We start from the raw sequence: 57,671 nt of genomic DNA, 5'->3' as shown, positions 1-57,671 counted from the left end.
GCGTTGTTCCGGTGAAAGATACATATTGCGGGATGACAGGGCCAGCCCGTCTTCGGCGCGATAGGTTTCTGCCGCGACGATTTCAACCGGCAAGGCAAATTGCCGGCACATGTTCCGGACAATCATCAACTGCTGGTAATCCTTTTTTCCAAAGACAGCTACCTTGGGGCTGATGCTGGAAAAAAGCTTCAACACAACGGTTGTGACGCCATTGAAGAAACCGGGACGGAATTTGCCTTCGAGCACATCTCCCAGGTTTTCCGGCGGCTGGACTCTGAATTCCTGTGGTTCGGGATACAGGTCTTTTTCTGTCGGGGCAAAAAGGACATATACCCCTTCTTTTTCCAGTTTTTCGACGTCCGCGCGAAAGGTGCGCGGATACTGGTCAAAGTCTTCATTGGGTCCGAATTGCAGCCGGTTGACAAAAATGGATGCAACGACAGGGTCACCATGTTTTTTTGCCAGGCGCATCAGGGACAGGTGGCCTTCATGGAGGTTGCCCATGGTCGCGACAAAGGCTGTGCGCAACTGGCCGTGAAGCTGGTTTCGTAACTCTTCAATAGTGGTAACAATTTTCATGATTTAAAGCGGTAATCCGGAAAAAACATCAGAAGAACATCATTTTATGATGAAATGACATATCCATGCAGTAACTTTTTGGCCAAGTTATTCATAAGAGCCGGTCAAACGCACATAAACCGGTGCAAGGGGTTCGGCCTGGGTAATTTCGACCAGTGATTCCCGGGCGAGTTCCAGGAGTGCCAGGAAATGCACGATGACAACGGCAACGCCTTCTGCCACATCAAATAGGTCATAAAACTCAACAAAGCCGGTTGTCTGCAGGCGCCTCAAGATGATTGACATGTGTTCACGAACAGAAAGCCCCTGTTTGCCGACCGTATGGCTGGTGGTCAGCTTGCTCCGCCGAATGATTTCAGTAAATGCGTTGTGAAGATCAACAGGAAACACGTCCGGCCAGCGGGGAGCTGTGTCTTTGGGAATGGTGACGAAGGGGGAGAAAAAATCGTCACCGAGTTTGGGCATATCTTCGAGTTTGCCGGCAGCCAGTTTGATACGCTCGTACTCCAGAAGACGCCTGACCAGTTCGGCACGCGGATCTTCCGGTTCTTCAGCATCCTCGTTTTTGATGCTCGGCAGCAGCATCCGGGACTTGATTTCCACCAGTGCCGCCGCCATCAGCAGGTATTCTGCGGCCAGTTCAAGCTTGTGCTGACGTATCTGGTCAACATAGACCAGATATTGTGCCGTCAACTGGGCCATGGGGATATCTAAAATATTGAAATTCTGCCGCCGGATGAGATAAAGCAGCAGATCAAGCGGCCCTTCAAATGCTTCCAGAAATATCTCAAGTGCTTCGGGCGGGATATAAAGATCTGTCGGCAACTCAAAAACTGCCTCACCATACAGCCGGGCAAAGGCGATCTGTTTCGCCTCTGCTTCGGGCGGAGTGGAAGGGGCCTCTGATAGAACGGGGTCTGTCGCAGTCATGTCGGCTGAAAACGGTTTTAGCGATACAGGTTTGCCGGTTGTGGCAGACGGGATTGCCTGTCGCGGATATAGGTATCAATATCAAAGGGTGCCTGATCCCACAAGCGCTTCAGTCCGGCTTCTTTTTTTGCAGGCAAGTCAGGATCATTTCCGGAAAGCTGCTCAAAGAGGTGTTCCAGATCAGATTGGTAAGTGGGCTGTCGCCAGAAAAAATTCATGCGGTTTTCCTGTTTTTTGCGTATTTTAACCTGCCACGCCAATCGTGACGGATAATTGGCGTCCTGACCCTAGATAGCGTCTACTTGAGTATGGTTAACGCATTCAACCAAAGGGCGATACAGCGCACCTGCACAGCGGCAGCAAATGTCGCGAGATTTTTTGCGTATCTTGTGGCAATACCCCGCCAGCGTTTGAGATAAAGAAAGACATTTTCCACCAGGTGACGCTTCTGATAAATCTGCCGATCGTAGCTTCTTTTCTCCTTGCGATTTCTTTTCGGGGGTATGACGGGTATGATGTTGCGGGATTTTGCATGGTCAAGAATGGCGTTTGAATCATAACCCCGATCCGCCACCAGATGGCGAGGGGATATCCCATCCATTAACCGTGAAGCCTGCGTACAATCTGCAACGGTACCCGATGTGACAAGACATCTGACCGGCATACCATTCGCATCCACGGCCAGATGTATTTTTGAGTTGAGCCCCCTTTTGTGCGCCCCATGCCCTGGTTGCCTCCTCTTGCCCCCGCCGCGTGCGGGTGAATCTTGATGTGACTTGCATCTATCAGAAGCCATTCAAAATCAGGCTCATCTATCAGGATTTCCAGCAGGCGCTCCCATATGCCCTTGTCGCGCCAGCGGATGAAGCGCTGGTGAACGCTTCCCCATTTTCCGTACTCCGGCAAAAGATCACGCCAGGGGGCGCCTGTGCGTAATATCCAGAATACAGCATTAATGAAGGTGCGGTTATCTTTGGCTATCCTGCCCCATTGACCAGGCTGTCCTGGAAGGTGGGGCTCAAGTAAAGCCCAGGCCTGGTCGGATATGTCGTGGCGTCTGTACGCTGGTCTCATGGAATCTCCTGTTAAAGGGTGGTCTTCCTATAATGATCATCGCTTCATAACATCTGCCATCTGGCAAACAGAGGGAGTTTTATCTCTTATATCTCATGTAGACACTATCTAGTCAAAAAGCTTTCGCAGCATGACGGGCGGCGGTGTCAGTGAGTCACGCAATGAAAACTCGAGTTCAGGGGCAATATTGAAGTCAAAGATGGCATAAAAATCAGCCAAACGTTCATGTTCAGGATAAAGCGCCATATGCAGTTCGCTGATGTCATATTCATGCGCATGATGAATAATGGCTTCGAGCAGATGTTCTGAAAAACTGTTTCCGCGATAGTCAGGCAGCACACCCAGACGGTGGATTTTCCAGATACTGCCATCCTCATCGGTGGGCAGCCATCGAACGCATCCTGCGGGGTTGTCGTCAACCATCAGAATAAAACCACCGCCATGCTGGAGATCCGGCAGGACAGTGGTTTCGGTTTCGGTATGGCCTTCGGAACGGGCGTCAACCTTGCCCGCCCATGCCTGCCGGGTCAGATCGGCGATCAGTTGTGCATCATCAAGAAGCGCTTCCCTCACAACGACCTTCATGGCGTCCCTTTATCGTATTCGCATGCCAGGCATTGCCCCTGGCCAGGGTTGCAGGATATAGATGCCTGAATCGGATTTGTCCGATGCCGCCAGCACCATCCCTTCTGACATGCCGAATTTCATTTTTCTGGGGGCCAGGTTGGCAACCATCACGGTCATTTTACCAACCAGTTCGTCCGGCTGATAAGCGGAACGAATACCGGCAAAAACGTTTCTCAAACGGCCTTCACCCACATCCAGCGATAAACGCAACAGCCTGTCGGCACCCTCAACCAGGCTGCACTCAACGATCTTGGCGATGCGCAAATCCACTTTGGCAAAATCATCAATCGTGATTTCCGGTGCAATTGCCTCAATGGTGTCTGAATCCTCTTCCGTTTTCCCGTTTACTGGTGTTGCCTCGGCCGGCTCCACCAGGGCATCCATCAGCTTTTCGTCCACCCGTTGCATCAGATGTTCATAGGCGTTGATGGTATGGCCATTTTCCATGGGGGCGGAAATATCATCCCACTGCATGGGTGGCAGATTCAGGAATTTTTCCACTTTTTCTGCCAATGCAGGCAGAACCGGTTTAAGGTAGATGGTCAGAATCCGGAAGGCTTCGAGCAGCTTGCTGCAGACTTCATGCAGCAGGGCTTCGCGTTCCGGTTCTTTGGCCAGAACCCAGGGTTTGTGCTCATCCACGTAGGCATTGACCATATCCGCATAATGCATGATTTGCCTGAGGGCGCGGCTGTATTCGCGCGTGTCGTACAGGTTGGCGATCTCATCAGCGCCGGCGCGGATCTGGTTGAGCAGCGAATCATTGGCTTCGGATGCGCCCGAATGGATGTTTCCGCCAAACTTTTTGGTGATGAATCCTGCTGCACGGCTGGCAATGTTGACGTATTTTCCGATCAGGTCTGCATTGACACGGGCCATGAAATCCTCTGCCGTGAAATCCACATCTTCCACATGGGAATTCAGCTTGGCAGCAATATAGTAACGGAGCCATTCCGGGTTCATGCCGATATCAAGATAGCGGATCGGTGAAATACCGGTACCGCGGGATTTGGACATTTTTTCACCGGAAACGGTGATGAACCCGTGCACAAACACGTTGTCGGGCACTTTCTTTCCGGAAAAGTGCAGCATGGCCGGCCAGAAAAGCGTATGAAAATAAATAATGTCCTTGCCGATGAAGTGATACTGCTCGGTTTCCGGATCGGCCAGGAAGGCATCATAGTCACGGCCGATTTTTCTGAAATAATTTTTCAGCGATGCCAGGTAACCGACCGGTGCATCCAGCCAGACATAAAAATATTTACCCGGCGCATCAGGAATTTCGATGCCAAAGTATGGCGCATCGCGGCTGATGTCCCAATCAGAAAGACCACTTTCTCCTTCTTTACCTTCCAGCCATTCTCTGGCCTTGTTGGCGACTTCTGATTGCAGGCGGGGATGCCCGTTGACATTACCCAATGCCCATTCACGCAAAAAAGCCACACACTGCGGATCAGAAAGTCTGAAGAAAAAATGCTCTGACGATTTGAGCACTGGTGTGACACCGCTCAGGATGGAGTAGGGGGCTTTTAGGTCGGTGGGCGTATAGACCGAACTGCAGACTTCACATGAGTCGCCGTTCTGGTCTTTGGCACCGCATTTTGGGCATTCCCCCTTGATATAGCGGTCCGGAAGAAACATTTCCTTGACCGGATCAAAGAATTGCTCAATCGTGCGGGTTTCTATCAGGCCGCCTGCTTTCAGATTCTGATAGATCTCGCGTGACAATTCATGGTTTTCCGGGCTGTCAGTGGAATCCCAGTTGTCAAACTTGATATAAAACCCGTCTAAGGGCTTCTGGCGGCCCGCGGCAATTTCCTTAACGAATTCCTGGGGTGTCTTTCCGGCTTTTTCGGCAGCAATCATAATCGGTGCGCCGTGAACATCGTCAGCACAAACAAAATGAACTTCACGCTGATTGCCATTGTCTTTCTGCATTCGCTGGAAACGGACCCAGATGTCTGCCTGGATGTATTCCATGATGTGCCCGATATGAAACTGGGCATTGGCATAAGGAAGTGCAGTGGTAACAAACAGTTTTCGTGACATGGCGATTATTGGCAAAAAGGGATTTATTGTAACAAAGACTACAGCATAGGGCTTTGCAGACCCTTTGGCAATTACGGTAGACTTGCGCTTTCCGCTAGGAGAAAAAAATGCACATGATGGCAGAATCTGTTGAGCAGGCGCTCTTGAAGGTCGTCGATGCCAATACGGGTATCGACCTGGTTTCATCCAAAACAGTCAGGCAGATAAAAACCGACGGCAACGATGTTTCCGTGTTTATCGCGCTTCCTTATCCGGCAAAAAGTCAATGGAAAACGCTTGAAAAGCAGATTGTTGATGCGTTGCAGGATATTCCCGGCATAGGGCATATCAGCGTCAGTATTTCTACAGCGATCAAGGCACACAAGGTTCAGGGCACGCTAAAACCCATGCCCAATATCAGGAACATCATTGCGGTGGCATCCGGAAAAGGCGGTGTCGGTAAATCAACCGTTGCAACGAACCTGGCGCTGGCATTGTCTAAAGAAGGCGCTAATGTGGGCATTTTAGATGCCGATCTTTACGGCCCGTCCCAGCCCATTATGCTGGGCCTTACTGGAAGGCCGGAGTCATCAGACGGGCAGACGGTTGACCCGCTGGGAAAATACGGGATACAGCTCATGTCCATCGGGCTGATGATCAATCCGGATGAACCGGTGATCTGGCGTGCGCCTGTTGCAACACAGGCACTGATTCAGCTTCTCGAAAAGACAAACTGGCAAAATCTTGATTACCTGATTATTGATATGCCGCCGGGAACAGGAGATATCCAGTTGACGCTTTCGCAGCGCATTCCGGTGACAGGTGCTGTTATCGTGACAACTCCCCAGGATATTGCGCTTTCAGATGCGCAAAAAGGGCTTGTCATGTTTGACAAGGTAAATATCCCTGTTCTGGGTATTATTGAAAACATGAGTCTGCATATCTGCTCCCATTGCGGCCATGCCGAAACGATATTTGGCGAAGGCGGTGCGAGAAAACTCAGCGAGACATATGGGGTGGAAATATTGGGTGAGTTGCCGCTTCAACTGTCAATCAGGGAGCAAAGCGATGCCGGCATACCACCGGTTGTGGCTGATCCAGACAGCGACGTTTCCCGAATATTCATGAATATGGCTCGTCGCCTGGGTGTCAGAATTTCACAGAAAGCCAGGGATATGAGTAGCCGGTTGCCCGGGGTGGTGGTCGAAAATACCTGATTTATGGAAACGCTGATTAAAAGGCTTTGTGAGCGAATTGCTGCGTTACGCGGTGCTCGCAACCTTCGCCTATCTTAAGATATATCTTGGTTGCGGCTCCGTTTGCCTTGCACTTCATCTCCCAAAAATCATTTAATCAGCGCTTCCTTATGCAATAGCCACGTTGCCAAAGGCTTCTTTCAGGCTCAATATCTGCCCGGCATTCGTCGCATCATATCCGCCCAACTGATTGACATGCTGTTTAAAGTCAGCGCTTTTCATGATTTCCAGCACATCGTTGAGCGGTGTGCTTTTCCACTCATCTTTGCACAAGGCAAAAAAGTAGCGTTCCTGCATCAGGGGAACAAAATCCAGCCCGAAATGGCGGGCTGCCGTTTCCACCCCGAATCCAACATCCGCCATATCGCTGGCAATATAGGCAGCAACCGCAGCGTGCGTGAATTCAGCCGTTTCAAAACCGCTGATGGTGTTGTGAGGAATGTTGCTTTCATCCAGCAAACGCTCAAGTGTACGCCGTGTGCCCGAACCGGTCTGGCGATTAACGAAACGGATACCTTTGCGGGTGATGTCTTCCAGTTGCTCGATTTTCTTGGGGTTGCCGCGGGCAACCAGCAATCCCTGTTTCAGGTGAGCCAGGTGAATCAACTGGTGCTTGTCGGGGCAGAGATACTGCAGGAACAGTTGCACGGTTTCCGTTTCAAATGCGCCGACCGGAATATGAAATCCTGCCAGTTCACATTCCTTCTGTGACAGGGCTGCAATCGATTCCATACTGTTAAGATAGCGCAGCTCCACGGGCAGTTCAGTGGCATTGATCCGTTCCATCAGGGCAGCAACTGCAAAACCGTAGCTGGCATAAAGACGCACGGGATTGGTGGAATCAGAAATGCTTCGGCTGAGTTCGCGTTCCAGTTCGGATGAGAGGCTCTCCAGTGTTGGGGAAAGGCGGGCCGCAATTCGCCTGTCAGCCCAGAGCAGGGTCGTGCCAAGCCGGGTGAGTGTTGTTCCGCGGCCCCGATGTTTTTGAAGGAGCGGGGCACCAAAAATATTCTCCGCCTCGCGCAAAAGCCCCCAGGCATGCCGGTATGACAACCCCAGGATCTTTGCCGCCTATAAAATCGCACCTTCAGAATGGATTACTGTCAGCAGCCGCAACAGTAATGCCGTATCCATGGGGGGGTTCTTGCCGAAAGCGATGCGCCAGTGAGGTTGAATCGAAACTTTATACATACCGCATTTTAACCGAGAAGCGCATGAATTATGCAAAAAATTGCCTATAGCCGATAAAAATTTGCAGTGTTATCATGCTGCGTCAAAAAGGATTTTTTATAACATGCGTTTTTTGCGCATGTTAGGTAGGTAAATTTCGTAAGACATTTTCGTTGTTTTAATCCTAGGAGAGTAATAGTATGGCTGGTTTAAAATTCCTAAATAAGGAATACACTGTTGCAGGGGAAGGATTCAATCGCTGGCTGGTACCCGCATCGGCCTTGATGATCCACCTTTGCGTCGGCATGGACTATGGTATGTCCGTATTCTGGTTGCCGATGTCCCGCATCGTCGGCATGGAGCAGGGTCTGGGCAAGGCGCTGGATTGCCCTGCTGACATGAGTATTTTTGCGCAGCTTTTCACCACCAGCTGTGACTGGAAAGTGGTGATGTGCAGCGTTATTTTCGGTATCCTGTTCTTCATGCTGGGTACTACCACTGCAATTTTGGGCAACTGGCTGGAGCACGTTGGCCCTCGCAAGTGCGGTGTGACTTCCTGCATCTGCTTTGTCAGCTTCTTCCTGCTGGCTTCTATCGCGATGTTCACCCACCAGCTGTGGCTGGCATGGATTGGTGCTTTCATTGGCGGTATTGGCTTGGGTCTTGGTTATATCACCCCGGTTTCAACACTGATCAAGTGGTTCCCTGACCGTGTTGGTATGGCGACCGGTTTTGCCGTTGGCGGTTTTGGCGGTGGTGCGATGGTTGGTGCCCCGATGGCGCAGGCGCTGATGGGTTTCTTTGGCACCCCAACGTCTACCGGCCTGTGGCAGACTTTCCTGACCATGGCGATTGTTTACTGCATTTTCATGCTGCTGGGCGCCTTCACCATTCGTGTTTCTCCTCCGGGTTACATGCCAAAAGGCTTTGTACCGAAAAACACCGGTAACATGGTGGATGATGGTCACGGTGGCTTGATCGAAGCCAGTGCTTTTAATGTGGAAACCAATCGTGCGATGCGTACTCCGCAGTTCTGGTTCTGCTGGGGCGTGCTTTTCCTGAACGTTGCTGCCGGTATCGGTGTTATTTCCATGGCGTCTCCGCTGCTTCAGGAAGTGTTTGCCGGTAACCTGATCAATCTGCCGGGCGTACCTTTTGACCAGTTGACCGATGCGCAAAAAGGCCAGGTTGCCGTTATTGCTGCCGGCTTTACCGGTCTGCTTTCCCTGTTTAACATTGGTGGCCGTCTCTTCTGGGCAACCATGTCAGACTGGATTGGCCGTAAAAACACCTACTATGTCTTTGCGGTTGTGGGTGCCTGCTTGTATGCAACGATCCCGACCCTGGCTTCTTCACTGAACCTGATCCTGTTCCTGTGCGCAGTCTGCGTCTGTCTGAGCTTCTATGGCGGTGGTTTTGCAACGATTCCTGCTTACCTGGCTGACCTCTTTGGTACCCAGTTCGTTGGTGCGATCCATGGTCGTCTGCTGACAGCCTGGTCTGCTGCCGGTCTGTTGAGCCCGCTCTTGATCAACATCATCCGCGATATGCAGCTCAATGCGGGTGTGCCACGTGCACAGGCTTACAGTGTGACGCTGTACATCATGGCCTGTTTCCTGGTTGTTGAGTTCATCTGTGCACTCCTGATCCGTCCGGTCAGCAGCAAGTACTACATGACCGAGGAAGAAGTCAAAGCGGCAAAAGCTTCACTGGAAGACAAGATTGCCCATGCCCAGGAGTCCGGAGCATTGCCTGCAACCAAACCGACTTCAGCTGGTACGCTGGTTATCTGCTGGCTGATCGTTGGTATTCCACTGGCTTACGGTATCTCACAGACGGTACTGCAAACCATGAAGATGTTCATGTAATACAGCGGCAAATTTTATTTGCTGAGCAATTCAAAAAAACCGTCCGTACAGTGAACGCTGTTACGGACGGTTTTTTCTTTCACATGACCCGTTTATTGCGTGTCATGAAACAGATCAGCCCGTTTTTACGACGGGCGCGGTAAAATATCCTTTCCATTTATTTCTATTCCATTTTCAGCATGATAGTTCGAACCCGTTTTGCACCCAGCCCGACAGGCTTTCTTCATTTGGGCGGTGCGCGCACAGCGCTTTTTTCCTGGGCGTATGCCCGGCATTTTGGTGGGCAGTTTATTCTCAGAATCGAGGATACCGATGTGGAGCGTTCCACACCCGAGGCCGTTCAGGCTATTATCGATGGCATGAAATGGCTGGGCCTTGATCATGACGAAGGGCCTTTTTACCAGATGCAGCATATGGACCGGTACCGGGAAGTCATTGCGCAAATGGTGAAAGATGGTACCGCCTACTATTGCTACTGTTCCTTAGAAGAGCTTGACGCCATGCGTGAGCGGCAGCGTACTGCTGGCGAGCACACCCGCTATGATGGCACCTGGCGCCCTGAACCCGGAAAGACACTGCCACCGGTACCTGAAGGCCGTCATCCCGTGGTTCGTTTCAAAAACCCGGAAGAAGGGGATGTTACCTGGGAAGACCAGGTAAAAGGCACGATTACCATATCCAATCAGGAACTGGATGACCTGATCATTGCCCGCCAGGATGGTACGCCTACCTATAACTTCTGTGTGGTCGTGGATGACTGGGATATGCGCATTACCCATGTCATTCGGGGCGATGACCATGTCAACAACACGCCCAGACAGATCAATATCCTCAAAGCGCTGGGCGCGCCTTTGCCCTTGTATGCACATCTTCCCATGATTCTGGGTGGAGATGGCGAGAAACTCTCAAAACGCCATGGTGCCGTATCCGTCATGGAATATCCTGAAGCGGGTTATTTACCCGATGCCATGGTGAATTATCTGGCCAGGCTGGGCTGGAGCCACGGTGATGATGAGATTTTCTCCAGAGAGCAGTTTTGTCAATGGTTTGATTTTGACCATATGTCCAGTTCGGCAGCCCGCTTCGATACCGAAAAACTGAACTGGCTGAATAATCATTACATTCGCCAGACAGATAATGCCGAGCTGGCTAGGCTGGTTCGCCCACGACTGGAAAGACTGGGTGCACAGCTTGAGAATGCCCCTGATCTGATTCAAGTTGTTGAGCTGCTGAAAGAGCGTGTTAATACCATCAATGAACTGGCGGATGCAGCCATGCTGTTTTATCGCCAGCCACAGCCTGATGCGGCACTACTGGAAAAGCATCTGACAGCAGAATCCCTGGATGCGCTGAAAAATTATGTGTCAAATTGTGAAACGGTTGAGTGGAACAAGGACGCCATCTCTGCCATGACCAAGGCGGTTCTGGCAGAGCACAAGCTGAAAATGCCCCAGCTTGCCATGCCATTACGGCTGCTTTTGACCGGTCAGTTACAGACCCCGTCCATTGATGCTGTCGTCACACTTTTTGGACGGGATACGGTTTTATCCCGACTGAAATCCTCTCTTTCGTGAGGAGAGTATGTCTTAAGAACAGTGCAACTGTTTTTTTTACAGAAGTCAGGTCATAAAATTTACAACAACTCGCAAATTTTGCTATAATCGCTTCTTCGCTCGGGGGTATAGCTCAGCTGGGAGAGCACTTGCATGGCATGCAAGGGGTCAGCGGTTCGATCCCGCTTACCTCCACCAGCCTCTCTGATCGGGAGTGCTGAACGGAAAACAGGGTCCCCATCGTCTAGGGGTTAGGACACCACCCTTTCACGGTGGGAACAGGGGTTCGAATCCCCTTGGGGATGCCAGGTTTTCTGATATATGTTATTCTGATAGCTGTTACAGGGTCCCCATCGTCTAGGGGTTAGGACACCACCCTTTCACGGTGGGAACAGGGGTTCGAATCCCCTTGGGGATGCCAGCAACACGCTAAAATCACAGGTCTTGCGATCATGTCGCAAGACTTTTTTATTTTCTGAAGAAAAACCGCCAGCTTCAGTTTGTTAATGAATGCTCCTATCTAATACAATACGCCCTGCACTGATATTTCCCGGTTGTCATCATGTCTCTTCCTGAAAAAAAGGATTTTCCCAGGCTGTTGCCTGATTCCCGGCGTCTGGTTTCTCTGTCGATGGAGATTGGCAGGGCAGCAAGCCGCCTCGAAAGCCGTTTCTGGGAAAATCAGCTTTCCAACGTGATTTTGAAATTGCTTGAGACGAAAAAGCAGCACAAGCTGGATGACGCGATTGAATATCTTTATCAGGCGGATCCGGATGCATACAACATTCTGCTGGAAGCCATAGAAGCCCATAGTGAATCCGGTGTCATGCAGCATAAAGGAGTCGATTATGATGTCCTGCTCGTTGTTGCGCCGGTGATGGCCTGGACCCGTTTTGCGATTCCGTCCGGGCCGCTTTCATCAGCACTTCATGCCGGCCTGGTTTCCTCACTTGCTGACTGTATTTTTGCCGAAAATGCCCGTTTTTTACTGGCGCCGGAATTATATGCCATTGATCAGTTACCGCAGTCGCATGTGGAAGTATTTGCATTGATGAAAGACATGGCGGCCCCTCTGCTTGGCAAGTCCCAGGCAGGCCAGTTCAAGTCTCAGGAAACAACGCTTTTTCTTGCGGATGTACGCTACCTTGTCATGTCAGTGCTTGTTCCGGTATCGCAGCCTTTGTTTCGCTGGCAGACAACAGCCAGGGTGGATGAGCATGGAATGCTTCGTAAGGACTGCCTGGAAAACTGGAAAAAAAACGCACTTCCCCTGCTTTCAAACATGATGCATGGCTGCGTACTGGATCTGACATTGCCTGATGCTTTTTTTGACGCTTGCAGAAAAGCGGACCAGCAAATACGGCCTGCCTCGATTCATGCGGCAGTCCATTATCTGGCCCTGGCAATGGATGTTTCTGCCGCTGATTTGCGCGCTGTTATTGGCGGTTTTGTTGAAGTGCCGGAACAGGTCACCATCACAGAATATCGCATCGGCTTTTCCCTGCGCGATAACCCGCAGATTTTATATGGCGTTATCTGGCCCGTATATGGTGCCGAAGAAATACAGCAGACAGTGGAAAAGGGGTTCCCCTCCAGAGGCAGGGGGACACCACAGAAAGAAAAAACCGCGCCGCTGGATCAGATCCTGGTGCTTTTGGAAACCTCGGGTATCGCGTGTGAGAAGCTTCACCTGGAACGTTTTCCGATGGAGTTTTGTGATGAATGCGGGGTGCCTTTATTTGCCGATATCAATGCCGAGCTGGTGCATGCCGAGCTTCCGGAGTCCGCTATGCCGGAGTCACGGCTTCATTGATAGCCAGGAGCTACCCTGACTGTCCGCCGGTTTTCCGGACAAGGTGTACCCGATTGATCGTCATGCTTTTATCAACGGCTTTGAGCATGTCATAAATCGTCAGGAGTGCAATTTGAACGGCTGTCAGCGCTTCCATTTCCACACCGGTTTTTCCCATGGTTTCCACGCGGGCACAACAGGTAATGCCTGAGCTGTCCTCATGAAGCTGAAAATCAATGGCAATATGCGTCAAGGGAAGTGGATGGCATAACGGAATAAGCTCGCTTGTTCGCTTGGCGCCCATGATTGCTGCCGTTCGGGCGATGCCAAGGACATCTCCTTTTTTCGCGGTTGCTGACTTTACCTGTTCCCATGCCTTTCGGGTCATCAGGATGGTTCCCTGTGCAATGGCGATACGATGGGTGTCGGGTTTGTTGCCAACATCCACCATATGGGCTTGGCCATCCTCATCAAAATGGGTCAGTTTTTTATTTTTACCGTCAGAAGAAGACATGGTCAGAAAATGGTAGCAAAATGAAACAGAATGTGAACCGCCTCGCAGGAAAAGGTATCATACCATCATGAGAACAAGCCTGTTTTTCAAGCAGCAGCGGTTGCGCCGTATTTTCAGGATATTGGTATTTCCCCTGCTGTTTACATTTATCACGCAGCCTCTTGCCTATGCCCAGTACAGTAATTTGCCGACGCTGGGAGATACGGCTCGCGGTGAGCTTTCGCCGTTGATGGAGTACAAGATTGGTGTTGAGATCATGCGGCGCATCCAGATGGATCCCGATTACATTGAAGATGAAGTGATCAGCGAATACCTCAATAATATCGGCCACAAACTGGTGAATGCCACGCCTGATGTCCGGGGAGAAACCGGCAATGATTTCCATTTCTTTGCATTAAGAGATCAGACACTCAATGCGTTTGCATTGCCCGGTGGATTTATTGGCGTGCATACAGGTCTTTTGCTTGCTGCTCAAAGCGAATCCGAGCTGGCTTCTGTTCTTTCCCATGAGATTGGCCACGTTTCACAACGGCATATTGCGCGTATGATCGGTAACCAGAAGCAGGATATGCTGATTCCGATCGCGGCGCTTGTCCTGGCGGCAATAGCTGGCGCGGCAAAGCAGACGGATGCTGCCGGTGCTCTGGTGATGGGGGGACAGGGGCTTGCCGTGCAAAAGCAACTGAATTTTAACCGGGATGCAGAAAGGGAAGCTGACAGGGTTGGATTCCTGATACTGAAAAATGCCGGTTTTGATACCAATGGCATGGTCCTGTTTTTTGAACGCCTGCAACGGGCAAACCGTCACTATGGTGAGGGTTTTTCGGCTTATCTGAGAACTCACCCGTTAACATCAGAACGTATTGCCGATGTTGAGGCGCGTGTTCGTTCCGAGTCATACCGGCAGCATGCGGACAGCCCCGATTTCTATTATGTCCGGATCAGGGCCGAGCTGTTACAGGATGAAAGCGCCAAAGGCATGGAGACGGCCGCTGCCAATTTTCAGGAAATGATCAAAATAGGAAGCCGGCTTCCGGCTTCTGCCGGATACTACGGGCAGGCCTTGCTTGCCTTGAAGCAGAATGACACGATGAAAGCCGCTTCTCTTTTGCAGGAGGCGAAAAAGCTGGTAGGGGATAAAGCGGCACAAGCCAGCCTGGCGTTGATAAGCACATCCATCGACATCAAGATTGCAGGCAGACAACCGGCTGAAGCAGCCAGGGAAGCCTTGACGGCATTGTCCCGTTTCCCTGCCTCAAGAGCATTGTCCCATCGCTATGCCGGTGCACTGTATCATGCCGGAAATTATGACGGTGCGGCGCAATATCTCAGAAAACAGGCGCAGTTGTATCGCAGCGACCCAATGGTTCATGGCATGCTAGCCAAGGTATATGGCGCCCAGGAAAAAATCGCCTTGATGCACATTGAACTGGCAGAATCATACAGTTTGTCAGGAGGGCTCTCGGCAGCTCTGGAACAGCTGTCCCTGGCCAGGCAGGCCCCGGATGTCACTTTTTATGATCATTCGATCATTGATGCGAAAGAGCGCGAATGGCAGGCCCAGCGCCTGGAGGAAATGCAGGGAAAATAACGGGACACACACCCATAGAAAAAGCCGGCGAATACCGCCGGCTTTCTTTATCGATTACTTAACGTTTTTTAGTGAAACGGACGAGATGACGCCTGTTTGCCGCTAGCGGGTTTCGTGCGGTTTTTGCTTCTTTTCCGGTCGGAAAAAGGCTGGTCTGTCATAAAACTGCGCTGGGTTGTTTTCCCCGCGTGATGTTTTTTCCCGGATGCCGGTTTTCCGGATTTTCGCTTTGGCTCGGCTTGAGAAAAAGTGTTTTTTGGTTCAAACCCTGCGATTACATTGATAGGAATGGTTTGCCGTATAAAACGTTCAATCCGTTTCACGTTTTTATTTTCAGCGTGGTTAACCAGTGAGACGGCAATACCATTTCGGCCTGCGCGCCCGGTTCTGCCAATGCGGTGGACATAATCTTCAGGGAACTTTGGCAGGTCATAGTTAAACACATGGGTGATGTTGGGGATATCAATGCCTCGTGCAGCCACATCAGTTGCTACCAGTATCTTGACCCGTCCCCGGCGAAGGTTGTCGAGTGTCCGGTTACGTGCGCCCTGGTTCATATCCCCATGAAGGGATGCCGCAGAAAATCCTGCAATATTCAACTGGTCAGCAATGGAATCGGCATCCCGTTTTGTCGCGGTGAAAACCAGTGCCTGGTTGAGTGCATGATCCCGCAGCAGATGATCAAGGATGCGGTTCTTGTGAGTCAGATTATCCACAAAATGCAGGGTTTGCATGATGTTTTCATTTTTTGCCGTGACACTGGCAATCTGGATCATTTGAGGAGACTGTGTGATTTGTTGTGCCATTTTTCCGACGACACCATCCAGTGTGGCGGAAAAAAGGAGTGTCTGACGATCCGCTGGTGTGGCATCAACAATGGTTTCGATATCCTCGATGAATCCCATATCCAGCATGCGGTCGGCTTCGTCTAAAACGAGTGTCTGAAGTGCCGACAGGTCGATTTTTCCTGATTGTAAATGATCAATCAGGCGGCCGGGCGTCGCCACAAGAATATCCGGATTTTTTGCCAGCAGTTGCAATTGTTTCGGGTAGGGCATGCCGCCCAAAATGGCGACTGTACGAATTTGCTCGAGATATTTTGTATATTGTGCAGCCGCTGCTGTAATCTGAAGTGCCAGCTCACGTGTCGGTGTAAGGACCAGCATCTTCGGTGCAGCGGGTTGGAAACGGAAAGCCCTGCCGCGGGAACGGGCAGACTGTCTTTCCTGTTTTTGTGTTTTTGTGTTTCTTTCTGCATCAGGTATCCGGGTGAAACTGTGGAGAACCGGCAGCATGAAAGCTGCAGTTTTTCCCGAGCCGGTTTTGGAAGAAACAAGAAGATCGTGGCCGTTCAGTACAGCAGGTATGGCTTGCTCCTGTACGGGTGTAGGTTGGGTATAGCCGGCATCGACCAGAGCTTTCAGGATGGCAGGATGCAATCCCAGTTCATCAAATGTCATTTTTTTGCTTTCATGTGATTAAGCGCTTCTTAAAAGAAGCAAAATAGTGAAACAGCACATCAGGCAACGAAATGACTTGATACAGATATTTCGGCACAAAAGCTTTGCGCCAGGATAGTGCTCAAAAGGCACGTGGGGCGGTGAGGCTCTTTACGGCGCATTCAGAGTGAATGCACAAGGCTTGGGATGCTGTAATCCAATTGTTTTGCATCAATGTAAATGCAAAACAGAGACGCATTGTAATCTATTTCCGGGAAAGGTGCACAAAAAAATCCGGGCAGTGTGTTTTTTGTCTGCCCGGATGGATACTGCTGCTGGATCAGCCGCCGTTTGCCGGCCCGTCGATATCTGGGTTGAGTCCCATGACAAAATTGAATCCGCCATCAACATAAGTGATTTCTCCGGTAATGCCGGAAGCCAGATCCGAGAGCATAAAAGCAGCCACATTACCCACTTCTTCAATCGTCACATTACGGCGAAGCGGTGCATGGCCTTCCACAAAGTTCAACAGCAAATTGAAATCCTTGATGCCGCTGGAGGCAATGGTCCGGATCGGACCGGCAGAAACCGCATTCACACGAATGCCCTGTTTGCCCAGAGAATCAGCCATGTAGCGTACCGTTGCCTCAAGAGATGCTTTCGCAACACCCATGGTATTGTAGTAGGGAATAGCGCGGTTTGCGCCCAGGTAAGTGAGTGTCAGGGCACAAGAGCCTGCGTGCAAAAGGGGCTTTGCCGCTTTTACCATGGCTGGAAAACTGTAAGCAGAAACATCATGGGCCACCTTGAACGCTTCGCGCGAAAGCCCGTCAAAGAAGTCACCGGTTATCGCTTCGCGAGGGGCAAATGCTATCGCGTGAACAAGACCATCCAGCTTTCCCCAGGCCTTACCGATATCTGCAAAGAGATTTTCAATTTGTTCGTCACTCGTGACATCGCATTCATAAACCAGATTACTGCCGAATTGCTGTGCGAATTCGGTGATACGGTCCTTGAAACGTTCACCAACATAAGTAAAGGCCAATTCGGCGCCTTCACGATGGCAGGCTTCAGCAATGCCGTGAGCAATTGACCGGTTTGAGAGTAAACCGGTAACCAGAATTTTTTTTCCTTGCAAAAAACCCATTCATGACTCCAAATAACGATCGTACATTCTGCTTAAAACCTGGGGGGACAGAATACGTTTATAAAAACAACTCATCGCCTGCCAACAAAAATCGGAGATGAAATTTATCATGAAATTGTAGGCTGTCGTCACAATTGCAGCAACATTTTATCGGGCAATTGTTGTTTTTTTGCTGGAGAACTGCCAGCCCCCCGCATCCTTTTACCCGGATTTACTGCGTTTGGTTGACTGTGCGGCAATAGTCTGTTTTCGGCTGGATTTTTTCGTCGCCGCTCTTACCGGTCTCTGCTTTTTAGCAGCTACACGGCGGTTGGCAGATCGTGATTTTGTTGCCGCTGTGTTTTTCGCTGGCACGTGCACCTGCAGGATAGTGCCAGAGGTAACCTTGTTGCTCGTCAGCTTGTTCCATGACTTGATGTCATCCACGCTTGTTTTGTAGCGTGCAGCGATAGAAGCCAGATTGTCCTGCTTTCTGACTTTGACTTTGACAATGCGAGTGGGGGCGCCAATACGCTCCAGGGCAATCTTTCCGGTGGCGGCTATTTCGGGTGAAATGTCTTTTTCGTTTTTGCTGCCGGTTGATGCCAGTTTGGGAACCAGAACGGTTGAGCCAAATTTCAGGACCATTTGTGAGGGGATATGGTTGGCCAGGCGAATGATATCGGGTGTGGTGTTGTATTTTTCTGCGATGGATTCGACAGTTTCACGTGTTTCCGTTACCCGATATGCCGTCCATGAGGAAAGGGGCTGCTTCCATTTCGCCAGGTTTTCCTTGAACTTTTCCGCATTTTCTTTGGGAAGTAACAGATTGACATCTGATCCTCCGGTAATGACATACTGACCGAATTGCGGATTCAATGCACGGAAATCGTCAATAGACAGCTCTGCCAGCTTGGCGGCAACCTTGACATCAATATCGCGTGTTTTGCCGATTTTGACAAAATAAGGCTGGTTTTCAATTTTCGGCAACTGAATGCCATATTTTTCGGCATTGGCAATCAGGTTTTTGACTGCCTGAAGCTTGGGAACATAATTACGTGTTTCTGCCGGCATGCGCGACGAGATGCCATTAAAGTCGGTAGGCTGGCCTGCGGCCTGGTTTTTCCTGACAGCGCGGCCAACGGATCCTTCTCCCCAGTTGTAGGATGCCAGAGCAAGATGCCAGTCGCCAAACATGTTGTACAGGTTTTGCAGGTAATTCAGTGCGGCGTCGGTAGAAGAGAGAACACAGCGGCGATCATCCCTGAAAACGGACTGGGCAAGGTCATAATGAAGGCCTGTACTCGGAATGAACTGCCACATACCTTCTGCCTTGGCTGAAGAACGGGCATGGGGATTAAAGGCGGACTCAATGACAGGCAGGAGTGCCAGTTCAGTTGGCATGCCGCGTTTTTCCAGTTCCTGGACAATATGGAACAGATAACGCGATGCACGAATGGTTGTCCTCTCAAAATACGCGGCATTTTTCAGGTAATAATTTTCGTGATTCTCAACAAGCGGGTTTTCCAGATCGGGAATGGCAAATCCTTTACGGATTCTGTCCCATACATCCACTTCATACATGGAAAGCACTTCTGTTACCGGGTCGTCATCAATGACTTCCATTCGGGAAAGATTGGTGCTCAGTGACGAGTGAAATGCCGCGAGTTGGGCGTCTTTGCTGTATCTGGGGAGGGAGATGTCCCCAGCCAGGGAGATGTCAGGCACTGCCAGTGGAATCGTTGCGGTAAGGATGGTTGCGAAAACTTTGAAGCAGTGTCGGTATGCCATATTTTTGTGTCGCCCGTGTTGAGATCAGATTAATCCAAAAGTCTACGAAAAGCACCTCTCTCAGTCAAGGGGATTTACATTTTTTTCTGTTGAAATTGTGGTGATTTAACAAGACGTTGCGAAACACGGCCGCGTCCGGCTGCCTTGAAATGGCACTAGAATTCCATTGTTCTGACCCCATTAGACGTGCCAAGAAGGCAGACGTTTGCACCACGTTGAGCAAAGAGTCCGACAGTGACTACGCCTGGTATATTATTGATTTCCGCTTCGATGGCCGTCGGATGTGCGATGTGCATTTCCTTGATATCCAGAATGTAATTGCCATTATCTGTGCGGTAGGGCTGGCTTTCCTGCATTCGCAATTCAGGTTTTCCACCCAGTAAAGCCAGCTTTCTGGCAATAAGCGCATGTGCCATGGGGATGACTTCAACGGGCAGTGGAAAGGCGCCTAAAACAGTCACCAGTTTTGATTCATCGGCAATGCAGATGAATCTTTCTGCTGTAGACGCAATAATTTTTTCCCGCGTTAAGGCACCGCCTCCCCCTTTATCATTGCGCCTTCATAGGTAATTTCATCGGCACCATCCACGTATATTGGAATGGATGAGACATCATTCAAATCAAATATTCTGATATTGTGCGAACGTAATCGTGACGCGGTTACTTCAGAGGAAGCGACGGCCCCTTCGATGTCATCCTTGATAACGGCCAGTTCTTCAATAAAAAAATTGGCAGTCGAACCGGTACCGACGCCAATGATTTTTCCTTTGGGTACGTAGGCGATTGCCGCACGGGCGACAGACATTTTGAGTTGGTCCTGTAACATGGCGAGCCTGCTGATAGTCGGTTTGTAAAAGGCTGGAAAATTTTTCCCGTACAGTCTGGAATAAAAGCAGTCTAGCCCTGCCGGGGGCGATGCGTCAATTCCAAAAAAGACACATCGCAACCCGATTAGTGATGTTCCTCATTATTACCGTGATCCATCGTTTCATAAAGCGCGATCTGCAGGCGTGAATGGATACGGACAAACCACCGCCGTAATACGATGATGATCGCAAAGATGATGGCAATAACCAGCAGCAGCGACAGCCCTTTCGGAAGAATACCGGCGCTGAGTGCGGCCAGTGTAAACATGGTGGCGGTAAGAAACAGCAGGGGAATGATTTCACTGATGACTCTGCGCACCTGCTGTGTGTAACGGCCGGTGACGCTTTCCCTGACGCTCATTTCTGCCAGCAGCATCGAAAGCGCCTTGAATTTGCGGTAGGCTGCTATGAGGAAAGGAAGCGACAGAAGCACCGTGGTTCCCCAGATGATTGACTTCTGGTAGTCAACATCTTTGATCCAGTTTTCAAGCCAGGAGCCTGTAAAGTGCGCGATATAGGTACTGCCAAGGAAGATGGCGATTACAATCGACATGTTGATCGCAATCTGGATGATGATTCGCCGGATCATGCCCGCTAAAATGGCATTGCCGCCCTGTAGCTGAAGCTGGCCGAGCCAGTCCTGGTACAGGGCAACCATACGGGCAAGCGGGCCCGGCGTTATCCGGCCCAGTGCACGGGCAAGCGGATCCGATGCACGAATCAGGTAGGGGGTTGTCAGTGTGGTAATGGCTGAAACAGCAACGGCAATCGGGTATAAAAAGTCGCTGACCACTTTGTAAGACATGCCTAAAGAGGCGATGATGAAGGAGAATTCCCCTATCTGTGACAGGCCCATGCCGACTTTGAGAGAGGTTTTTCCATCGTTTCCGGCGATCATGGCGCCGAGCGCACAACTGAATACCTTGCCAGCGATGACCACAATCGAAATGATGATGATCGGAAAAGCATAATCCAGCATGATATGGGGGTCCAGTAACAGACCGATGGCGACAAAAAAGATAGCGCTGAACATGTCGCGGATCGGTTCGATGAGGCGTTCAATTTTCATCAGTTCCCGCGACTCTGCCATGATGGCGCCAATCAAAAAGGCGCCCAGCACCATGCTGTATTCCAGTTTGACGACAAGCAGGCAGAAACCGAAACAAAGCCCCAAAACGGTGACAAGCAGCATTTCATCACTGTTGGATTTGGCGACATAGGCGAGAATACGGGGAACAAGCAGAATCCCCAAAACGAGTGCCACCACCATGAAAAGCGACAGCTTGCCAACGGTGATAAATACATCGCTGCTGTTGACGGTACCGGAAATGGCAATGCCGGAGAGCAGTGCAATCAGGCCAATACCGAGAATATCTTCAACAATCAGAACACCGAAAATGAGCTGGGCAAAGCGTTCATTTTTCATTTTCAGGTCATTTAGCGCCTTGATAATGATGGTTGTTGAGGACACCGCCAGCAACGCGCCCAGGAAAAGCGCATCCAGATTGTTGGTCCAGCCAAGCCACAAGCCTATCTGGTAGCCAGCCCAGATCATCAGGACAATTTCGAGTGATGCCGCAATAAATGCGGTTGCTCCAACCTTGACCAGCTTTTTGAGGGAGAATTCCAGACCAAGTGAAAACATCAGAAAAATAACGCCTAACTCGGCAAGAATCTTGATGGTATGTTCATCCTTGATCAGTTCAAATGGCGGAGTATGGGGGCCGATCAATATGCCTGCGACGATATACCCCAGTACAACCGGCTGCTTTAGCCGGTGAAACAGGACGGTCACCACACCGGCAATCAGCATAATGACCGCCAGATCCTGAATAAAATTTATGACGCCGTCATGCATGATGTTATTTCATAAGATGACTTGAATTTCATCAAGCCTGAGTTGTGTGGATGATTGAGGTGGCTGTCGGCCCTGCGGCCACTTTTTTATGCCAGTATACACGGATTGTCTGTATCTTGAAATGCTGCCGTTGCATTAATAAACCGCGATTTATGGAAGAATAAAAAAGACGGAAAACATGATCCGGGGAGTGATGCCCGTATCGGGATAATCAGGACAGAATAGACTCAGGTAAGTGTCCAGCCGGTATCGCCATAGCAGTTTGCAGTTTTAAGGGATTCGATTTGTTTGTCGGTCAGCTCTGCTTCGATTTCAATTTCCCTGAAAACGATGCTGTCCCCGTATTCATCAACAAAAGGAACAACGAAAACAATGATCGAATCCTGCGTAAAAAAACGGCCGGCATCATCGGGTATTTCAATACCGGTATCTTCAAGAATTTTTCTGGGGATCATGGTGCCTGACTCTATTTGCTTTATCTGTTTTTGTCATCGTTCTGTGTGGCACATTTGATATGAAATATTGCACCACACAGGTATCATACCTGCTTCTGTGAGTATTTCAAATGCATAGGGAAACCTGGCAATCGCTGGCAGATGGCGTGTCCTGTCGGCGTGTTTTTTGTCTCATGAACGCTGTTTAAAAAGAAGAAGAGCTGTTCAGGGGTGGTGTTCAGTATGCAGCCGACTGGTCAGGGTGCGTTTCTCCCCGGTTTTTTTGCGCGTGTCCAATACGGTATTGGTGACGCTGGTCACCCATTAATTCACGCAGTTCGCGAATGCTCAGATCACTGATTTCATGCATTCTGATCAGCATTGATGCGCCGACCGGGAGCCGTTTATGCCGGATTTTGCTGATGACCGGTGGAGAAACATCTAAAGCGCGAGACAAGGCCGCGTCATTTTTCAGATTTAAATGCTCAATGATGGCGCTCAGGAGATTGTTGGGATCGTACTGCTCCGGTTTTTCCTGGCGTGATTGCATTTTCCATTTTCCGGCCTTTTTTCCTTCGGTCATCTCCCCCTCCATGCGATGTCATGATTGATCGTATTATCGATAATATGAAAGGAGGCACCCTGATAATGCTCAACAAGGCAGTTTAGGGCGTGTTGACACTAAGCCATCTGCTGCAAAGCCGTTGCGTCCCAAATGACTGCGTTGTATCAAAAAATCTGAATTTGACGTAGGTTGACTATGCCTGCTTCCAGATTTCCTGCTACGCCTTGTCCTTTGAAACAAAACGACTTTTCACGACGACAACTTAGTGTCAACACGCCCCAGGGAAAAGACAAAAAGCGGGTTTACGCGATGTCGGCCAGGAAGCCTGAATTAAACAGCGCATAATTATTTTCCAGTATCAGTTCGAATTCTGCAGGGGGAAGCGGAGTTGAGTACAGGTAACCCTGACCAAAGTCACATGTTGCCTCAACCAGGATTTCTCTTTGGCGAATGGTTTCGATACCTTCAGCGATCACTTTCAGATGCAGTTTGTGTGCCATGACGATGATGGCTTCGCACAATGCCTGATTATCACTGCTTTGGGAAAGATTTCTGATGAAGGACTGATCAATTTTAAGATAGTCGAAATTGAAGTTCTGCAGGTATGACAAGGAAGAATAGCCGACGCCGAAATCATCCAGTGCGATTTCCATGCCGGCGTTTTTAAAGGTTGCCAGCTGTTGACTGATATGATCACTTTTTTCCATCAGCAGCCCTTCTGTTATTTCAACAACCAGCCCGTTGCCCGGCAGTTGTAATTCCTGGAGATGCGACATCCAGTTGATAAAATCGATTCCCTCGTTTTTGAACTGTACGGGAGAAATATTGATGCTGATCTGAAAATCCGGGTGGAATCGTTCTCTCCATATGCGTGCCTGAGTGGCGGCTTCGTGGAAGATCCAGTTGCCAAAAGAGGTAATCATGCCGGTATCTTCTGCTATGGAAATGAACTCAACCGGATTGATGGTTCCCCTGACGGGGTGTTGCCAGCGGATCAGGGCTTCTGCTTTGCGGATCAGGCCGGATTCAATTTCAACAATAGGCTGGTACATGATTTCAAACTGATGACCAGCCAACGCCTGTCTCAAGTCATTGATCAGTTGCATCCGCACCTGAGCCATTTCCTGCATGGATCGGGTGAAATACAGGAGCGTATTTTTACCTTCCCGTTTTGCCGCGTGCATTGCCTGGTCAGCATTTTTCAGCAGGTCATCCGTATCTGTTGCGTCATCCGGGTAAAACGTGATGCCGATGCTGGCTGAAATATGAATAACTGCGTTATTGAGAAAAAAGGCTTCGGAGAGCCCGGAAAGGATGGTTTTTCCGATGGTTTCAACTTCTTCCGGGTTGGTGATGTTACGCAAAAGTATTGCAAACTCATCCCCTCCCAGCCGTATGGCCGCGTCTGTCTCCCGAATACAGTGCTGCAATCGCTGCGCGGTTTCCTGCAGGAGCATATCGCCTGTCATATGGCCAAGTGTTTCATTGATATGCTTGAACCCGTCGAGACCCAGGAACATTAACGCTACAGGCATATTGATTTTTTTGGCGCGGGATAATTCCTGTTTGAGGAAATTACGGTTCGGCAGGCCGGTCAGGCTGTCAAAATAATTCTGCTGCCAGGTGATTTTTTCTGCCAGTTTCTGTTCGGTAATGTCTGAGAAAAGCGCAACCCGGCGGTATATCTTATTGTCAGGTGTTCTAATGGTATTGATTGTCAGCCGAATCGTATACAGTTCACCATTTTTACGCATATTCCAGACGTCGCCCTGCCAGTGATCAGCAGCATCCATTGCATTCCAGATGTTTTCGTAAAAGAGCCTGTCATGCAATGCAGAGCCGAGCATGGAGAGGTTGCTGAATAAAACCTCTTTTGACGTGTATCCGGTAATGGCTTCAAAAGCAGGATTCACAGAAATGATCAGGTTTTCTTCATTGAAGACGATCATTCCCTCGCCGCTTTTTTGATAAACCAGCGCTGCCAACTGCAGCTCTTCCTGCATGGTTTTCCAGGCAGAAAACTCGTGCCCTATAACGGTAAAACCGGTAAAGACATCATTCTCATCCCGGTTTAGCGTGACATTCCAGAGTACAGTATGTGGTTTCCCGTTGTTATCAATAAATTTATCTTCAACGGTGACAGATTCCAGTCCTTGTTCTACCCATCTGCCATGACGTTCTTTAATGGTTTCGATATTGCCAGGCTTTACGAATTCCAGGAAAGAGCGTCCGATACATTTTTCCGGTTCCAGTCCAAAGATGTCGTCTGATGCCTCGTTGACATAGGTAATAACCAGATCAGGGGAAAGCACGACAGTGATATTTTCAATGGCTTTGATGATGTCCCGGTAATGTGACATGGCATGGTTATAGCCACTTTCTTTTTCCTGGATGGTCAGGCTCATTTTTCGGAGGTTCTGGGAAAGATGTGCCATTTCACGAATCGGTGCATCTGTTCGGATTAAGGGGTAAGATCCTCGTGCGATTTCTCTTGTATTTTTGATATAAGCCAGAATCCGGCTGCTTAATGAGCGGGAGAAAAAGAAGGAGAACAACAGCGAGAAAATAATGCCTGTTGCAATACATAACAAGAACAGGGGTGTGTACTGGTGGATATTTTCTGCAAGGGTAGGGAGCGGCAATGCTGAAAAAACAGACCAGGATGTCTTTCGTATGGGGAGCAGCGCTTCCGGTCGATCATTGTTGAATTTGAAAAGCCCGGTCTTTTCCTGGAGCCTGGAGAGCGTGAGGGGGGGGCTGGAAGTTAAAACCTTTTCAAATATACTGTCGCTTGCCGCTACGGCATGATTGTTCTTGTCCAGCACAACCCATATCAGGGAAGGATGCTGTTTTTTCAGTATTTCTGACAGACGAGTTGAGCGTATTTCACCGACGAGGAGATGATCGGCCAACGGGATGACGTAGGCTGAAGATGGCACACCGGTCACCGGCGAAGTAAAAGCATCAGACCATGACGGTTCAGAGGTATTGGTGTCAGGTATCAGCGTCCGGACAATGGACCCGCTGGTGGTTTTTGAAAACTTATCCTTATCAAGATAAGTTTTCCGTTGGAACACAGGTGTGATTTTCCCGTTTTTGCTCAGCAGGTAGATCACATCAAAAGCCCCGTTTTTTTCAATCAGACGTGTTGCTTTTCTGGCATCAGGAAATTGAGCATTCCGCTGATTTTTCAACGATATGCTCAGGTCGCGTAATAGTGTGGCCTGCTCGTCCAGTGTGTTTTCTATCTGAAACGGTATCCGCCCGGCGGCAATAATTTTCTGGTTTTCCTGCGGCGTTCCCTGGAAAAATAAAAACAGCGCAGCCATCACCAGGGGAGCAATGGCAATAATGATGAATTGCATTGCAAGCACATTTCTCAGGGAAAAAGAGCTATGGCGTTTCATTATCTGTCAGTCGGGTGGGGGCCTGTTCCTGGTGTTATCTGAATTTGCATGCTTAAAGGAAATATCCTGGTGAAAATCAGCCTGGCAATGGAATAATTTCCGGAAACATGCGCCGGTTTTGTTTATGTTGATTCAGTATGCAAAAAATCGGGTATGGCATATGAAATAATCAGGAAATGCGGCTGACGACAGTCAAAGATTGCTTTGGTGGAATCACGTTAAATTTGATTGACCAGAAAAGCATCATACCCAATAGATCGCTACATCGGCAATAAAAAGTATACCTTTTTAGTTGTCTTAAATGCAATTTTTTATGCCTGTTTAATGAAAAGACGACCAGAGGTTTTTTGCAAAATGAAAAAATCTCATGAATAAAAAATATTTTTTAATTGCCAATGTCATTCATGGATTGATGCAAATACCATATTGGCCAAACGGTAAAATATTGAAGGATTTATCTGAATAAGATTGTGTAGAAAAGATTGGGTGATGGGCATATATTAATGGTTGTTTTGTAATGCTAATATAAATCAGTCGAAATAATAGTGACGAGAAAAAGTTGTTATGGCAAGGCAGTAAAAATGAGTATCATAGTGAACTGGTTTTTATATGCTATTGATTTGAGGAATGAAAACATTTAAGCCTTTGCCTTTATAGGGATTATTAATAGTTTTTATAACATTTTCGAATGTTGTTCGCATTAACAACTATTTAAAGTGTTTTGTTTGTTTTTGTTTTAAAAAATCATGAAAGTTGTGTATGTGACTTATTTATCTCGTGTTCAAGGTTAAGGGAAATAAAACAAATTTGTTTTGATTATTTAGATTGTTTTGTTTTTGATATAGTTTTTTAAAAGTGTTCTGATGAAAAAGTTATATACCGCTGCAGAAATCGCTCAAATGCGTCTTTCGGGACTGCCAACAACTAAATCCAGTATTCTGGCGCGTGCTGCCAAGGAAAGCTGGTCTTATGAAGAGCAGTATGGGATAGGTGGCGTAAGAAAAGTCTTTGAAATACCGGATCGTTATCTGTTAACCGACAGGAGAATAAAACCGAGTGTCATGTCGGCAAGGCAGAATCTGGAGAAATATCTTGTCAGCGATGCCGATGCACAGGATGAGCATACCGTCAATCTGGATGAATCCAAGCTGGCACTTGCTGCACGAATAATGGAAGAATGGATTGAGGAAGAAAAGCTGGTATTGAGCCACAAAAGAAAGGGTAATCTCATTGCGCTTTTATACAAAATTGTGTCACGTAATGCCGATCCGGAGGATTTGCTCAAGCTGATGAGTGGCGCCGTATCTGCAGCAAGGATGCCAGTTGACAGTCAGTCTGAAGACAAACCGGATGAAGGCGAGTCAGAGCCAAAATAACGGGTAAACACAAGATGACGGGCAGTTTGGTTTTTACACGTCGCGATCATAGCAGGGCCAGTATCTGGCTGTTTTGCTGGTTAAGCGCTTTTCTTGCGGCGCGGTAATCCGGATAAGCCTGCGATACAATTTCCCAGAATCGTTTGCTGTGATTCATTTCACGCAAATGAGCCAGTTCATGCACAATGACATAATCAATCAGGGACGGCGAAAAATAAATCAGGCGCCAGTTCAGGCGGATATTGCCGGAAATGGAGCATGACCCCCACCGCTGTTTGGCAGAAGAAAGAGAAAAGGAACAGTAATTGACGCCAAGCATCGCCGCATAAACCGGCATGCGTTCCGAAAAAAACTGCCGGGCTTTTTCTTGAAACCAGTGCCTGAGGTTTTCCTCGATAGTTGATTGTGCCGCATTCGATGATGTCACAAACAGCTCTTTTGTTATGTCATTCATCAGGATGTTATTGGCCGGACCATTTTGCAGGCGCAGCAGGAGATTGTCCCCAAGATAGGGAAGTATGGTGCCATTTTCCAGTTGTAATGGCGTCTCCTGCCGTTTTTTGTACTGATGAAGAAAGTAATGAAGCTTGCTGGTTATCCAGCTTTCTTTTTCCCTGATCGCTTCTTCAACTGATTTTAGCGTAGCCCATCTGGGTGCGGTAACCCGTAATCCATTCTCATTAACGAGGAAGCCGATGGTTCGTCTTTTTGAGCGGCGAAATTCATATTCAATCCGGATGCCACTGAATTCGATGGCGCGTTTTTTCAGCGTTGGTGCCGGATTTTCCGGTGATTTATCAAACGATGTGTCTTTTGCCTGGTCTGCCAGGGGAGGCAGAAGAATCTGCATGACATCAGAGGCAAACATATCCAGTTGTAACGGCAAGGAATCGGGTATTACTTTTCTTCTTCCCATCTCTCGTTTGTATTTGAATAAGCATGAGGTGAAATACGGCACATTTCTGACTCAATCCAGGTTTCCACTTCGGACATCATACTCTCCGGCGACTTTCCCTCTGGTGAGATAAGCGGGCCGATTGAGACGGTGATGATTCCCTGTTTTTTAATGAAGGAATTACGTGGCCAGCATTCTCCGGAATTGAGCGCAACAGGTATGACTTTGGTTTGGGTTTCTATTGCCAGCCGCGTTCCACTGTTTTTGTATTTTATTCTTTCACCAACACCCGTGCGTGTGCCTTCAGGAAATATGGTGATCCACAACCCCTGCTTCAGTCGCTCTCTTCCTTTCTCGATCACCTTGCGAAAAGCTATTGTCCCATGGGACCGGTCAATCGGAATCATGCGTAAAAGGGATAACGTCCATCCAAAAAAGGGGATGTGAAGCAATTCTTTTTTCATGACAAAGACAACAGGCCTTCGCATGGCATACAAAAGAAAAATCGTTTCCCATGCAGACTGATGCTTGCTCAGAAGAATCACCGGTTCATCCGGCAGGTTTTCGTAACCGCTTATCTGATACTGGATGCCGCAGATAGTTTTAGCAAGCCAGATCACGCTCCTGTTCCAGCAGGACACCATACGAAAACGCATATTGTATGGCAGGAAAAAAGCCAGGAGGCAAAGTAGTCCCCATACAAGCGTAAAAGAATAAAGAATGGATAAAAACAGGAATGAGCGCAAAAAATCACGGCTTTTTGACAAAATAACATCTCCTGAAAATACACGGTACAGCGTTATCATTATAAGTGGTATGAAATAATCTGGTTATGTCTTTGCATTTTTTTCAGGCACATTTTCTGCTTTGGTATCGAGCAGATGACTGGCTACCGCAGCAAGATTGTCAAACCGGATGGTTTCAGGAGGAAGTCCGCCATTTTCATGGGTCAGCGGCCCTTTTCCTGTCATAACGAGAATGGGCCGGCATCCTGCGAGAAACCCAGCCTGCAAATCACGCAGGGAGTCGCCGACTGACGGGACGCCCTCAAGCGAAATATCATATCGTTTGGAAATGGCATTAAACATGCCCTGACGCGGTTTGCGGCAGTCGCAATTGTCACCGACCGTATGAGGGCAAAAGAAAATGGAATCAATAATGCCGCCGGCTGCCCGGACGGCCGCATGCATTTTCTGGTGGATGGCGTTTAAGGCAATAATGTCAAAAAGGCCACGCCCGAGTCCGGATTGGTTTGTTGCAACAACAACCCGGTATCCTGCCCGGTAAAGGCGTGCAATAGCTTCGAGTGATCCGGGAATGGGTTCCCACTCTTCTGGTGATTTGATGAATGAATCAGAATCCTGATTAATAACGCCATCACGATCCAGAATAATGAGTTTCATGGTTTGATTCTCCTGATCAGGCGGCCAGCTTGGAGATGTCAGCGACCTGATTCATCATGGTATGCAGCTCGGTCAGCAATGCAATCCGGTTATTTCGCAGTTTTTGATCGTCTGCCATGACCAGCACATGGGTAAAGAAAGCATCCACATCATCCCTGAGCTGAGCCAGAACTTTCAGTGTACCCGTATAGTCCCCTTTCGTGAACATCTGATTAACTTCAGGCTTGACGGTATTCATGGAAGCATACAGTTTTTGCTCGGTAATTTCCTGGAGCAGGTCTGTTTGCACCATGCCGGCCCTGATGTCAGATTTTTTCAGGATATTGGTGATTCGCTTGTTGGCTGCAGCGAGTGACTCTGCTTCCGGCAGGGCAGCGAAAGCTTTTACCGCATCCAGGCGGTCCACGATATTGTCAAACCGGTCCGGATTCTGGGCCAGGACAGCTTCTATTTCATCCGGCGTATGTCCTCTGTCCCTCAACAGGCCTCTCAACCGATCCATAATGAAAGGTATCAATTCGGCTGTCGGGTCTTTAAAGCTGGCATTTGAGGCAAGAATGCCAACGGTAGTGGAGAGCAGCGTACGCAGGGAAAGCGGCAGTTTTTTCTCGATAAGGATACGTAAAATACCTAGTGCGTGCCTGCGTAAGGCAAAAGGATCACGATCCCCTGTCGGTTGAAGGCCAATTCCCCAGATGCCAACCAGAGCTTCCAGCTTGTCTGCCAGGGCAATGGCGGTGCCGGTTGGTGTGGCTGGCAGAATGTCTCCTGCAAAACGGGGAAGATAATGCTCGGTGGCTGCCAGAGCGACTTCTTCCGGTTCGCCATCATGGCGGGCATAATAGGTTCCCATAATGCCCTGCAGTTCCGGAAATTCACCGACCATTTCCGTTAACAGATCCGCTTTGGCCAGAAGGGCGCCGCGTTCAACCAGCGCCTTGTCAATATGCATCATTTCAGCAATCGAGACAGCAAGAATACGTACACGTGCCATACGTTGTGCCAGTGTGCCCAGCTTGTTGTGATAAACCACATTGACCAGGCCGGGCAGGCGATCTTCCAGTGTCTTTTTCTTGTCCTGTTCGAAGAAGAACTGGGCATCTGAAAGACGCGGACGGATAACCCGTTCATTTCCACTGATAATGCGCTGTGGATTACTGGTTTCCATATTTGACACGATCAGAAAGCGCGGACGCAACTGCCCCTCAGAATCGGTCAGGGCAAAATATTTCTGGTTTGTCTGCATGGTCAGAATCAGACATTCCTGGGGGACATTCAAAAAGGCGGGTTCAAAATGACACTCATAAACAACCGGCCATTCAACCAGTGCGGTCACTTCCTCAAGAAGGGAGTCCGGCATCAGGACCTGATCGCCCTGCGCCTTGTCATGCAACACAGCGCGGATTTTATTTTTACGAGCATCAAGCCTGGCAATAACCTTGCCTTCTGCTTCGAGTGTTGCCTCATAGTCATCAGCGGTGGGTATGGCAATATCACCGTGAGTGAGAAAACGGTGACCCTGAGTGATTCGTCCGGCAGGCAGTCCCAGTATGGCAATAGGGACCACATCCTTTCCGTGCAGTGCCAAAAGACCATGTACCGGGCGGACAAATTCAACCGTTTCCCCGTCAGGTCGTTGATATGTCATCATTTTGGGAATCGGAAGATTCCGGATGGCTTTTTCAAGTGCGGTCTGTAGGCCGGATGCCAACGCCGATCCCGGTGCGGTATATGTATAGAAAAAGTTTTCCGTCTTGCCCTCCATCGCCTTTTCCATATCGCTGATACTGATATCGGGAAAACCGAGTGATGCCAGTTTTTTCTTGAGGGGGGCAGTGGGATTGCCATTGGCATCAATTGCAACCGACACCGGCAGGACTTTCAGGCGAATGGATTTATCCGGGGAGATGGAAGATACATCGCTGATCATGACAGCAAGCCGTCTGGGGGTGGCAAAAACGGTTTTCCGGGAGTCAGGGGCAAGCAGTCCTTCCTGCTTCAACTCCTCTTCAATCGTATTGGCAAATGCTTCGGCAAGCTTTGCCAGCGCCTTGGGAGGCAATTCTTCCGTAAGTAACTCAACAAGCAGAGGCTGGTTCATGATGGGGGACTTTCCTGTTACCTGTGACAGATAAATTCGTTTGTGTTTAATTTGTTTTTCAGGCGATCAGTCTTGCATCACCCAGTCTCGGGAAGCCCAGTTTTTCCCGGGACTCATAATAACCCTGGGCAACCAGGCGGGACAGATTGCGAATGCGCCCGATATAGGCGGCACGTTCGGTTACGGACAATGCACCTCTTGCATCCAGCATATTGAAAGTATGTGCGGCTTTCAGAATCATTTCGTAAGCAGGAAGGGTCAATTTATCCTCAGTGAGCCGTTTTGCTTCCGTTTCATAGTTGACAAACTGCGAAAAAAGGAGTTTGGTATTGGCGCTTTCGAAGTTGTAGGCGGATTGTTCCACTTCATTCTGGTGAAATACATCGCCATAGGTCAAATACTTGCGTACGCCGCGATCCTGCCAATCGGTCCAGACCAGATCATACACATTTTCGACACCCTGCAGATACATGGCCAGTCGTTCAACACCATAAGTGATTTCGCCTAAAATAGGTTTGCAGTCCAATCCACCCACTTGCTGAAAATAGGTGAACTGGGTGATTTCCATGCCGTTTAACCAGACTTCCCAACCCAGACCCCATGCACCCAGGGTAGGGTTTTCCCAGTCATCCTCGACAAAGCGGACATCGTTCTGTTTCAGATCAAGTCCCAGTGCGACAAGCGAACCAAGATAAATATCAAGAATATCTTCAGGGGCGGGTTTTAAAACAACCTGGTATTGATAGTAGTGTTGCATCCGGTTGGGGTTTTCTCCATAGCGGCCGTCTTTCGGGCGGCGTGACGGTTGTACGTAGGCCGCACGCCAGGGCTCGGGACCAATAGCCTGCAAGAAAGTACCCGGATGCGATGTGCCTGCGCCGACTTCCATATCGTAGGGCTGCAAAAGGGCACAGCCCTGGTCACTCCAGTATTGCTGGAGCGTCAGAATGACTTGTTGAAATGTGATCGCACTCATTTTTTTGCTTCCGTTTTTTGCCTGACGGTACTGTTGAAAGAAAACACTGCCAAACCTGAAATTCTAGCGGTTTTTAGCCGAATATTTCACTTTTGCCATTGAAAAACCTCAATTGTCATTATGGTAACGCGTTACCCGTTCCACTTCATTTTTTGATCCCAGAAAAACCGGGATGCGCTGATGCAGTTTTTCCGGCTGGATATCCATCATGCGCTGATGGCCGTCCGTGGCAGCGCCGCCAGCCTGCTCAACGATAAAAGCCATCGGATTGGCCTCGTACAAAAGGCGGATTCTTCCTGGCTGGGAGGGATTTCTGGTATCGCCCGGATACATGAAGATACCCCCGCGATTGAGTATGCGATGCATGTCGGTAACCATGGAAGCAACCCAGCGCATATTGAAATTTTTCTTTAGCGGCCCATCGGCGCCTTCCTGCATTTCCCGCACATAACGCTTGACTGGAGGGTACCAGAAGCGGGCATTGGACGAATTGATGGCGTATTCACTGGTGTCTTCGGGGATCTGCATATTACGGTGGGTCAGAACCCATGAACCCATCTCCCGGTCAAGGGTAAAGCAATTTACTCCCCTTCCTGTCGTGAGAACGAGAAGCGTCTGGGGGCCGTACAGAGCATAGCCGGCGGCTACCTGCTGATGTCCGGGTTGCAGGAAATCATTTTCGCAGGGGTTTTCATCGGTTTCCGGTGCGCGGAGCACAGAGAAAATCGTGCCGATAGAAACATTCACGTCAATATTGCTTGAACCGTCCAGCGGATCAAAAAGCAGCAGGTATTTCCCTTTCGGATAATCATTGGATATCTGGTGGATGGTTTCCATTTCTTCAGAAGCCATAGCGCCCAGATAGCCCCCCCATTCATTGGATTCAAGCAGAATCTGGTTGGACAGGATATCAAGCTTTTTCTGTACCTCGCCCTGGATGTTTTCAGACTGTGCGCTACCTAAAATATCTCCCAGTGCGCCTTTTCCGACGGCATTGCCGATCGTTTTGCAGGCACGCCCGACAACCTCCAGAAGCAGCCTCAGCTCTTCCGGAATATTGTTGGAAAGGCGATGCTCCTCAATTAAATGCTGTGTCAGACTGACGCGTCTTTTTCTCATGATTGTCGTTCCTGTCAGGTTGCCAGTATCTTGTTTATGATTTCGCCTGTGTCACGCGATAATTTACGGGATGCGATATGTTTCAATGTTTTTCGCGCCCGCTTTTTCAATTCAGGCTTAAAGCGGTTGTACTGGGTGAGTGCGCGGGAAAGCCTGGCGGCAATCTGCGGGTTGATCCTGTCGAGTTCCAGAATATTTTCCGCCCAGAAATCATAGCCGCTGCCATCCGTTGCATGAAATTGTGCCATATTGTTCATACAAAAACCAAAAACCAGGCTTCTGGCACGATTCGGGTTCTTCAGGGTGAATGCCGGATGGTCGGCAAGTTTTCGCATTTCAGGGGCGCCGTTTTCAGGGGAGGTCGCCTGCAGGGCAAACCACTTGTCGATAACGAGTGCTTCTAAGCGGAATTCGCGGTAAAAATGGCGAAGGCAGCGTTCGGCCATCTTTTTTGATGTGAGGTTGCCGGCATGGGTAAGCGCAGTCAGGGCAGCCATCCGGTCGGTCATGTTGTCAGCGTTGTCATACTGCGTCACGGCCAGTTGCATCAGCTTTTTGTCATCCCCTTCCATCAGATAGGACAGTGCCAGATTTCTGAGGCTGCGTTTACCCGCATTGTCCGGCTCAGGGCTGTAAGGGGCGGGTATACGGATTGTCTGGTAAGTCTTGAGCCATTCATCCTGAAGGGAGTGGGACAGCGTTTGCAGCATGAAATGCCTTGCCTGGACAATTGCCTGCGGATCAATTTCCTTCATTTCTTCGGCGATCATTATCTCGGATGGAAGTGTGAGCGCGAGCGCCTGAAAGGCAGGGTCCAGGGAATCGTTAGCAAGGACAGAACGATATGCCTCAACAAGCGTTGAGGGAAGTTCCAGTGCTTCTTTATGCTGAACGGCATGTGTCAAGCGCAATAAATGGCGCAGTGCCAAACGTTGCCCGGCATCCCATCGGTTAAAGGCATCCGGGTCTGCAGAAAGCAAAAGCGCCAGCTCTTCATCAGACTGATCATATTCAAGAATAACCGGAGCGGAAAAGTTGCGTAAGGCGGATATGACGGGTTTTTCAGGAACGCCGGTGAGGGTGATTGTCTGTGATTTTCTGGTGAGTTGTACTAACGCGGTTCCTGATGGGGCGTCGGCCAGTTTTTTTCTGACAGTGACATCGTGGCTGTTAACGACCATGCTTTTCCCTTTGGCATCAAGCAGGCCGAAAGCAAAGGGAATGAGAAAAGGCCGTTTTTTTGCTTGTTCTGGTGTTGGCGGGCAGGATTGGGACAATGTCAGTGAAAGAGACTGTGCTTTTTTGTTGTATCTGGTGCGCAGTTTCACACGCGGTGTTCCCGCCTGGCTGTACCAGTTTTCAAACTGTGTCAGGTCCTGTTTATTGGCATCTGCCATGGCAGCCAGAAAATCACTGCATGTGACAGCTTGTCCATCATGACGCTGGAAGTATAGATCCATCCCTTTTCTGAAGCCTTCTCTTCCCAGAAGCGTCTGATACATCCGGACAACTTCAGCACCCTTTTCATAGATGGTGACCGTATAGAAATTGTTGATTTCTTCATAGGAATCGGGCCGGACCGGATGGGCCATCGCACCAGCATCTTCCGGAAACTGGTGCTGACGAAGGGTCCGGACGTCTTCGATCCGTTTGACGGCCCGCCCGTCTTTCGTTCCGATGCGGTCAGCTGAAAATTCCTGGTCACGAAATACCGTAAGTCCTTCTTTCAGCGAAAGCTGAAACCAGTCACGGCAGGTGACGCGATTTCCTGTCCAGTTGTGAAAATATTCATGACCAACGACGGATTCAATGTTGGCATAATCCACATCCGTCGCAATCCGGGGATTGGCAAGCACATAGCGGGTATTGAAGATATTCAATCCCTTGTTTTCCATAGCGCCCATATTAAAGTCACCGACGGCAACAATCATGAACCGGTCCAGATCCAGCTCCAGGCCATATCGTTCTTCATCCCAGCGGATACTATGCTTGAGCGACTCCATCGCATGCGCTGTCTTATCCAGGTTACCTTTTTCAACCCAGACCTGAAGCAGGACTTTCCGGCCAGATGCCAGTGTAAATGTCTCTTCCTGGCATACCAGCTTGCCGGCGACAATGGCAAAAAGATAAGAGGGTTTGTTAAACGGGTCTTCCCATTTTGCATAGTGTCTGCCACGCGGCAATGCGCCTTCTTCCACCAGATTGCCGTTTGACAGCAGAACCGGAAACTGTTTTTTATTGGCTTTAAGCGTGACGGTATATTTGGCCATCACATCCGGGCGGTCCGGAAAGTAGGTGATTTTACGGAAGCCTTCTGCCTCACACTGCGTGAAAAAATTACCATTCGACAGGTAAAGCCCCATCAGGGTCGTATTTTTGTCCGGGCAGATGAGGGTTTCTATTTCCAGGCGGGTGACTTCGGGCGCCTTTGTAATTCGCAGCAGTCCGTTTTCCAGCGCGTATTCTCCGGCGGCCAGTTTGCGGCCATTTAACAAGATGCCAACCAGCTCCAGATCTTCACCGTACAGAACGATATCCGTGCTTTTGGATTGAGGGTTGTGAATCAGTTCTGTTTTCGCTGTGACGCGTGTTTGAGACGGATCCAGGTCAAAGGTCAAATCAACTGTATTGGCGAGAAAAGAAGGGGGTGTGTAATTCTTGCGATAAACCGTTTTTTGCGTACGAGATGTCATGGCTTGATATCCTGCGTGAATAAACAATTCATATAGTAATCTTGCTTCACCCGGAATAAAAGGCCTGGATCTATACAGAACCGGTATATTTGCGAGTTGCCCGATAAGAAAGCAATAAATATAAAGAGAAAGATTAAATCAGCTTAACGGAAACTGGGGGGAAACCATAATAAAAAAAGAACAATTGCCTCTCATCAGGCAATTGTTCTTTTTTATACAGAAACCTTATTTAATCAGGTATTTTTCTTTGTTTTTCTGATCGATCCATTTGGGTGCTTTCCCGCGCCCTGACCATGTTTCTCCCGTAGACGGATTACGGTATTTTGGGGCAAGCGGCGCCCTTGTACGGGTGCTTTTCTTTTTTGAACCCATGCCGAGATCAGCAAAGGTAATACCAAATTCCGCCATAATGGATTTAACCTGGCTGATGGCATTGCCCAGTTCTTTCTTTCTCAATTCTTCCGCCTGTTGCTGGAGTTGTTTGATTTGATCCTGTATCTGTTTGTATGTCGACATATTTATCCTGTGAATAAATGCAATGGATTTTTTATTATCAAAACAATTTGATAGGAAATAAATAATTTATAAAAATAAATTGTTTTTATAATACAAGAATAATGCAGGAAAAGGATAAAGAAAATAGGTTTTTCCGGTTTTTTTATTAATCTGTTTTAATCGCGGTTGATATCAGATATGACTGTTCCGGTTTTATGATTTGAAAAAGAGAGGATTTCCTTGCTTTTGCGGCCAGCTTTAATAAGGCTTTGTCTTTTGTTACCAGAAATTTTGCATTGGCATCATAAGCGACTTCAAGAAACTTTTGATCGTCCTGATCCTGGCACAGCGGGAGAATCGCATAGTTTTTCTTTTCAAAATCACGACAGTAAATGACATTATCATATTCGGTCATGCATCGCCGGCGAACGGGTTCATCCAGGGAGAGAACGGGGTACATAAGCACTCTTAGCCATTCATCCCGGCAGTCGTCCTGCGTTACGGCTTTTACTGTTCCCCTTTCCAGCATCTGCGCCAGTGCATTGCAGCGGCTGTCATGAAAAACGAAAAGATCCAGGCAAACGTTGGTATCCAGAACAATACAGGATGTATTCATATTATTTTATTCAAGTCACAATGGGTAAACTACTCGCCTGTCTTTTCCCGGATTTGCTGTTTTAATGCATCAATTCCCTCTGATTCAATCATTTTAACGATCTGATCGTGTTTTTCCACGGATTCATTCCATGTTGCATGCTGCCATTTGGGATGAATATCACCTTCCATCCCGAAAATCATGGTTTCAAACAAACGTTTTTCTCCTATGCCAAAAGAATAGTCAATTCCTGTAAATATGGTCGAGACAAGACATTCATTTATCCGGCTTTGCCTGACAATCCGGCTGGACTCCCGTTGCATGTTCCTTGCGTATTCATCCAGGTTGCAGCGGACAGGCTCGTGATCAACCAGTTTATAAAAGTGGTCGTCGATTGCTGTATGGATTTCTTCAGTGATGGGATTTTTTTCTGGATCCGTCATATTGATGGCTAGATAATACAGGTTTTGAAAAACAGCATTTTATCGGGATATGCTGACTTTATTTTCTGAATAAATATACAATCGACATTGTATCGATATAATTTTTAATTCAGCATGCCACATTGCGATGGTGTTCTTTTAAATGAATTGAACAGGAAGATAAAATGCCTTGTTATGAAAAATTGAAAGCACTGCAGATTGAGTTGCCTGAGGTTGCCGAGCCGGTTGCCGCTTATGTCATGTATGTCCAGACAGGTAATACCGTGTATTTATCCGGCCACATTGCCAAAAAGAATGGGCAGCCCCACGTTGGCCAGTTGGGCAAAAATATTTCTGTCGAGGAAGGGCGTGTTGCCGCACGCAATATTGCTATCGACATGATGGCTACACTTCAGGCCGCATGTGGCGGAAACCTTAATCGTGTCAAACGGATTGTCAAGGTGTTGAGCCTGGTGAATTCCACGGGCGACTTTACCGAACATCATCTGGTTACCAATGGTGCGTCAGAATTGCTGGTTGAGATTTTTGGCCAGAAAGGCCGGCATGCGCGTTCGGCGTTCGGCGTCGCACAGATTCCGACAGGGGCCTGTGTTGAAATGGAAATGATTGCCGAAATTGAATAACGCTTTCAGGGTGAAAATAAAAATCCAGCTGGTATCGCTGGATTTTTATTATGGTTTCTTTGCTTAAGCGGCGGTGTTATTTTTCATCCGGCATATTCGTATGAGACGCAGAAGGTACTGGCTCAAGATTGACCGGCTTGAAGCGGGATTCAATAACCCGTCCTTTCCTGGCCCGCTTGCCTGAATAGGTATTGATACCGTTGCCGGATATCCGGATTTCGTGCCGGGTCTGGTTTTTTGCAAGGCAGACGACAACGCACCCTTTTTCATCTGTAGGCAGTGCCGCAAGGAGGGTTTCTTTCGGGTCAAGCGCCATCAGGATAACGCCATGCCCGCCACTGGACAGATGGCGAAGCTCTTCGATTGGGAACATCAGGAAGCGCCCCTGTCTGGAGAGGCCGGCAATCCATTTGTCTTTTTCCCGGATGGGCCGAGGCTGAAGCAATTGCTCATTTTTTTCAAGCGCAATAAAGAGTTTTCCCTGACGAACCCGGCTGGTCATGTCGGCCACTTTTGCGCCAAAACCATAGCCTGTGCTGGTAGCGATCAACAGTGACATGTCAGCGGGACCGGCAAAGTAGTGCATGATCGGGTCATTCGGAGCGACTTCAATGAAAGTGGTAATGGGCATGCCATCACCTCTTGCATTCGGCAACTGGTGAACGGCGACAGAATAAATACGGCCGGTTGACCCAAAAACCAGAAGCTGGTCTGTGCTTCGGCATTCAAATGTGCCGTATAACGCATCGCCGGCCTTGAAGTTCAATTGGGAAAGATTATGCCCGTGCCCGGAACGGCTGCGTACCCAACCTTTTTCTGAAATGATGACCGTGACGGGTTCATCAATGATTTTCTGTTCGACAAAAGCCCGTTTGGCTTCTTCAATGAGGGTCCGTCGGGCATCGCCGAATTTTTTCTGGTCGGTTTCGATTTCACGGATGACTCTCCTTCTCATGGAGGCCGGATTATTCAGGAGATCATGCAGCGTGTCTTTTTCTTCCCGTAGTGCTGTCAGCTCCTGCTCGATCCTGAGTTTTTCCATCCGGGCCAACTGGCGCAGGCGAATCTCCAGAATATCGTCGGCCTGACGTTCCGACAGCTTGAAAGCCTTGATCAGCGCTGGCTTTGGCTCGTCTGAATCACGAATGATGCGAATAACCTTGTCAATGTTCAGAAGGACCATTTCACGGCCTTCCAGGATGTGGATGCGATCATCCACCCGTCCCAGGCGCCACTCTGTGCGGCGGCGAACCGTATCAAAGCGGAATGTTGTCCATTCCTGCAGGATATCGCGCAGTCCTTTTTGTCTGGGGCTGCCATCCAGGCCGATCATGACCAGATTAAGCGAGGTATTACTTTCAAGTGAGGTATGCGACAGGAGCAACTGCATGAATTCTTCCGGGTCCTGACGTTTCGAGCGCGGTTCAAACACGAGGCGAACCGGCGCATCCCGGCTGGATTCATCACGAATACTGTCAAGTACACCCAGCATGGTCTGCCGCAATGCATTCTGCTCTGCTGACAGGGATTTTTTGCCCGGGCGTACTTTGGGATTGGTCATTTCCTCAATTTCTTCCATGATCTTTTGTGATGAGGTGCCATGCGGCAGTTCATTGACCACAATCTGCCATTGTCCTCTTGCCATTTCCTCCACTTCCCAGCGGGCACGCACCTTGAGGCTGCCACGGCCGTTTTCGTACATTTCTGCGATCTGTCCGGACGCGGTAATAATCTGTCCACCGCCGGGAAAGTCGGGCCCCGGCACAATTTCCATCAGCTCGGCATGGCTGATTTTGGGGTTTCGTATCAGTGCGATGACGGCCCTGGCTATTTCCGCGAGATTATGTGGCGGGATTTCCGTTGCCATGCCAACTGCAATACCGGATGAACCGTTTAACAGTGTCAGCGGCAGCCTGGAAGGAAGCATTCTTGGTTCTTCAGAAGAGCCGTCATAGTTTGGGACAAAATCAACGGTTCCCAGGTCAATTTCTTCCAGCAGCAATTCCGCAATCGGCGTCAGGCGCGCTTCGGTATATCGCATGGCCGCAGCGCCATCGCCGTCACGGGAGCCAAAATTACCCTGTCCGTCAATCAGTGGATAGCGCATGGAGAAATCCTGTGCCATGCGAACCAGCGCATCATAAACAGACTGGTCACCATGGGGATGCAGCTTGCCAAGCACATCACCGACAACTGCAGCTGACTTTCTCGGCTTGGAACTGGTGGTAAGCCCAAGTTCATTCATGGCATATAAAATGCGACGCTGGACAGGCTTTTGCCCATCACAGACATCAGGCAGGGCGCGTCCCTTGACGACTGAAATGGCATAATCCAGATAGGCGCGCTCGGCAAAATTGGCGAGTGTCAATGCGTCGTCATCGTTTGCCGGTTCTGGCTGTAATTGATCAAAAAGGCTGGGTTGAGGTGTCATATCCATAGTTATCCGGTCAATCAGATATCGGCCTGGGCTTCATGGCCGTGTTCTTCCATCCACGCCCGGCGGGCAGCGGCTTCTCCTTTGCCCATCAACATCTGGAAACGGGCTTCCGAATGTTGCTGCCCCATATCGCCCAATGTGACAGGAAGCAGACGCCGGGTATCCGGATTGAGCGTGGTTTCCCATAATTGTTCCGCGTTCATTTCTCCCAAGCCCTTGAAGCGGGAAATGGCCAGGGCGCTGTCCTTGACTTCATCTTTTCGCAGCTTGTCGCGAATGGCAAAAAGTTCGGTTTCATCAAGCGCATAGAGTTTCTGTACCGGTCGCTTTCCGCGGGCGGGGACATCAACACGATAAAGCGGTGGACGGGCAACACAGATATTGCCGTTTTCGATCAGCTTGGGAAAATGACGGAAAAACAGCGTCAGAAGCAGTACCTGGATGTGTGAACCATCCACGTCGGCATCAGAAAGAATACAGATTTTTCCATAACGCAAACCGGAAAGATCCGGATTATCGTTTACATCGTGCGGGTCGACACCAATGGCAACGGAAATATCATGAATTTCCTGATTGGCAAACAGGCGGTTTCTTTCCGTTTCCCAGGAATTAAGGACTTTGCCGCGCAAAGGCAGGATCGCCTGGAATTCCTTGTTCCTTCCCATTTTTGCCGAGCCGCCTGCCGAATCGCCTTCGACCAGAAACAGTTCATTTCTGGTGATATCCGTTGATTCGCAATCCGTCAGCTTGCCGGGTAAAACAGCAACGCCTGACGATTTTTTCTTTTCAACTTTTTGCGCAGAACGCAGACGTGACTGGGCCTGGCGGATAACCAGATCGGCCAGTTTGCGTCCCTGGTCCACATTCTGATTGAGCCACAGTTCCAGCGGCGGGCGAACAAAATGGGAGACCAGCCTGACCGCATCGCGGGAATTAAGCCGTTCCTTGATCTGCCCCTGAAACTGCGGGTCCAGTACCCGTGCAGACAAGAGAAAGGATACCCGTGCAAAAACATCCTCAGGCAGCAGCCGAATACCTTTGGGCAGAAGCGAATGCATTTCCGCAAAGCTTTTAACCGCATTGAAAAGGCCGTCGCGCAGTCCGCTTTCATGCGTGCCGCCGGCTGATGTGGGAATCAGGTTCACATAGGATTCACGTACCAGCGGCCCTTCTGCTGTCCAGGCCACGATCCAGGCAGCGCCTTCGCCAACTGCAAAGCCTTCCTGGGCGTTGGCTGCATAGTGCTCACCTTCAAATAGCGGGATAACCGTATCTTCGTCCATTTCCAGTCCAAGCTGTTCGGAAAGATAGCTGCGAAAGCCGTTTTCATACCGCCAGGTTTCGGTTTCCCCCGTTTTTTCATTCAAAAGCGAGACAGTGGCGCCCGGCAAAAGAATTGCCTTGGAACGAAGCAGGTGTCTGAGTTCAGTCAATGGAATAGCCGGACTGTCAAAATACTTCGCGTCAGGCCAGACGGTGACTTTCGTTCCCGATTTTTTTTCACCCCGCGCCAGTGGCCGTGATTTCAGCTTTTCCGTGACTTCACCTTCCGTAAAGGTGATTTCATGCATTTTCTTGTCGCGACAGACATTGACTTCGACCCTGGTGGAAAGGGCATTTGTTACGGATACACCGACGCCATGCAGACCGCCGGAAAATGTATAGGCGTTTTCCATGCCTTTCTGGAATTTACCGCCGGAATGCAGACGGGTAAAAATCACTTCAATCGTGGGAATCTTTTCTTCAGGATGACGGCCAACCGGTATGCCTCTGCCATCATCTTCCACACTGACACTGCCATCCGTGTGCAGGGTGACCTGGATGTTTTTGCAATAGCCCGCAATCGCTTCATCTGAGGCATTGTCAATGACTTCGGTGATAATGTGCAGTGGGCTTTCCGTCCGGGTGTACATGCCGGGCCGCTGGCGGACAGGCTCCAGTCCTTTCAGAACCTGGATGGATGATTCGTTGTATAAGGCTTTTTCTGACATCTGGTGAAGTGTATCGTTTCCGGTAAAAATGAAAGATTTAAAAATAACCGATTTTACAACGACTGGGTTATGCCGGTTGGAAATAGAAGAACAGGCAGCGTTTATCCTGCTTCAAATAACGTGCGCAACCCATTGCGAATCTGTATGTAATTGTATATAATTGAAAATTAATGTGGTTTTTCAGAACAAGTTTGAAACACGGATATGGGCGCACGCCCATTTTTTTTTCATTGGAGCAATGAAAAAGCGTGTTGGAGTATACACAAGTGCTTGGCCGGGGGCGGATTTGTTACAGGATTTAATAGAAAAAACCGTAAATGGCTGCGGCTATGATCTGGTTGATGTCGAACGCGCATCAGACGGGTTGTTGCGCGTGTATATCGACTTTTTGCCGGAAGATGCCGCCAAGGGCAATATCACGGTAAAAGACTGTGAAACCGTCAGTCATCAGCTGTCGCATGTGTTGACAGTTGAGGATGTGGATTATGAGCGTCTGGAAGTTTCTTCTCCCGGCCTGGACAGGCCACTGAAGCGATTTTCAGATTATGTCCGCTTTGCGGGGATGGAAGCCAATGTCAAATTGCGCGTGCCTGTTGACGGTATGTCAAACCGTCGGGTTTTTCAGGGCATATTGCAGGTGCCCGAAGGGGATGAGCTGGCATTGGAGTTTGATACAAAGGAAGGCGCAGCACTGCTGCACTTTTCTCTTTCTGACATAGATAAGGCACGGTTAGTGCCACAGGTGAATTTTAGGGGCCGAAAAAAATGAGTTTCGAAATTCTGCAACTGGTTGATGCGCTTGCGCGTGAAAAAAATGTCGACAAGGAAGTGGTCCTTGGCGCGCTGGAACACGCTCTGGCGTCGGCAACCAAAAAGCGTTATCCAGGTGACGTGGATATCAGGGTGGCAATTGACCGGAAGAACGGTGAGTTTGAAACCTTCCGCAGATGGCATGTGGTTCCTGATGAGGCGGGATTACAGCTGCCGGATCAGGAAATCCTGTACTTTGAAGCAAAAGAGCAGATTCCGGACATTGAAGTCGATGATTATCTTGAAGAACATATCGAATCCATTGAGTTTGGTCGCCGTTTTGCACAGGACACCAAACAGATCGTTCTACAGCGTATCCGCGATGCCGAGCGGGAACAGATACTGACAGATTTCCTGGCTCGAGGCGATACGCTGGTTACCGGTGCCATCAAGAGAATGGAGCGCGGTGATGCGATTATTGAATCCGGAAAGGTTGAGGCACGTCTGCCACGGGATCAGATGATTCCCAAAGAAAATCTGCGTGTGGGTGATCGTGTTCGTGCCTACATTTTGCGGGTTGACAGAAGTGCGCGTGGCCAGCAGGTGATCCTGTCCCGTACGGCGCCGGAATTCATTATCAAGCTTTTTGAACTGGAAGTGCCCGAAATGGAGCAGGGGCTGCTTGAAATCAAGTCAGCTGCCCGCGATCCGGGTGTCCGTGCCAAAATCGCTGTTTTTACCAGTGACAAACGGATTGATCCTATCGGAACCTGTGTGGGTATTCGTGGTTCACGGGTGCAGGCCGTCACAGGCGAACTGGGCGGTGAACGCGTGGATATTGTGCTCTGGTCTGAAGATCCGGCACAGTTTGTGATTGGCGCACTGGCACCGGCCAATGTTTCTTCTATTGTGGTTGATGAAGAGCAGCATGCCATGGATGTGATTGTTGATGAGGAAAATCTGGCTATTGCGATTGGCCGGAGCGGGCAGAATGTCCGCCTGGCTTCCGAGCTGACAAACTGGAAGATCAATATCATGACGGCCGAAGAGTCGGCGGATAAGTCAGCGGTGGAAACGGCGGGTATCCGTACGCTTTTCATGGAAAAGCTGAATGTGGACCAGGAAGTGGCAGATATTCTGATCGAGGAAGGCTTTTCCGCTCTGGAGGAAATCGCCTATGTACCGCTCAATGAAATGCTGGAAATTGACGCTTTTGATGAGGAAACTGTCAACGAGCTGCGTACCCGCGCGCGGGATGCACTGGTAACCGAAGCGATTGCCTCTGAAGAGGGCATGTCCAATATGGAGCCCGAACTGATCAACCTGGAAGGGATGGACAGAGGAACTGCAGGCAAGCTGGGATTGGCCGGTATCAAGACTCTGGCGGATTTTGGTGGACTTGCCTACGATGAATTTGGCGCGATCCTTGCTTTGCACACAGAGCGAGCACGCGAGCTGATTGACAATGGTTTTGAAGATGTAACCGATGATGAGATGGCGCTCATTGATGCCAAGTATGATGATCATGCGAAGGTATTGCAGTCACGTGTGTGGGAAATAATCGAGGCGGAGTAATCGCTGGCTGGAATTTGCACGGACTGAATCGTGGTAGACAGGAAAGAGGAAGGAATGGCGACTAATAACGTAGCTCAATTTGCTGCAGAACTGAATATGCCGGCCGATGCGCTGCTGGGACAGTTACGCAATGCGGGAGTTGAGAAAAAATCAGTGGATGATTCCCTGACCAACGCAGACAAGGACAAGCTGCTGAGCTATCTGCGCGGATCACATGGCAATCCGGCCGAGGAAAAGAAAAAAATCTCGCTGACCCGCAAGGAGACAAGTGAGATCAAACAGGCTGACGCATCAGGAAAATCGCGTACGATTCAGGTTGAGGTCCGTAAAAAGCGTACATTCAAGCGGGAGGAGCCTGCTGCTGAAAAAGCGACCCCTAAAGCGCCTCCTGCTCCGGTTATTGATGAAGCAGAGCAGAAAAAACGCGCAGAGGAGTCCCGTCGCCAGGCTGAACTGATCGCACGCCAGGAAGCAGAGCTGCGTGAAAAACAGGCGAAACTGGCAGAGCTGGAAGCGGAAAAAGCCGCACGCCAGCAAGCCGAAGAAGAAGCGCGTTTAGCCGCTGCATCGTCAGAAAAGGATGTCGTAGAAGAAGCGGAAAACAAGACAGAGGAAGCGGCGCAAGCAGCGGAAAAAATAGCGGCTGAGCAAGCAGAAAAAGCCGAAGAAGCGGAAAGAACCCGGCAGGCTGTTGAAGATGAAGTGGCACAGATCAAGGCCATGATGACGCCGCCCAAGAAGGTTGCCAAGCAGCCGGAGGCTGAAGCGCCTGCGAAGAAAGATACTGCAACGCTGCGCCGTCCGGCGGACAAAAAAGGTACTGCGCCAAAAGAAGAGAAAAAAGGCACCGTCGAGAAGAAGTCCATCAAGTCTGCCAATGTGGCTTCCACCTGGCAGGAAGATGCAGCCAAAAAACGCAATGCGGGCATAAAAAACCGGGGTGGCGCTGCAACAGGTGGGCGTGATGGTTGGAGAAGCGGTGGCGGCAGAAACCGCAAAGGACAGCAGGCAGCTGATAGAGAAAGCAATTTCCAGCAGCCGACAGAAGCCGTTATCAAAAATATTCATGTTCCGGAAACCATTACCGTTGCCGAACTTGCCCATCAGATGGCAGTAAAGGCATCTGAAGTCATCAAGCAGCTTATGTCACTTGGACAGATGGTGACGATCAACCAGGTATTGGACCAGGAAACGGCCATGATCCTGGTTGAGGAAATGGGACACAAGGCATTTGCCGCCAAAATTCAGGATCATGAGGCAGACCTTGCCGCCATGGGAGAGGATGCGGATGCCGAGCTGTTGCCCAGGGCGCCGGTTGTCACGGTTATGGGTCACGTTGACCATGGCAAGACGTCATTGCTTGACTACATTCGCCGGACAAAAATTGCATCAGGCGAAGCCGGTGGTATTACCCAGCATATTGGCGCTTATCATGTGAAAACCCCTAACGGGATGATTACCTTCCTTGATACACCAGGCCATGAGGCGTTTACCGCCATGCGTGCCCGCGGCGCCAAGGCGACTGATATTGTCATTCTGGTTGTCGCTGCTGATGACGGTGTGATGCCGCAGACGAAAGAAGCAATTGCCCATGCGAAAGCGGCCGGCGTTCCTCTGGTTGTCGCCATTAACAAGATCGATAAATCGGGCGCCAATGTTGACCGTGTTACCCAGGAACTGATTGCAGAAGATGTCGTTCCGGAGCAGTATGGCGGTGATGCGCCGTTTGTGCCGGTTTCAGCAAAAAGCGGTCAGGGTATCGACAACCTGCTGGAAAATGTCCTGTTGCAGGCAGAGATACTGGAACTGACAGCACCGATAGATGTACCGGCAAAAGGGCTGGTTATCGAAGCGCGCCTGGACAAGGGACGCGGACCGGTAGCAACCATTCTCGTGCAATCCGGTACCCTTCACAAGACAGATGTGGTGCTTGTCGGGCAGGAATTCGGGCGTGTACGTGCCATGCTGGATGAAAATGCCAAGCCTGTTGATGATGCAGGCCCGAGTATTCCGGTTGAAATCCAGGGATTGACGGGTGTTCCCGCTGCTGGTGAAGAAGTGCTGGTAATGACAGACGAGCGCAAGGCACGTGAGATTGCACTTTTCAGGCAGGGTAAATTCCGCGACGTCAAACTGGCCAGACAGCAGGCCGCCAAACTGGAAAATATGTTTGACCAGATTGCAGAAGGTGAAGTGAAGACCCTTCCGCTGATTATCAAGACGGATGTGCAGGGTTCCCAGGAAGCGCTGACCAGCTCCATGCTCAAGCTTTCCAATGATGAGGTCCGCCTGCAGGTGGTCCACGCCGGTGTGGGTGGTATTACAGAATCAGATGTGAACCTTGCCGTCGCTTCCGGGGCCGTTATTATCGGCTTTAATACCCGCGCTGATGCGCAAACGCGTTCGCTTGCGGAAACGCATGGCATCGATATCCGTTATTACAATATCATTTATGACGCGATTGATGATGTCAAGGCGGCGATGTCCGGTATGCTGACACCGGAAAAACGCGAGCAGACGCTGGGTCTTGTGGATATCCGCCAGGTTATCCATGTCAGCCGGATCGGCTCTATTGCCGGTTGCTTTGTGCTGGAAGGACTTGTCCGGCGCGGTGCCCTGGTGCATCTGCTGCGAGACAACGTCGTTATCTGGTCAGGCGAGATTGATTCACTCAAGCGCTTCAAGGATGATGTGCGTGAAGTCAAGTCCGGCTTTGAGTGTGGTCTGACCCTGAGAGGGTATAACGATATCAAGGAAGGTGATCAGCTCGAGGTCTACGAAGTCCAGGAAATCGCAAGGACACTGTAATCTTGTCGTCTGATCGGGCAAACTGTTTTCGTGAAAGGGCAATGAGCAATGGCAAAACGTGGCAGATCAATTCCCGACCGCAGTCTGCGGGTGGCGGACCAGATCCAGAAGGATTTGTCTGAAATTCTTGCTTTAGAACTGAAAGACCCGCGTGTAGGCCTTGTGACGATTACCGAAGTGCAGGTGACGCCGGATTATGCCTATGCGAAGGTGTTTTTTACCACGCTCGATGACAGCGAAGACGCCATCAAGGAAACCCTTACCGGCCTGGAAAAAGCCAATGGTTTCATCCGGAATCAACTGAGCAAACGCCTGCATATCCATACCTTGCCGCAATTGCGTTTTGAATATGACCATTCCGTTGTGCACGGCATGGCGCTTTCCGATCTCATTGATCAGGCCAATTCGCAACGCGCCAGAGATGATGACGGGGAAGCATAACCCCGGGTTTTCCTGTTATGTCTGCTGCACCATCTCCCAAAAAACGCGTATCCGTACATGGCGTTATCCTGCTGGACAAGCCGGTTGGCCTGTCCAGTAATGATGCACTGGTGCGAGCCAAGCGCAAACTGAATGCGAAAAAAGCCGGGCATACCGGCACACTGGATCCCTTTGCTACCGGGCTGTTGCCGCTTTGTTTTGGTGAAGCGACCAAATTTGCACAGGATCTGCTTAATGCGGATAAAACCTACGAAACAACCGTTTTTCTCGGAGCGAGAACGTCCACCGGTGATACGGAAGGAGAAATCGTTTCCAGGGGGGATGCAGACCGTATCACGCGTGAAGATATCGAGGCCATCCTGCCCCGTTTTACCGGTGAAATCGATCAGGTCCCTCCCATGTATTCTGCATTGAAACGTGATGGCAAGCCTTTGTATGAATACGCCCGTGCCGGAATCGAACTGGAGCGTGAAGCCCGGCGGGTAGCGATCCATGAAATGGCGCTCCTTGATTTTTCACCGCCTTTTCTGACACTGCGGGTTTCATGCAGCAAGGGAACCTATATTCGTGTTTTGGGGGAGGATATTGGCGAAGCGCTTGGGTGTGGGGCGCATCTGCAAACACTCAGGCGTGTCAAAGTCGGCTCACTGGAAATAGACCATGCCAGTGCATTGGCTGATATTGAAAAGGTGGATGACTTACAGGCTGCCGCTTTTCTAAAGCCGGTCGATTACCTGTTATCAACTTTTCCGGCTATCCATTTATCCGAAGAGCAGGCCCGGCGTTTTATGCACGGACAACGGCTATCAATGGAAAAAGAAAAACCGCCCGTTTTTAATTCTGCCGAACGGGTGCGGGTATATGATGCAGCCAGAAAAAGACTTCTGGGCACGGCAATCATAAAGCCGGGTAATGTACTGGCGCCCGAACGGCTTATCGCCGTCTGAGTCGCCTGCGCTTTACCGGCAGGAAAAAGCTGCGTGATACAATCGCCGCTTCTTATATTCATCGCATACAGTACAGAAATTTATGTCTACAGCCAATCGCGCCATTCGGAATATCGCCATCATTGCACACGTTGATCATGGCAAAACCACACTTGTCGACCAGTTGCTTCATCAGTCCGGTACCTTCCGGGAAAACCAGACAGTGAGTGAGCGTGTCATGGACTCAAATGATCTGGAACGGGAGCGCGGGATAACCATCCTGGCGAAAAACTGTGCGGTCGAATACAACGGCACCAACATCAATATTGTCGATACGCCAGGGCATGCCGATTTTGGCGGTGAGGTTGAGCGCGTACTTTCCATGGTTGACAGCGTACTGCTCCTGGTTGATGCGGTTGAAGGGCCGATGCCTCAAACCCGTTTCGTCACCCGAAAAGCACTGGCACTGGGGCTCAAGCCGATAGTTGTTGTCAACAAGATTGATCGGTCAGGCGCCCGCCCTGAATGGGTAATCAACGCCACCTTCGAGTTGTTTGACAAGCTGGGTGCAACAGAAGAGCAGCTGGATTTTCCTGTCATTTATGCGTCAGCCTTAAATGGTTATGCCTCAACGGTTCCCGAAGCGCGTTCAGGCACCATGCGTCCCCTGTTTGATGCGATTTTAGAATATGTTCCCGTGCGGGATGCCGATGATCAAGGGCCGCTCCAGATGCAGATATCCTCTCTCGATTTTTCGTCTTATGTCGGAAAAATCGGGGTGGGCCGGATTAATCGTGGGCGAATACACCCCTTGCAGGATGTCGTTGTCATGAATGGCCCTGATGACACATCCCCGGTCAGGGCGCGCATCAATCAGGTGCTTCATTTCAGCGGGCTGGAAAGGATTCTGGTGGAGGAAGCCGTGGCAGGTGATATTGTCCTGATTAACGGGATAGATGAGATTGACATCGGTTCGACGGTTTGTGCCGTGGACAAACCGGAAGCGCTTCCGATGCTGACGGTTGATGAGCCCACCATGACGATGAATTTCATGGTGAATACCTCTCCTTTCGCCGGAAAAGAGGGCAAATTTGTCACGAGCCGCCAATTGCGGGAGCGCCTGGAAAAAGAGCTGAAATCCAACGTTGCCTTGCGGGTTGCATTAACTGACGATGAAACCGTTTTTGAGGTTTCCGGCAGGGGAGAGTTGCACCTGACCATCCTGATTGAAAACATGCGGCGTGAGGGCTATGAATTTGCTGTTTCACGTCCGACGGTCGTCTATAAAACCATAGACGGCAAAAGACATGAACCGTATGAATTGCTGACGGTCGACATGGAAGAGCTGGGTCAGGGTGCCGTGATGGAAGAACTGGGAAAACGCCGGGGCGAATTGCTTGACATGCAGCTTGATGGCAAGGGGCGGGTCAGGCTGGAGTACCGTATTCCTGCCAGGGGCCTGATCGGTTTTCAGGGTGAATACATGACACTCACCCGCGGAATGGGGTTGATGAGCCATATTTTTGACGATTATTATCCTGTTGATGAAGACAGGCCCGGTTTTGCCGGGCGGCGAAACGGCGTACTGGTTTCGCAGGATGATGGTCATGCTGTGGCTTATGCCTTGTGGAAGCTTCAGGAGCGGGGACGGATGTTTGTCAATCATAACGACCCGGTTTACGAAGGGATGATTATCGGTATCCATTCGCGCGACAACGACCTGGTGGTGAATCCTATCAAGGGAAAACAGCTGACCAATGTCCGGGCTTCAGGGACTGATGAAGCGGTGCGCCTGACGCCTCCCATACAGTTGTCACTGGAATATGCCGTGGAATTTATCAATGATGACGAACTGGTCGAGATTACGCCGAAGAGCATCCGTTTTCGCAAGCGCTTCCTGAAAGAGTATGAGCGAAAACGGGCTGCCCGCCAGGCAAATGACTGATTGATTTCCGATCTTATGACCAGACGTCCGGCCTTTTTTCTGATGGTTCTGGTTCCGCTTTTGTGGAGCATGGCGGGTATTTTTACCCGCCAGCTTGCTTTGCTGAAAAATGTTGAAATCGTTTTCTGGCGCAGCCTGTTTGCGGCGATTTTTGTTGCCGCTTACCTGGTGGTTGCCAGAAAAGAACCATTTTTTTCCGGCCTGAAAAAGCTGGGTTTGTCCGGTTTTTTATCAGCGTTGATGTGGGCCGTGATTTTTACCTGTTTCATGCTGGCACTGACATTAACGACCGTCGCCAATACCCTGCTTGTTGGTAGCATTACGCCGCTTCTGACGGCATTTTTTTCCTGGCTTTTTCTGGGAAAGAAAACACCTGTCAGAACATGGATTGCCATCGTCTTTACCATTGCCGGTGTGGTATGGATTTTTGCCGGGAATATCGGCAATATGAAAGACACCCATCTGGCCGGCCTGCTGTTTGCACTGGCAGTGCCTTTTGCCTATGCCACCAATTACATCATTTTCAGCCGGGCCGGGAAAACCATCGATATGATGCCTGCCATTTTTCTGGGTGGCGTTTTATCATCAGCAGCGATGATTCCACTGGCACTTCCGCTGGAAGCATCTGTTTCAGATATCGGTATTCTTGCCGTTTTAGGCGTTTTTCAATTGGGGCTTCCCTGCCTTTTACTGGTTTATGTCTCCCGTTTTTTATTCCCGGCAGAAATGGCCCTGATAGCCATGCTGGAGATTGTGTTAGGTCCGTTATGGGTATGGATTGGCATAAAAGAGGTGCCGTCAGTAGAAACACTGGTGGGTGGGAGTGTTGTTTTATTGTGTCTTTTGTCTCATGAAGTTGCGTCAATGCTACACATGAGAAATAAAAGAGGGAACCTTTAATTACTGATAAAAAACAGTGACTTGTTATTGTCTGTCACACGAAAAGAATAAATTTCTCGTTTTTTCTCTCCATTTTGCGGCAAATATGCATAAAATGAGCATTGCAGGTCGGTTCCGTAATATATATATTGGTAGTCTGATTTGTTTTCTACAGAGCAAATTTTTCTTGACAGCTTTATTGTGTACGCGTTTAATGTGCGCTTCAGGAAATTTTTTGTGGGTTCAACATAATTTTTAAGGGGAAATTGCGTGAATAAATCTGAGCTCGTCGAGCATATTGCAAAGTCAGCTGATATTTCCAAGGCCGCTGCCGCCCGGTCTCTGGATGCGATGATTGATGCTGTTAAAACTACACTGAAGAAAAACCAGAGCGTAACGCTGGTTGGTTTTGGCACGTTTAGCGTTGGCCAGCGCGCTGCCCGTTCAGGCCGTAATCCACGTACTGGCGAAGTCATCAAAATCAAATCTGCTAAAGTTCCTAAATTTAAAGCTGGTAAAGCTTTAAAAGATGCGGTAAACTAATTCTTTTGCTGGCGTCGTGACAAACGCCACAAGTTTGACTGGCTAAGGATAAAAGGGTGCTTAGCTCAGTTGGTAGAGCGGCGCCCTTACAAGGCGTAGGTCGGGAGTTCGACCCTCTCAGCACCCACCAACAGTCAAACTGGAAGTTTTCGGGAGTGGTAGTTCAGTTGGTTAGAATACCGGCCTGTCACGCCGGGGGTCGCGGGTTCGAGCCCCGTCCACTCCGCCAAACTGAAAAGGCGAACGCAAGTTCGCCTTTTTTTATCCTGTTTTCTGTTTTAATTCTGCTGCACGGATAGATCATCATGTTAGAGCTGATACGCCGTAACAAACTGATGACCCAGATTATTCTGCTGGTCTTTATCGTACCTTCCTTTATTTTTTTCGGAGTCCAGGGATATGACCTGATTGGTGATGGCAATGCGCCTGCCAAGGTAGACGGAAAAACCATCTCTGAACAGGAGTGGGAAAATGCCCAGCGCGAACAGGCGGATATGCTGCGTCAGCGGGCTGGCCAGCAATTTGATCCCAAATGGATCGAGTCGCCCAATTTCAAATGGATGGTGCTCGACAGGCTGATAGACAATCGGGTAATTTCAACAGAAATCGCCTCGGAAAAACTGGCGATACCCGATGTGATTGTCCTGCAGAAAATCATGGAAATTCCCGGCCTTACGACCGAAGATGGCAAGCTTGACAAGGAAAGGTATGAGGCAGGCCTGAAAGCCCAGGGCATGACAGACCAGATGCATTTTGCCATGATGCGCCAGGATCTCCTCCAGCAGCAGATTGCCGCACCATTGCAGTACGGTTTTTATGTGCCGCAACTGGCAACCGAACATATCTGGGATATTTTCGAGCAGGAGCGTGAGGTTCAGGTCAAGGTTTTCAAGGCTTCGGATTATCGCGCACAGGTTAAGGTGACGCCGGAAGAACTGGAGACTTATTACACAAACAATGGACCACAGTTTGCCATTCCCGAGCATGTAAGTATTGAACTGGTTGTGCTGGATATGCAGTCAATTGAAGACACCATCAAAATCAGTGAAGCGGACATCAAGTCCTATTATGAGCAAAATTCCAGACGTTTTGCTGTGCCTGAGGAGCGCAGGGTCAGCCATATCCTGATCGAAGTGCCGAAAAGCGCTTCAGAGTCGGATCATAAGGCTGCCCGTGACAAGGCGGAATCGCTTTTGGCTCAGTTGAAAGAAAATCCTGCCGGTTTTGCAGAGCTGGCCAAGGCCAATTCCAAGGATCCGGGCTCAGCTGCCGGAGGCGGCGATCTGGGGTTTTTCTCACGCGGCAAAATGGTGCGCCCTTTTGAAGAAGCGGCGTTTGTGCTGAGGAAAGGGGAGCTCAGTGAAGTGGTACAGACGGATTTTGGCTATCACATCATTATGCTGACGGACATCAAGCCAGCCGTTGAGAAACCGCTCTCGGCCGTTCGCCCACAGGTCGTGGAAGAAATCCAGAAGCAACTGGCAGCCAAAAAGTATGCCGAAGCGGCAGAAATTTTCTCCAATACGGTCTACGAGCAGCCGGACAGTCTGAAGCCGGTTGCTGACAAGCTGAAGCTGAAAATCCTGAAAGTGGATAACCTGACCCGCGAGCCCAATCCGGCCTATGCCAAGCATCCGGTTTTAAGCAATCCGAAATTCCTGCAGGCGGTTTTCTCGGATGAGGTGACCAAAAACAAACACAATACCGAAGCGATCGAAATCGGGCCGCAGTTTATGGTTGCTGCTCGCGCATCGCAGTATTACCCTGCGGCGGTCAAGCCGTTCAATGAAGTGAAAGGCGGTATTGAAAAAGTGATGCTGGCGCAAAAAACCGTACAGTTGGCGAAAGAAGCCGGTGAGGCCGAGCTGGCAAAACTGAAAGAGGGAAGTGTGCCCAGGGGCTTCTCTCCATCGGTTACCGTATCACGCCAGATGATCAATATGACCGGCAGGCTGGATCTGATGCCGATCATGAAAGCCGATATCAGCAAACTGCCGGCATATGTTCCTGGTGTGGATTATCCGGAAGGTTACGTCCTTTACCGTATCAACAAGGTGACGACACCGGTCAGACACAATCCCCAGATTCGTGAGGCCATGCGTACACAACTGATGCGCAGTACCGCGCAGCAGGAAATGTTTGCGTACATGAGTTACCTGCGTACCAAGGCCAAGGTGGAGCGTTTGAGAAAGCCCGAAGAGCAGAAAACCGAAACACCGAAGCAGCCATGATGCTTAGCGACAACCCGTTTCTGAATGAACTCGGCTTTGAATTGACCAGCATGGCTGGCGGCACGGCGGAAATCATTATCAAATTGCAGTCACAGCATATGAACAGCTGGCAGGTCATGCATGGCGGCATCATCATGACGCTTTTGGATGCCAGCATGTCACGGGCGGCCCGTTCGCTGGTGGAAGGGGTTACCAGCGCGGCAACGGTTGAAATGAAGACCAGTTTTTTTCAGCCCGGCGGCAAGGTTGACAGCCAGATCAGGGGCGTGGGCCGGGTATTGCACCGCTCAACGACCATGTACTACTGCGAGGGGGAAATCTGGAATGGCGAGTCGCTTGTCGCCAAGTCCATGGGAACATTCAAGGTGTTCAAGCGTGCCGATATCGCGCGCAGACTGAAGGTCTGAATCAGCCAGGCTGAGCCTAAACCGGCATCGGCTGGTTATTGTTCAGGTTCATGAAGCCTTTGATCATCCGGTACGCTTTCCATATCCAGGCAATCGCCCAGGTCAGATAAGCGAGCGGGATACCAATCACGGTCAGGAACAGGACCCATCCCAGTATGACCAGACCAAAATACAGCCAGAAAGAACGGATCTGCCAGGTATGATGGCTGTAGATAAAGGTGCCTTCTGTATTGGGGCGGGTGACATAACTGACAATCAGCGGTATCCACGAGAATAGCCCGAGCGCAATCACCAGATCAATGCTGTGAAAGACATAAAGCCACCAGGCGGTATTTTTCAATGACTGGAGCCTGGGTTCAAGAACAAGCGAACTGGTCATGTTTTCCTCTTTGACAGGGAGTGGGGTGATGCTTCACTATTCTGCCGTCCTTTTTCCTGAATGGTTTGATTATTGACGGGTATATTGTGAAAAAGCTGCTGGGGACGTTTTCTGACCGCCGGGCCGATGACACGGATACCCCTGACCCGTTTAATGGCTTCCACCATATAGATTGCGCCAAAATAAGGCCACCATCTTTCCCCGGTTTTTTCCATGAAGGCAAAACGGGTCTGCCATTTCCGGGTTTTGCACGGCGGTATGTAGCAGCCAAAATGGCCACGGCTGGTTTCCAGATCGAGCAGCTTTAACCAGTCCTTTATTCGGGACAGGCTGATAAATTCGGCATATTCCGGCAGGAAGTGGGCGCCGGTGACTTTTCCCATGGCCTGCCTGATTCCCCAGAGACTGGCGGGATTAAAGCCGCTGATGATGAGTTTTCCTTCCGGAATCAGGACGCGTTCCACCTCACGCAGGATCTGGTGCGGTGATTCTGCAAATTCAAGAACATGCGGGAGAACAACAAGGTCGATACTTTGCGAGGCAAAAGGGAGCTCTTCAAAGCGGTGCAGGACAGAAACAGAAAGCGGGTGGGGCAGTTGGGAGGGAGAGTCAGCCTGATTGCGGCATCGGCTGATTTCGGATGAACAAGCGCAGGAAAGCCATCGGTTTTTTATACGGCTTTCCTGTAAGGTGCTGATGGACGGGAAGCCGATCTGTACGGCATGAAAGCCGAAAATATCAGCAGTCAGGCTGCGATAGTGCGCTTCTTCCCACTCGCGTATGTACATGCCGGCGGTTGATCCCAACCAGTCGTGCATGGTGATGACCAGATTGTTGGATGCAGTTGTTAGCATGACAAATCGGTTTTCTCCACTTTCTGAAACAACACTTTTCCAGAGTGCACTGCTCAGGGATACTCACGGTCTCCATGAAAAAACACGGAAAGCTATCGGCTTCGGGATACTTTCTCCCGGGATTGCTGGCGTGTGGTGACTTCAGAAAGTTCCGTTACCTCCTTGGCCAGAAATTTCCAGATATCGTCCACGCTGACGATACCGGCCAGCCCGCCGTGTTTGTCCACCACGGGTATGCGGCGTACCCCTTTATAACGCATGCGCTCAATCGTCTCGAAGATGTCTTCTGTTGCCAGGGCGGTCATCAGTTCGGCTTTC

Annotated in this window: 47 protein-coding genes, 5 tRNA genes and 2 pseudogenes (2 of these 54 cut by a window edge); 22 read left to right on the top strand and 32 right to left on the bottom strand. The window is 49.7% G+C overall.

All coding sequences use genetic code 11. The features are described 5' to 3' along the window. The 7 genes and pseudogenes from panC to metG all read right to left on the bottom strand — a co-directional run. A protein-coding gene (gene panC / locus NB640_RS03400; RefSeq protein WP_269309751.1) for a pantoate--beta-alanine ligase crosses the window boundary here: on the bottom strand, nt 1-579 show its 5' portion. Its footprint begins 261 nt before the window's first position; 579 of the gene's 840 nt are visible here — the first part of the coding sequence; its start codon is at nt 577-579; its stop codon lies beyond the left edge, outside the window. An 87-nt stretch (nt 580-666) separates the two neighbouring features. Then, a complete protein-coding gene (locus tag NB640_RS03395; RefSeq protein WP_332880225.1) occupies nt 667-1,509 on the bottom strand; it encodes a segregation and condensation protein A in 843 nt (280 codons plus the stop codon). Nucleotides 1,510-1,526: 17 nt separating this feature from the next. Beyond that, nucleotides 1,527-1,727: a DUF3460 family protein gene (locus NB640_RS03390; protein ID WP_269309750.1), complete on the bottom strand. Its 201-nt coding sequence runs from the start codon at nt 1,725-1,727 to the stop codon at nt 1,527-1,529. A gap of 80 nt (nt 1,728-1,807) precedes the next feature. Next, nucleotides 1,808-2,305, bottom strand: coding sequence for an IS5 family transposase (locus tag NB640_RS03385; protein WP_269308812.1), 498 nt, complete (start codon nt 2,303-2,305; stop codon nt 1,808-1,810). Between the two features lie 56 nt (nt 2,306-2,361). After that, nucleotides 2,362-2,583, bottom strand: a pseudogene (locus NB640_RS03380) (transposase); the annotation flags it as partial. A gap of 108 nt (nt 2,584-2,691) precedes the next feature. After that, complete coding sequence (locus NB640_RS03375) at nt 2,692-3,168, bottom strand: GNAT family N-acetyltransferase (protein ID WP_269309749.1); 477 nt, start codon at nt 3,166-3,168, stop codon at nt 2,692-2,694. Nucleotides 3,169-3,177: 9 nt separating this feature from the next. Then, nucleotides 3,178-5,259 carry a methionine--tRNA ligase gene (gene metG / locus NB640_RS03370; protein ID WP_269309748.1) on the bottom strand — a complete coding sequence of 694 codons (2,082 nt, stop codon included), beginning with the start codon at nt 5,257-5,259 and terminating at the stop codon, nt 3,178-3,180. Between the two features lie 107 nt (nt 5,260-5,366). Between metG and apbC the strand changes: the two genes are divergently transcribed. Further along, nucleotides 5,367-6,455: an iron-sulfur cluster carrier protein ApbC gene (apbC, locus tag NB640_RS03365; RefSeq protein WP_269309747.1), complete on the top strand. Its 1,089-nt coding sequence runs from the start codon at nt 5,367-5,369 to the stop codon at nt 6,453-6,455. 147 nt (nt 6,456-6,602) lie between these two features. Here apbC and NB640_RS03360 read toward each other — a convergent pair whose 3' ends face one another. After that, on the bottom strand, nt 6,603-7,547 hold the full coding sequence (locus tag NB640_RS03360; RefSeq protein ID WP_332880224.1) for a substrate-binding domain-containing protein: 945 nt from the start codon (nt 7,545-7,547) through the stop codon (nt 6,603-6,605). Nucleotides 7,548-7,864: 317 nt separating this feature from the next. Here NB640_RS03360 and NB640_RS03355 point away from each other — a divergent pair, with 317 nt between their 5' ends. From NB640_RS03355 to NB640_RS03330, 6 genes are all read left to right on the top strand, one after another. After that, complete coding sequence (locus NB640_RS03355) at nt 7,865-9,532, top strand: OFA family MFS transporter (RefSeq protein WP_269309746.1); 1,668 nt, start codon at nt 7,865-7,867, stop codon at nt 9,530-9,532. A gap of 179 nt (nt 9,533-9,711) precedes the next feature. Continuing rightward, nucleotides 9,712-11,106, top strand: a complete 1,395-nt coding sequence (gene gltX / locus NB640_RS03350; RefSeq protein WP_269309745.1) for a glutamate--tRNA ligase — start codon at nt 9,712-9,714, stop codon at nt 11,104-11,106. A 101-nt stretch (nt 11,107-11,207) separates the two neighbouring features. Then, nucleotides 11,208-11,283, top strand: a tRNA-Ala gene (locus NB640_RS03345). Between the two features lie 35 nt (nt 11,284-11,318). After that, nucleotides 11,319-11,393: transfer RNA gene (locus NB640_RS03340), tRNA-Glu, on the top strand. Between the two features lie 38 nt (nt 11,394-11,431). Further along, nucleotides 11,432-11,506: transfer RNA gene (locus tag NB640_RS03335), tRNA-Glu, on the top strand. Between the two features lie 141 nt (nt 11,507-11,647). Then, nucleotides 11,648-12,898: a DUF2863 family protein gene (locus NB640_RS03330; RefSeq protein WP_269309743.1), complete on the top strand. Its 1,251-nt coding sequence runs from the start codon at nt 11,648-11,650 to the stop codon at nt 12,896-12,898. Nucleotides 12,899-12,908: 10 nt separating this feature from the next. Here NB640_RS03330 and moaC read toward each other — a convergent pair whose 3' ends face one another. Beyond that, a complete protein-coding gene (gene moaC / locus NB640_RS03325; protein ID WP_269309742.1) occupies nt 12,909-13,391 on the bottom strand; it encodes a cyclic pyranopterin monophosphate synthase MoaC in 483 nt (160 codons plus the stop codon). A gap of 67 nt (nt 13,392-13,458) precedes the next feature. On the opposite strand from moaC, the gene NB640_RS03320 reads away from it, so the two are divergent. Next, entirely contained in the window at nt 13,459-14,982 is a 1,524-nt protein-coding gene (locus NB640_RS03320) for a M48 family metalloprotease (protein ID WP_269309740.1), read from the top strand. 68 nt (nt 14,983-15,050) lie between these two features. Here the strand turns inward: NB640_RS03320 and NB640_RS03315 are convergent, their stop codons facing one another. The 8 genes and pseudogenes from NB640_RS03315 to NB640_RS03280 all read right to left on the bottom strand — a co-directional run bounded on the left by NB640_RS03315 (nt 15,051) and on the right by NB640_RS03280 (nt 26,468). Next, entirely contained in the window at nt 15,051-16,442 is a 1,392-nt protein-coding gene (locus NB640_RS03315; protein WP_269309739.1) for a DEAD/DEAH box helicase, read from the bottom strand. Nucleotides 16,443-16,761: 319 nt separating this feature from the next. Further along, on the bottom strand, nt 16,762-17,568 hold the full coding sequence (fabI, locus tag NB640_RS03310; protein WP_269309737.1) for an enoyl-ACP reductase FabI: 807 nt from the start codon (nt 17,566-17,568) through the stop codon (nt 16,762-16,764). A 201-nt stretch (nt 17,569-17,769) separates the two neighbouring features. Continuing rightward, a complete protein-coding gene (locus NB640_RS03305) occupies nt 17,770-19,338 on the bottom strand; it encodes a transglycosylase SLT domain-containing protein (RefSeq protein ID WP_269309736.1) in 1,569 nt (522 codons plus the stop codon). Between the two features lie 155 nt (nt 19,339-19,493). Then, a pseudogene (gene rpiA / locus NB640_RS03300) lies at nt 19,494-20,164 on the bottom strand (ribose-5-phosphate isomerase RpiA). A 125-nt stretch (nt 20,165-20,289) separates the two neighbouring features. After that, nucleotides 20,290-22,062 (bottom strand): cation:proton antiporter, encoded by a 1,773-nt coding sequence (locus tag NB640_RS03295; RefSeq protein WP_269309735.1) that lies wholly within the window; start codon nt 22,060-22,062, stop codon nt 20,290-20,292. 227 nt (nt 22,063-22,289) lie between these two features. Then, a complete protein-coding gene (locus NB640_RS03290) occupies nt 22,290-22,517 on the bottom strand; it encodes a hypothetical protein (protein ID WP_269309734.1) in 228 nt (75 codons plus the stop codon). Nucleotides 22,518-22,734: 217 nt separating this feature from the next. After that, complete coding sequence (locus NB640_RS03285) at nt 22,735-23,046, bottom strand: helix-turn-helix domain-containing protein (RefSeq protein ID WP_269310383.1); 312 nt, start codon at nt 23,044-23,046, stop codon at nt 22,735-22,737. 317 nt (nt 23,047-23,363) lie between these two features. Further along, nucleotides 23,364-26,468 (bottom strand): EAL domain-containing protein, encoded by a 3,105-nt coding sequence (locus NB640_RS03280; protein WP_269309733.1) that lies wholly within the window; start codon nt 26,466-26,468, stop codon nt 23,364-23,366. Nucleotides 26,469-27,331: 863 nt separating this feature from the next. On the opposite strand from NB640_RS03280, the gene NB640_RS03275 reads away from it, so the two are divergent. After that, nucleotides 27,332-27,844: a hypothetical protein gene (locus tag NB640_RS03275; RefSeq protein WP_269309732.1), complete on the top strand. Its 513-nt coding sequence runs from the start codon at nt 27,332-27,334 to the stop codon at nt 27,842-27,844. 46 nt (nt 27,845-27,890) lie between these two features. Here the strand turns inward: NB640_RS03275 and NB640_RS03270 are convergent, their stop codons facing one another. The 10 genes from NB640_RS03270 to NB640_RS03225 all read right to left on the bottom strand — a co-directional run bounded on the left by NB640_RS03270 (nt 27,891) and on the right by NB640_RS03225 (nt 38,564). Continuing rightward, on the bottom strand, nt 27,891-28,760 hold the full coding sequence (locus NB640_RS03270; RefSeq protein WP_269309731.1) for a M48 family metallopeptidase: 870 nt from the start codon (nt 28,758-28,760) through the stop codon (nt 27,891-27,893). Continuing rightward, nucleotides 28,742-29,545, bottom strand: coding sequence for a lysophospholipid acyltransferase family protein (locus tag NB640_RS03265; protein ID WP_269309729.1), 804 nt, complete (start codon nt 29,543-29,545; stop codon nt 28,742-28,744). Before NB640_RS03265 ends, NB640_RS03270 begins: the two co-directional genes overlap by 19 nt. Nucleotides 29,546-29,569: 24 nt before the next feature. Further along, complete coding sequence (gmhB, locus tag NB640_RS03260; protein WP_269309728.1) at nt 29,570-30,142, bottom strand: D-glycero-beta-D-manno-heptose 1,7-bisphosphate 7-phosphatase; 573 nt, start codon at nt 30,140-30,142, stop codon at nt 29,570-29,572. Nucleotides 30,143-30,158: 16 nt separating this feature from the next. Further along, nucleotides 30,159-32,243, bottom strand: coding sequence for a glycine--tRNA ligase subunit beta (gene glyS / locus NB640_RS03255; protein ID WP_269309726.1), 2,085 nt, complete (start codon nt 32,241-32,243; stop codon nt 30,159-30,161). A 58-nt stretch (nt 32,244-32,301) separates the two neighbouring features. Beyond that, nucleotides 32,302-33,219 carry a glycine--tRNA ligase subunit alpha gene (gene glyQ / locus NB640_RS03250; RefSeq protein ID WP_269309725.1) on the bottom strand — a complete coding sequence of 306 codons (918 nt, stop codon included), beginning with the start codon at nt 33,217-33,219 and terminating at the stop codon, nt 32,302-32,304. A gap of 108 nt (nt 33,220-33,327) precedes the next feature. Beyond that, the gene (locus tag NB640_RS03245) at nt 33,328-34,338 is read right to left on the bottom strand and encodes a class 1 fructose-bisphosphatase (RefSeq protein ID WP_269309724.1); all 1,011 of its coding nucleotides are present in this window, start codon (nt 34,336-34,338) and stop codon (nt 33,328-33,330) included. 14 nt (nt 34,339-34,352) lie between these two features. Next, nucleotides 34,353-37,031 carry an aminopeptidase N gene (gene pepN, locus NB640_RS03240; RefSeq protein WP_269309723.1) on the bottom strand — a complete coding sequence of 893 codons (2,679 nt, stop codon included), beginning with the start codon at nt 37,029-37,031 and terminating at the stop codon, nt 34,353-34,355. Nucleotides 37,032-37,256: 225 nt separating this feature from the next. After that, nucleotides 37,257-37,547 carry an H-NS histone family protein gene (locus NB640_RS03235; RefSeq protein ID WP_269309722.1) on the bottom strand — a complete coding sequence of 97 codons (291 nt, stop codon included), beginning with the start codon at nt 37,545-37,547 and terminating at the stop codon, nt 37,257-37,259. 145 nt (nt 37,548-37,692) lie between these two features. Then, nucleotides 37,693-38,142: a putative toxin-antitoxin system toxin component, PIN family gene (locus tag NB640_RS03230; protein WP_269309720.1), complete on the bottom strand. Its 450-nt coding sequence runs from the start codon at nt 38,140-38,142 to the stop codon at nt 37,693-37,695. A 29-nt stretch (nt 38,143-38,171) separates the two neighbouring features. Beyond that, a complete protein-coding gene (locus NB640_RS03225) occupies nt 38,172-38,564 on the bottom strand; it encodes a hypothetical protein (protein ID WP_269309719.1) in 393 nt (130 codons plus the stop codon). Between the two features lie 164 nt (nt 38,565-38,728). Between NB640_RS03225 and NB640_RS03220 the strand changes: the two genes are divergently transcribed. Further along, a complete protein-coding gene (locus tag NB640_RS03220) occupies nt 38,729-39,187 on the top strand; it encodes a RidA family protein (protein ID WP_269309718.1) in 459 nt (152 codons plus the stop codon). Nucleotides 39,188-39,263: 76 nt separating this feature from the next. Here NB640_RS03220 and parC read toward each other — a convergent pair whose 3' ends face one another. Both parC and NB640_RS03210 read right to left on the bottom strand, forming a co-directional pair. Continuing rightward, nucleotides 39,264-41,618: a DNA topoisomerase IV subunit A gene (gene parC / locus NB640_RS03215; protein ID WP_269310382.1), complete on the bottom strand. Its 2,355-nt coding sequence runs from the start codon at nt 41,616-41,618 to the stop codon at nt 39,264-39,266. 20 nt (nt 41,619-41,638) lie between these two features. Further along, on the bottom strand, nt 41,639-43,615 hold the full coding sequence (locus NB640_RS03210; RefSeq protein ID WP_269309717.1) for a DNA topoisomerase IV subunit B: 1,977 nt from the start codon (nt 43,613-43,615) through the stop codon (nt 41,639-41,641). A 286-nt stretch (nt 43,616-43,901) separates the two neighbouring features. Between NB640_RS03210 and rimP the strand changes: the two genes are divergently transcribed. The 12 genes from rimP to NB640_RS03150 all read left to right on the top strand — a co-directional run bounded on the left by rimP (nt 43,902) and on the right by NB640_RS03150 (nt 56,120). Beyond that, nucleotides 43,902-44,384, top strand: coding sequence for a ribosome maturation factor RimP (gene rimP, locus NB640_RS03205; RefSeq protein ID WP_408637938.1), 483 nt, complete (start codon nt 43,902-43,904; stop codon nt 44,382-44,384). After that, nucleotides 44,381-45,940, top strand: a complete 1,560-nt coding sequence (nusA, locus tag NB640_RS03200; protein WP_269309715.1) for a transcription termination factor NusA — start codon at nt 44,381-44,383, stop codon at nt 45,938-45,940. The genes rimP and nusA overlap by 4 nt, the downstream gene beginning before the upstream one ends. A 54-nt stretch (nt 45,941-45,994) precedes the next feature. After that, the gene (gene infB / locus NB640_RS03195) at nt 45,995-48,748 is read left to right on the top strand and encodes a translation initiation factor IF-2 (protein WP_269309714.1); all 2,754 of its coding nucleotides are present in this window, start codon (nt 45,995-45,997) and stop codon (nt 48,746-48,748) included. 48 nt (nt 48,749-48,796) lie between these two features. After that, a complete protein-coding gene (rbfA, locus tag NB640_RS03190) occupies nt 48,797-49,189 on the top strand; it encodes a 30S ribosome-binding factor RbfA (protein ID WP_269309712.1) in 393 nt (130 codons plus the stop codon). 17 nt (nt 49,190-49,206) lie between these two features. Next, nucleotides 49,207-50,136 carry a tRNA pseudouridine(55) synthase TruB gene (gene truB, locus NB640_RS03185; protein WP_269309711.1) on the top strand — a complete coding sequence of 310 codons (930 nt, stop codon included), beginning with the start codon at nt 49,207-49,209 and terminating at the stop codon, nt 50,134-50,136. An 82-nt stretch (nt 50,137-50,218) separates the two neighbouring features. Continuing rightward, nucleotides 50,219-52,060 carry a translational GTPase TypA gene (typA, locus tag NB640_RS03180; protein WP_269309709.1) on the top strand — a complete coding sequence of 614 codons (1,842 nt, stop codon included), beginning with the start codon at nt 50,219-50,221 and terminating at the stop codon, nt 52,058-52,060. 15 nt (nt 52,061-52,075) lie between these two features. Then, entirely contained in the window at nt 52,076-52,960 is an 885-nt protein-coding gene (locus tag NB640_RS03175) for a DMT family transporter (RefSeq protein ID WP_269309708.1), read from the top strand. A gap of 249 nt (nt 52,961-53,209) precedes the next feature. Continuing rightward, entirely contained in the window at nt 53,210-53,482 is a 273-nt protein-coding gene (locus tag NB640_RS03170; protein WP_269309707.1) for an HU family DNA-binding protein, read from the top strand. Nucleotides 53,483-53,536: 54 nt separating this feature from the next. Then, nucleotides 53,537-53,612: transfer RNA gene (locus tag NB640_RS03165), tRNA-Val, on the top strand. A gap of 22 nt (nt 53,613-53,634) precedes the next feature. Beyond that, nucleotides 53,635-53,711, top strand: a tRNA-Asp gene (locus NB640_RS03160). A 76-nt stretch (nt 53,712-53,787) separates the two neighbouring features. Continuing rightward, nucleotides 53,788-55,713 carry a SurA N-terminal domain-containing protein gene (locus NB640_RS03155; RefSeq protein ID WP_269309706.1) on the top strand — a complete coding sequence of 642 codons (1,926 nt, stop codon included), beginning with the start codon at nt 53,788-53,790 and terminating at the stop codon, nt 55,711-55,713. Further along, the gene (locus tag NB640_RS03150) at nt 55,710-56,120 is read left to right on the top strand and encodes a PaaI family thioesterase (RefSeq protein ID WP_269309705.1); all 411 of its coding nucleotides are present in this window, start codon (nt 55,710-55,712) and stop codon (nt 56,118-56,120) included. The genes NB640_RS03155 and NB640_RS03150 overlap by 4 nt, the downstream gene beginning before the upstream one ends. Before the next feature lie 16 nt (nt 56,121-56,136). Here the strand turns inward: NB640_RS03150 and NB640_RS03145 are convergent, their stop codons facing one another. The 3 genes from NB640_RS03145 to NB640_RS03135 form a co-directional block, all read right to left on the bottom strand. Further along, nucleotides 56,137-56,499, bottom strand: a complete 363-nt coding sequence (locus NB640_RS03145; protein WP_269309704.1) for a DUF4870 family protein — start codon at nt 56,497-56,499, stop codon at nt 56,137-56,139. After that, complete coding sequence (locus NB640_RS03140; protein ID WP_269309703.1) at nt 56,496-57,353, bottom strand: class I SAM-dependent methyltransferase; 858 nt, start codon at nt 57,351-57,353, stop codon at nt 56,496-56,498. Before NB640_RS03140 ends, NB640_RS03145 begins: the two co-directional genes overlap by 4 nt. A gap of 92 nt (nt 57,354-57,445) precedes the next feature. Next, nucleotides 57,446-57,671: the end of a CBS domain-containing protein gene (locus tag NB640_RS03135; RefSeq protein ID WP_269309702.1), read on the bottom strand. The gene runs 227 nt beyond the window's last position; the window shows 226 of its 453 coding nt (coding positions 228-453); the start codon falls outside the window, past its right edge; its stop codon occupies nt 57,446-57,448.

The organism is Oxalobacter vibrioformis (assembly GCF_027118995.1).
Lineage (GTDB): Bacteria > Pseudomonadota > Gammaproteobacteria > Burkholderiales > Burkholderiaceae_D > Oxalobacter > Oxalobacter vibrioformis.
Note: the sequence above shows the minus strand (reverse complement) of the source record. Positions and strands in the feature narration are given on the sequence as shown.

Coding starts and splice junctions, on each gene's coding strand:
- NB640_RS03390 (WP_269309750.1), bottom strand. CDS start 1,727: ATGAATTTTTTCTGGCGACAGCCCACTTACCAATCTGATCTGGAACAC.
- parC (WP_269310382.1), bottom strand. CDS start 41,618: ATGACACCTCAACCCAGCCTTTTTGATCAATTACAGCCAGAACCGGCA.
- NB640_RS03235 (WP_269309722.1), bottom strand. CDS start 37,547: ATGTCGACATACAAACAGATACAGGATCAAATCAAACAACTCCAGCAA.
- NB640_RS03305 (WP_269309736.1), bottom strand. CDS start 19,338: ATGGCATACCGACACTGCTTCAAAGTTTTCGCAACCATCCTTACCGCA.
- rbfA (WP_269309712.1), top strand. CDS start 48,797: ATGGCAAAACGTGGCAGATCAATTCCCGACCGCAGTCTGCGGGTGGCG.
- nusA (WP_269309715.1), top strand. CDS start 44,381: ATGAGTTTCGAAATTCTGCAACTGGTTGATGCGCTTGCGCGTGAAAAA.
- NB640_RS03330 (WP_269309743.1), top strand. CDS start 11,648: ATGTCTCTTCCTGAAAAAAAGGATTTTCCCAGGCTGTTGCCTGATTCC.
- NB640_RS03245 (WP_269309724.1), bottom strand. CDS start 34,338: ATGAGAAAAAGACGCGTCAGTCTGACACAGCATTTAATTGAGGAGCAT.
- NB640_RS03220 (WP_269309718.1), top strand. CDS start 38,729: ATGCCTTGTTATGAAAAATTGAAAGCACTGCAGATTGAGTTGCCTGAG.
- NB640_RS03275 (WP_269309732.1), top strand. CDS start 27,332: ATGAAAAAGTTATATACCGCTGCAGAAATCGCTCAAATGCGTCTTTCG.
- NB640_RS03265 (WP_269309729.1), bottom strand. CDS start 29,545: ATGATAACGCTGTACCGTGTATTTTCAGGAGATGTTATTTTGTCAAAA.
- truB (WP_269309711.1), top strand. CDS start 49,207: ATGTCTGCTGCACCATCTCCCAAAAAACGCGTATCCGTACATGGCGTT.
- NB640_RS03225 (WP_269309719.1), bottom strand. CDS start 38,564: ATGACGGATCCAGAAAAAAATCCCATCACTGAAGAAATCCATACAGCA.
- NB640_RS03320 (WP_269309740.1), top strand. CDS start 13,459: ATGAGAACAAGCCTGTTTTTCAAGCAGCAGCGGTTGCGCCGTATTTTC.
- pepN (WP_269309723.1), bottom strand. CDS start 37,031: ATGACATCTCGTACGCAAAAAACGGTTTATCGCAAGAATTACACACCC.
- NB640_RS03355 (WP_269309746.1), top strand. CDS start 7,865: ATGGCTGGTTTAAAATTCCTAAATAAGGAATACACTGTTGCAGGGGAA.
- moaC (WP_269309742.1), bottom strand. CDS start 13,391: ATGTCTTCTTCTGACGGTAAAAATAAAAAACTGACCCATTTTGATGAG.
- NB640_RS03150 (WP_269309705.1), top strand. CDS start 55,710: ATGATGCTTAGCGACAACCCGTTTCTGAATGAACTCGGCTTTGAATTG.
- NB640_RS03175 (WP_269309708.1), top strand. CDS start 52,076: ATGACCAGACGTCCGGCCTTTTTTCTGATGGTTCTGGTTCCGCTTTTG.
- glyQ (WP_269309725.1), bottom strand. CDS start 33,219: ATGAGTGCGATCACATTTCAACAAGTCATTCTGACGCTCCAGCAATAC.
- NB640_RS03385 (WP_269308812.1), bottom strand. CDS start 2,305: ATGGCTTCTGATAGATGCAAGTCACATCAAGATTCACCCGCACGCGGC.
- NB640_RS03295 (WP_269309735.1), bottom strand. CDS start 22,062: ATGCATGACGGCGTCATAAATTTTATTCAGGATCTGGCGGTCATTATG.
- NB640_RS03230 (WP_269309720.1), bottom strand. CDS start 38,142: ATGAATACATCCTGTATTGTTCTGGATACCAACGTTTGCCTGGATCTT.
- NB640_RS03375 (WP_269309749.1), bottom strand. CDS start 3,168: ATGAAGGTCGTTGTGAGGGAAGCGCTTCTTGATGATGCACAACTGATC.
- NB640_RS03145 (WP_269309704.1), bottom strand. CDS start 56,499: ATGACCAGTTCGCTTGTTCTTGAACCCAGGCTCCAGTCATTGAAAAAT.
- gltX (WP_269309745.1), top strand. CDS start 9,712: ATGATAGTTCGAACCCGTTTTGCACCCAGCCCGACAGGCTTTCTTCAT.
- NB640_RS03395 (WP_332880225.1), bottom strand. CDS start 1,509: ATGACTGCGACAGACCCCGTTCTATCAGAGGCCCCTTCCACTCCGCCC.
- NB640_RS03155 (WP_269309706.1), top strand. CDS start 53,788: ATGTTAGAGCTGATACGCCGTAACAAACTGATGACCCAGATTATTCTG.
- NB640_RS03270 (WP_269309731.1), bottom strand. CDS start 28,760: ATGGGAAGAAGAAAAGTAATACCCGATTCCTTGCCGTTACAACTGGAT.
- NB640_RS03290 (WP_269309734.1), bottom strand. CDS start 22,517: ATGATCCCCAGAAAAATTCTTGAAGATACCGGTATTGAAATACCCGAT.
- NB640_RS03280 (WP_269309733.1), bottom strand. CDS start 26,468: ATGAAACGCCATAGCTCTTTTTCCCTGAGAAATGTGCTTGCAATGCAA.
- gmhB (WP_269309728.1), bottom strand. CDS start 30,142: ATGAAACTCATTATTCTGGATCGTGATGGCGTTATTAATCAGGATTCT.
- NB640_RS03140 (WP_269309703.1), bottom strand. CDS start 57,353: ATGCTAACAACTGCATCCAACAATCTGGTCATCACCATGCACGACTGG.
- NB640_RS03285 (WP_269310383.1), bottom strand. CDS start 23,046: ATGCAATCACGCCAGGAAAAACCGGAGCAGTACGATCCCAACAATCTC.
- apbC (WP_269309747.1), top strand. CDS start 5,367: ATGCACATGATGGCAGAATCTGTTGAGCAGGCGCTCTTGAAGGTCGTC.
- infB (WP_269309714.1), top strand. CDS start 45,995: ATGGCGACTAATAACGTAGCTCAATTTGCTGCAGAACTGAATATGCCG.
- glyS (WP_269309726.1), bottom strand. CDS start 32,243: ATGAACCAGCCTCTGCTTGTTGAGTTACTTACGGAAGAATTGCCTCCC.
- fabI (WP_269309737.1), bottom strand. CDS start 17,568: ATGGGTTTTTTGCAAGGAAAAAAAATTCTGGTTACCGGTTTACTCTCA.
- typA (WP_269309709.1), top strand. CDS start 50,219: ATGTCTACAGCCAATCGCGCCATTCGGAATATCGCCATCATTGCACAC.
- NB640_RS03315 (WP_269309739.1), bottom strand. CDS start 16,442: ATGACATTTGATGAACTGGGATTGCATCCTGCCATCCTGAAAGCTCTG.
- metG (WP_269309748.1), bottom strand. CDS start 5,259: ATGTCACGAAAACTGTTTGTTACCACTGCACTTCCTTATGCCAATGCC.
- NB640_RS03210 (WP_269309717.1), bottom strand. CDS start 43,615: ATGTCAGAAAAAGCCTTATACAACGAATCATCCATCCAGGTTCTGAAA.